Source organism: Leptospira sarikeiensis, assembly GCF_004769615.1.
Taxonomy (GTDB): Bacteria; Spirochaetota; Leptospiria; order Leptospirales; family Leptospiraceae; genus Leptospira_B; species Leptospira_B sarikeiensis.
On sequence record NZ_RQGF01000012.1, the window covers coordinates 1 to 57,671 of the forward strand.

The following is a 57,671-nucleotide window of genomic DNA, read 5'->3' on the forward strand; positions in this document are numbered from 1 at the left end:
GAACGGATAAGGAAGGGAATCTTTCCAAGGATGCTATACGGAAAAATTTTCCGAATTGAAACCTTGTAATTGAAGACAGATACAATTATCTGTCTTCTCTGACTTTCAGTTTCATCGTTCCTAGATCTAAACTTCTATCTTCTGTTTTTAGTTCGGCTTCAATTATATCTCCTATCTTGAGATACTTGGGACTCGCGAGTTGTTTTTTAACGAAAATTTCCATAAGCTTTTTTTCGGAAAAAAGGAAAGATGCGATCTTCTTCACAAATCCTCCAGGAGCATTCAATGCAACTCCGGAAGGAGTTCCTGTAAGAATAATATCTCCCGGAAAAAGATCCATAATGCCTGAAAGTTCAGTTAAAGTTTCTTCGGGTGGAAAGATCATCTTGTCCAAGCTGGAATTTTGTCTGGGTTCCCCGTTAACTTTTAAAGAAATTTTAAGTTTTGAAATTTTACTTACTTCTTCTTTTCCTACAAGTTCAACAAAAGGGCCGATTGGGCAGAATGTCCTATAACTTTTTCCCTTAAACCATTGCCCTTGAGGGATTTGTATGTCTCTGGCTGATACGTCATTTGCTAGAGTGATCGCCCCCACGTATTCATGAAGATTTTCTTTTGTGATAATTGTTTTTCTTAGAATTTCTTTTTTTAAGATTATAACCATTTCTGCTTCATAATCTAAAAGTTTAACGAAGGAAGGTTTAATGATCTCTCCGATAGCACTAGTCAAACTGGATGGAGCTTTGGTGAAAAAAAGATTATAATCCTTATCTTTCGGATCCATTCCGGTTTCTATAATATGTTGGGCGTAATTTTTTCCTTGGCAGATAATATTACGAGGATCGGTAATTGGAGAGAGGATCTCGACCTTTGAAATTTCGATTGGATTTCCCTGAATTTCCGGTTGTTTACCTTCTAAATTTAAGAAATCTATAATATGATTCCCTTGGATTGGGACTATACTATCTTCTTTAACAATTCCCCAAAGAATTTTATTTTCGGAACGAAATCTACAGATACGCATACTTACTCCACACAGTTAACCTGGCATTCGGCCCCTGCCTTTTTCAGTATTTTTACTATATTCGGATTTTCGTAACGATTTTTTTGTACGGCCCAGTCCATAGGAGTCCAACCGATATTATCCTTTTCGTTTACTTTTGCTCCCGCCTGGATCAATAACTTTAAGGATTCCGGATCCCCGCTTTCCGCGGCCTTATGCACTGGTGTCCATCCGTCATCATTTTTCAAATTTGTATCCGAGCCTCTTTGCAGAAGTAATTTGGTGATTTCTGGAAAAGGGACTGAAAGATGTAGTGGTGTCATCCCATCGTTTCTAGTTGCATTCGGATCTGCTCCCGATCGTAAGAACAAAGCACATAATTCATAAAAACCGTGAAGAACGGCTCGATGCAAAGGAGTTTCTCCTTCTCCATTTTTCGAATTTAATACTGCACCGATCTGAAGTAAAAACGAGGATACTTCATAATAGCCGAAGCCCGCGGATTTGTGCAAAGGAGTATTATCTAAATAATCCTTTGTATTCGGATCAGAACCTCTTAATACGAATCGATTGATCTCATCGATTTTTCTTTGTCGGATACTTTCAAAAAAATCGGAGTCCAAACTTGAATTTGTCTTAATGGAAGTCCTAAGCACTTTTAAAGAGTCCGGGCTGATCAGTATAGTATCGTTTTCGGCCAATCTTTCTGCAGCAGTTTTGTTCAAATCCGAGCGGATTGAATTCGGATTTGCTCCTAGTTTAATACTCGTATCTACTTGTGTCTTTGATCTTTTATCGATCCCTTCGTGAAGTAATAGATCTGCAGTGTCTTGATCGAAAAGATTTTTTCCGATCTTGGGCACTGCCTTGTTCCTAAAATGATTGAAATAACTGATCTGCTCTTCTGAAACGAATTCCGATCTTGCCAAAGTTTCGAGTATATGTTTAAATCCTTCTCCTATCTTTTCTATATGGATTTTCTTCCTTTCCGGATCGGATTCCAACGCTTCTGCAAGAAAAGATTTCTCTAAAATTTGATATAGTCCTGAAAGTTTACTTTGCAGATAAGATCTTCCGGTGGTCTCCGATGTCAGGATCTTTCTTTCTACTCTTGCTTTTAATGCAGAAGATTCAGAACTAGATCTCATTTTGATCAAATCGTTTCGGATCGATCTATAACTTAAGATTGCTCCGGTAAAATCGAAGTCTGAGTATTCTCTGTCCCCTTCTTTTTCTAAAAGATGGAAAACTACAAAATTCAGCTTTTCCACTCGTTCATCTAAAGCCTTTTCAAATTCTGATAGTCTATATGCGGAGGGAGTTTTGCTTACGTACTCTTTTTTTAGATTTTTGTATTCTTCGCTTAGATCCCTTAAAAAAGAAATCTCTCCTCCCTTTTGGGCGGAAGTATCCATTGCGGAAAATTTATCTTTGTATATTAGAAAATACGAATTAGCAATTTTACCTCTGATGTTTTTTAGGTATTCCGACATATCCTTTTTGGATTTATCAGAAAGCCTTTCTTCCAAAGCGGTAAGAGTTTCTAAATATTCCGGGATTGATCTTTCATAAAGTTTTTCTTTTACTAGATCGTCTGCTTTGGAAAGTTTGGGGCGAATTGTCTCTATAAAACCTTTTGCAGTTTGGTCTTCGATCTTAAAATTCAGTACATTAATTTCTCCTGTCTGATCGTTTTGGATCTTAAAACTAGGAAATTCTACTTTTTCTACCGCTCCGGGAAACGCGGCTGCAAAGTTGATCGCGTATCTAGGATCGATCAGTTTTCTTCCGGCTTCAGCCGAATAATAGTCGATCTGATACTCCGGAAATTCCAGATCGAAAGATGTTTTGATAGTATAAGTTAAAGCTACTGAATCCCTTTTCTGAGATCTGAGATTTATCTTATAACCCTTATTCGATGCGAATATTGTGCCCGAGATCAATTCGTCTGCATCTATCGCATCTGCGATCTGCTTCATACAAATTTCGTCGCTACAATTCAACTTTTGATTTAGTTCCACTTGTTTTAATAAAGCGGAAAGAGAATCATCGTCGGCTATATTAAATTTTCCTTCATAATTCCTTAATATTGAATTTATGATCCCGTTCCTAAATCTGCTTTCTAAATATTTCGGGACCCCATTTTCTAATTTTAGCTTATGAATATAGATCTTTTGAACCGAGTTTTCTTTAGAGAATAACTCCTGATCTATTCCGGAGAAAAGTAGAAGGAAAAGAATAAAAATAGATCCGAAGAATGTTGCATTTGTAGGAATTCCCACGACGAAATTGATTTTAGATTTTATAGATCCGTTTTCCAAGAAATTATCTCCTAGTTTCCAAAACGGAAATCAGTTTCGTCCAATTTTCGTTTGTGTATCCATATTCTTTAAATAGGATCTTTTTCTTTTGGACAACGATCGTAGTAGGAGTTCCTGGAAATCCCAAAATTCTCATACTCGTTTGTAAGCTATCAAAATATAAGGAAGCCTGTTTTTTGATCCCGAATTCTTCCGCGAGTTTGGAAACGGATGCAGGATCATCTCCTATAAATATGATCCAGAGATAGAGTTTTCTATTCGGATGAGATACATTCCATTTTTTAGAATATTCTAATAGATTTGGGACTTCCTCCTTACATGGAGGACAGTCAGAACTTGTAAAATTTAGGATTACCAGATCGTCTTCCGATAAACGATTCAATTCTTGGTATAATGTTTTTCTTTCCATTTCCATGGAATAGAGAGGTATATTTTGGATTTCCTTGAGTTCTCTTGGATCTGCAGATAAACCTTTTACAAACAGGATAGGAAGAAGGATCCAAAGTGTAATCTTCATACGGAAAAGCCCAAAAGGTTTACCCCTTTTGATTTTAAGACCCGTATATGATTCGATTTACTCCCTTAAGTTTTCCGTTTTAGAACGAAGTCCTAAGAATTCGGAATAAATTTAGGTCTTATTCTTCTTCTGCTGAGAAAGTGAAAACGAAACAGGAAAGTATGCTTAATACGGTTTGGTAGAATGCCCAGAGCCAGACGAGCTTTACTGGAAATGCTCCTGTAAATTGGGAGATTGCCAGTGCAGGAGCAGCGAATGCAGCAATAGAAAAGCAAATCCCAACGAGCAATCCACCTAAAAGTCCGTATGGAAGAGAAGGGCGAACCAAGGATACTAAGATCCCGATAAAGAAAACTTGTAGAAAGTCCGCTGCAATAGGGCCGAGCCAAAAGACTTGAGAAAACGGAATGAAGAAGTCTTTGAAGCTTGGGTCAAAATAAAAAACGGAGAATAGAAGAGTTCTGAGGGAAACTGCGGCAACTTCCCATAGACCAAGGGCTACAAAAAACCTAAGTAAGAATTGATTCCAATCTTTTGTCGTGCGTAAACCCATATAAACGAAAAGCCCGGGGATACCGGGCTTTTCCATTCTTTTTTTGTAGAAAGAATTTATTTTCCGACTACGAATACGTAATTGGTGGTTGCTGATCCTCCGATATTGAGCATCAGTCCGTTTTTAGCGCCTTCTACTTGGTAATCACCTGCAGTTCCGGTAACTTGTTTGTAGATGTCTAACATCATTCTCACACCGGAAGCTCCAACTGGATGTCCCGCTCCGATAAGTCCACCCGATGGGTTGATTGGTTTCTTACCGTTGAAGTCAATGATTCCATCTTCGATAGCTTCATGTTCTTTACCCGGTTGGCTGATCCCAAAAGCGGAAATTGCAGCATACTCGGAAGAAGTGAAACAGTCATGAGTTTCGAAAACGTCTATGTCCTTAACGTTTAAACCGGAACGATCATAAGCGTCTTTTACTGTTTGGCGAGTCCAAGGAAGAACCCATTTGTCCCCTTTAGATTCGGCAACTTTCGCTTCGAAAGTGATTGGAGCGACTCTGTGTCCCCATCCTTTGATCTTAGGATAAGCGGAAAGTTTAGTTCCTTTTTTCTTAGCGAATTCTTCCGCGTAATTCTTGTTAGCAAGAACCACTAACGCAGCGCCGTCAGTTACCTGAGAACAGTCGGTGATAGCAAGGCGTCCTCCTACTGCCATATTGAATTCTCCGCCTCTTGCGTTTGCGTGTTCATTATTCATGAACCAAGAACGGGTTTGAGCCTTAGGGTTACGTTTTGCGTTTGCGTAATTGATCCTGGAAATTTCAGCAAGCGCTCCCATATAACGTTTTTCATCCAACTTGTAACGCTCTAAAAGAACGTCCGCGAGTTTTCCGAAAAGTTTAGGGAAAGGAAATTGAACTCCTTTCGCTTCTTTTTCGTAGTAAGCTGCAGTTCCTAAGAAGTCTCCTCCAACAGAAGAAGAAACTGTCTTCATGATCTCCATACCTACAACGATCGCTACATCATAATCCTTGGAGCGAAGTTTGGTTTGAGCTGCATCAATTGCAACTGAACCGGAAGCGCAAGCTGCTTCGTAACGAGCGCCTGGAACTCCGTAGAAACAAGGATCTACTTCGGTTAAGAAAGCGCCCAAATGTCCTTGGACTGCGTATTGTTCACCGTCGAAATTTCCTACGAAAACTCCGATACGATTTTGTTTGTTTAACTTTTTGATTTCGTCGGGAGTAAGACCAACTTTTTCAAGTCCGTCTTGAACGGCTTCCCTGAACAAGGACATGAAGGTTTTACCTTCTTTAGTCCAGTTACGTTGAAAGTCTGTTTGTTCTCCACCGAGTACGTAAACTGCGTCTTTCATGAATCTTTCCTCCCTAATTATCCTTTAAAAAGAGAACGAGCGTCTAAAACATCTTTCAGTTGATAGAAAGGTTTTCCCGCTTTCGCTTTTGCCAATACTTCCGGAACAGGAAGTTTTGCTTTAGTGATTAGACTGATTGCTTCTTTAGGTCCGCCTAAGAAGTCTACGAATGCGGAAGCAGGAGCCCAGTTAAATCCGGTTCCCATCGCTAAGTCAGTCATCTCTTTGGTGTCCACAACTTCTCCTACGAGGGAGAGAGAGTAGCTTACATAACGAGCGATAAAGTAACGAGCAATGTCCGCTTCCAGACCTTTTGCTTCTTTCACGATGTTCATCGCACCGATATAGTCCGCTTCTCCAATTCTACGATTCGCGTCTTTAATGAACGGAATATCGAATTTAGGGACCGGAATATACAGATCACCTTTGACATCGTAATATAATTTTTCTTTCTTACCGTCAGGGGTTTTGGTCATCTTATAAAGACCTTGTCCTGATTTTCTTCCTAAGTCTCCGCGATCGATTAACTTCTGGAAATAACCTGGAAGTTTGAAAGTAGAATGAGCAGCATCCTTAGTCATCTCATAGAGGTTGTCTACGATCGCCTTATGAACATCCAAACCTACGAAGTCAGCAGTGTCCAAAGGAGCCATTGCTCTTCCGGTGTATCCGCTCATGATAGCATCGATAAGAGCGATACCACCTTTGTCTGAATATTCTTCCGCTTTGATCGCAGCTTCGTTGATTAATTGGAATCCGATCCTGTTCCCTGCGAATGCAGGAGTATCATTCGTATAAACAACCGCGCGTCCGAGAGTTTTATCTAAATACTCTCCGAGTTTTTTAGTAACTTTTTTATCGTTACCTGCGTGAGTTACTAATTCACAAAGGATCATTTTGTATGGAGGGTTGAAGAAGTGAGTTCCGTAATAATGTTTTTTACCGTCTTCGTCGAAAGCGTCAGCTAAACGAGCGATAGAAAGACCGGAAGAAACGGTAGAAACGATCGTGCCCGGTTTACGAGCCTTAGCGATCCTTTTGTTGATCGGTTCTTTTACTTCATAACTTTCAGCAACAAGCTCGAAAACCCAATCGGATTCGGAGACTGCTTTTTCCAGGTCTTGATCATAAGAACCAGGAATTAATCTAGGACGGATTGTGTCCGTCTTGATGGAAGAAATAGCTTTTTCGATCCCTTCTTTAGCTTTGTTAACGTCACGGGCCAACATATGGACTTTCGCCTTACCAAAGGCTGCCACGATAGCTGCGGATCCGGCGCCCATTGTCCCATTTGCGCCAAGAACGGTTACGGTTTTGATTTCCCTCATGGAATTATACCAACATCTCGGTTTTTGTAGAGTTAATCCTTGTTTAAAACAGGCTTTTTAGAGGGAAAGGCTTTTTTCTCCTTCGAAGCGCCTGCTTTAGCCGTTATCTATAAGACTTTGTAGAACGGTCGTTACGTTCGAAATAAACACTGTTCTTCAAAAAAATCGGATTTTCTCTTGAAACGGAGGCGGTTTTAGAACTTTGAAAAAGGACTTAGATACCTTTTGAAGTTAGAACCCACTCAAGTAAGGGGTGCTAGGTCGGGCAATTATCAGTCTTCTTTGTTGGATAATAATAAGGTTTCCCGCTTGCGTCTTGTTAGATTGAAATGAAAATCTTCCGATAATTTAAATTAATAAGCGAAACAATTCTACAGGAATCATTCGGGGGAACCTTTTCTATGAATCTAGAAAAGAGCTTACTAGATATACTTTGGGTTTTGGTTTGTTCCGGGCTCGTTCTGATCATGCAAGGTGGATTCCTTGTATTAGAATCCGGATTAACTAGAGCTAAAAACTCTATCAATGTCGCGATCAAAAACGTTGCGGACTTCGGAGTCGCCACTCTTCTTTTTTATACATTCGGGTTCGGACTTATGTTCGGAGTTACCTGGAATGGAATTATAGGAACTTCATTATTTGCTCCAGTATTTCCGGAAGGAAAGGCCTGGCCTCCGACTTTCTTTCTATTCCAGCTAGTATTCTGTGGAACTTCTGCTACCATCGTGTCCGGAGCAGTTGCAGAAAGATTAAAATTCCATTCTTATCTATTCGCTACCGCTCTGATCTCAGGAGTAATCTATCCGATCGCAGGCCATTGGTGTTGGGGAGGGAGTTTTACTAACGAGGAACATGGATGGTTGGCTGCTAGAGGTTTCCATGATTTCGCAGGATCCACTTTAGTACATAGTGTGGGTGGTTGGGTTTCTCTTGCACTTCTTCTTGTTGTAGGAGCAAGGATCGGAAGATTTCCAGAGAACGAAGCTCCTAAGACAGTAACCGGAAGTAATCTTCCGATGGCGATGCTAGGAGGAATTTTACTCTGGTTCGGTTGGATGGGATTTAATGGGGGAAGCACATTAGGTTTTAACGAAAAAGTTCCGGGAATTATACTAAACACAATCATATCTTCCGGATTCTCTTTGATGGTGGCCATGTTATCCGCTTGGCTGATTAAAGGATTTCCGGAAGCGACTGCCCCATTGAACGGATCTCTGGCTGGTCTTGTAGCGATCACTGCGGGTGCGGATTGTTTTACTCCGATCCAGTCTGCAATTATCGGAAGTATTGCAGGTTCCTTCGTTCTACCTGCGGAGAAACTGTTAGAAAAATTTAAGATAGACGATGCGGTCGGAGCGATCCCTGTCCATTTGATCGGAGGAATTTGGGGAACGATCGCCGTAGGAATATTCGGGGACTTGAATTTGATCGGATCGAACGTAAGTAGATCTTCCCTGATCTTAACCCAGTTTCTGGGGATCATCTCTGTGGGAATTTTTGCATTCGGACTTTCCCTTCTAATCTTCTATCTTTTGAATAAATTTTTCCCTCTCCGTGTAGATGGAGACGAAGAAAGGATGGGATTGAATATTTCGGAGCATAAGGCTACGACCGAACTGATCGATCTGTTTTTAGCGATGGATTATCAAAGAAAGACAGGAGATCTAGCCATCGATGTCCCTGTAGAACCCTTTACCGAAGTAGGTCAGATCGCAGAACGTTATAATTTGGTTCTTGGAAAGGTGAGAAGTACTCTTGCGGACAACGAAAAGGCCCGTGTCGAAATTGCTGACGCGTACGAAAAAGTTAGGATCGAGCAAGATAAGGCTGAAAAACTACTTCTGAATATTCTTCCGGATGCGATTGCTCAGGAATTGAAGTCAAATACTGGACTCATCGCAGACAGTTATCCGAATGTTTCCATTCTATTTGCGGATATAGTAGGGTTTACTAGGATTTCTGCAGCCATGAAACCTGAATCCGTGGTGAGAATATTGAACGAAGTATTCTCTCATTTCGATATTCTGGCAGAAAAGTACGGTCTAGAGAAGATTAAGACCATCGGAGATTCTTATATGGCCGTAGGAGGCCTCCCTTTGCCGAATGAAGCGCATCCATTGTTAGTTGCTCATATGGCTTGGGATATGAAAGAGCTTCTTTCCAAGTTTAAACTCAAAAGAATGGGTACAAAGTTGCGTATGCGGATTGGAATTAATACAGGTCCGGTTGTAGCAGGTGTCATCGGAACCAAAAAATTCATCTACGATATATGGGGTGATGCGGTAAATCTAGCAAGTCGTATGGAATCCCATGGTGTTCCGGGAGAAATTCAGGTTACAGAGTCTACTGCAGAGCTTATTCGATCCGATTTTGCGTTAACAGAAAGGGGAGAAATCAAAGTAAAAGGAAAAGGTTTAGTTAAAACCTTCTTAATCAGCCATCGACTACGTTCTCCTGAAGAAACTTTTGCTGATCTTGGATACTCATTCAGTGCAACTTAGAGATGAAAACGAAACATTATGATTCGTTTTAGTTTGCTTTAATGAAAGAAAATGAAAAAAGGTTTTACTCTTTTGGCTCTAAGTCTTACGAGTGGAAATTTACTCTAGGAATAACGGAAAGATTTCCCCCAGATACAAGGAGTATCTACCATGGTAGCTAAGAAGAAAGCAAAGAAAAAAGCCGCACCGAAGAAGAAAGCGGCAAAGAAGAAAGTAGCGAAAAAAAAGGTCGTTAAAGCCACTAAGAAAAAAGCAGTTAAGAAGAAGACTGCGCCCAAAAAGAAAGTAGTTAAGAAAAAAACTGCTCCAAAACCGGCGCCTCGTCCTGCTGCTCCAGTTGCGACCCCAGAGCCTACGCCTGCACCAAGCCTGTTCCCAACTGGCGGTTCCAGCGAAGGAGAGAGCAATATCTAATTGCTCTTTTTTCTAAAGAAACTGGTCCCGCTCCCTCTTGGGAGCGGGATATTACTCTGCTTCCTACTTTTTCTACTCTCCCAATCCGGGTACCCCCAAAACTCACCTCCTATCTACGCTAAGGTCCTATGTTTAAATTCAGTGGAAGGCTGCGAATGTAAACTTTCCGAAAAAGAACAAAACATACGGGTTTTTCATGGAGAAGCAGTGATTTTAGAAGAACCTCCATCTAAGTCAGAACTCTTAAAGATAAGAAGTTCTAATCGTTCCTGTATTTATCCTAGATCAGGTCTTAAACCTCTGGCTTATCAGCATGCATTTAGGCCGATGCAAACCAATTTAGATCATTCTCCTAAGCCTCTAGATAGATTTCTCTCTCAGGATGATCTAGATCGCTTGTCGGAGCTCCAACAATTGGATCTAGGAGCATATTATCCTACATTTTATCATTTAGCATTAGAGGATGCATTTCCAGGAACCGAGGTTGCAGCTTATTCCCCGTCCGGAAAAGAAATAGGTAGAGCATCCGCTACATTTTTGGAACAAGTTCGTTGGGAAGGAAGCGGAGTAGCAAAGGACGGAAAGAAGTATCATTTTGCCGGAGATGGAAAATACGAACTCTATGATCTAGAATGGGGTTGGGGGGCCGGATATAATTATCAGGTGTTTCCTTACAGGACTTTGGCGATTAGTTTCAAAGATCTTTGTGAGAAGCTAGGATCCAGAATATCTTCCTGCAATAAATCCAAAGTAATCGGAGCTCTCGCATTTATTCCTAAGATCAAAGAGAAAAAGATCAGAATGCAAAATGGAAAATACCATGATGGGTATTTTTGTCTGAACGATACCGGATCTCCACTTTATATCCGTGACGATCGTATGGATATTTTTGTTGGAGTACATGGAGGAGGAAGTCCATATCAGCCTCCGGAACTTTCCAGAAACGTATTTTTGGATGCCGGGATTAAACCCTTATATCCTTCCGATTGGAAATTGTATAGTTCCGAAAAAGAAAGGTATTGGTGTCCAAAGGAAAAACTCCCTCGAAATCCGTTCTCTCCCTCCGAATCAGAATGCAAATTGGATTATCATGCCCAGGCTCCCGAAAAAGGAATGGAGATGAAGATATTTTTTCGTAAGGACGGAAGTTTGGTCCGTTGTAGGACTTAGGTTATAATGGGTTTTATTGGATCACTAGAAATGTTAGGATCCATTTTTGGATTTATCTGTGTGGCACTTTATACGCGCAGAAACTTATTAAGCTGGCCCGCAGGCTTAATTCAGGTTTTGATCTTTGTTTATGTTTTTTACGAAGTAAAACTTTACTCAGATATGTTCCTTCATATTGTTTTTGTTTTTTTACAAATATATGGCTGGGTGAACTGGGCGAATGAAAAAGAAACCAAAGGTGACATTCAAATTAGGAGATTGAATTATAAGATTTTCTTTCTTACCGGAATAATAGGAATAGTTTGTACATATTTACTTGGAACAGGTATGCAAAATTGGACAGATGCATCTTTCCCTTATACTGATGCTGGATTGGCGGTGTTTAGCTTGATCGCACAATGGATGATCGCAAAAAAGATCTTAGAAAATTGGTTATACTGGATTATTATAGATATTTGTTCTATTGCCTTATATGCATTCAAAGAACTTTATTTTACATGTGGGCTTTATTTCTTATTCTTTATATTGAGTATCATAGGATACTATAGTTGGTCTCTTTCCATAAATAAAAAAGATCAATTCCTATCTTAAATACATATATGAAAAAAACGGGTTTAGTTTTAGGGAAATTCGCTCCTTTGCATAAAGGCCATATGTTCCTAATAGAAACTGCCTTGCACGAAACGGATGAGTTGATTGTACTAATCTATGACTCTCCAAATCATATCTCTATTCCTTTAGATATAAGAACCGGTTGGATACGAAGATTATTTCCGGCTGCATCTATTATAGAATCTTGGGATGGTCCAATGGAAGTTGGAAGCGGACCAGAAATTGAAAAACAACATGAAGATTATATCTTAAAACTATTGGGAGATAAGAAGATTACTCATTTTTTCTCTGGAGAATTTTACGGAGAACATATGAGCAAAGCTTTGGGAGCAATAGATCGAAGGATAGATCCTGATAGGCTACAGTTTCCCACTTCCGGAACAGAGATAAGAAACAATCTTTTTTTTAATAAACAGTATCTAGATCCAATCGTATATTCAGATTTTATAAGTAATATTGTTTTTTTAGGAGCCCCTTCTACGGGAAAAACTACTATTTGTAATGCTCTCGCTACGGAATACGATACTGTTTGGATGCCTGAATTCGGAAGAGAATATTGGGAAAAAAACCAAATAGAAAGAAGATTAACTTTTGAACAATTGACTGAGATAGCCTTAGGTCATATAGAAAGAGAAGATAAATTAATATTGAAGGCAAATAGATTTATTTTCACCGATACGAACGCATTGACCACGCGAATTTTTTCGCAGGACTATCATGGCAAGGTTTCTGAGGAACTTGAACTGCTAGCAGAATCTTGTGTAAAACGATATGATCTGGTCTTTCTATGTGAAGCAGACATTCCTTTTGAAGATACTTGGGATCGTTCTGGTCCAGTAAAACGAGAGATCTTTCAGAAGAGGATAGAATCGGATCTAAGATCTAAAAAAATCCCTTATATTCGTTTAACAGGAAATTTAGAAGAAAGGATCAAAAAAGCCAAAGCTATTTTGGATAAACAAATAAAATTTGGAAACTCATTTGATCTCTTTTCATAAAAAACGTTCCTTACTCCTTGAAATGATCTTAAATTGAAAACTAGGAAGGCATAATGGCTACAATCTTTTCTCATCCTGCAGTTCCAATTTCGCTCTTCTTTCTATTTGGGAAAAAGAAAATTCCTCTACTTCTTGCATCTTTCGGGATCTTATTCTCCATTCTGCCTGATTTCGACGTTGTCGCATTTAAATTCGGTATTCCATACGAAAGCGATTGGGGGCATAGAGGATTTACTCATTCAATCTTATTCGCTTTGGGAATGTCCTTCTTGGTTGCATTCTTCAGAACGAAACTGAAAACAAGTTGGGCAATTATCTTTCTTTTCCTTTTTATCTCTGCAATTTCTCACGGGATACTGGATGCGATGACAACCGGCGGCCTTGGCGTTGGATTTCTAATTCCATGGACTTCGGAGAGATACTTCTTTGAATACAGACCGATCCGGGTTTCTCCAATTAGTCCTAAGAACTTTTTTACGGAGAGAGGTTGGGTAGTGATCCAATCCGAACTTTTGTTTATCTGGCTTCCCGCGGTTTTGATCTCTACAATTGGGATACTAACAAGGAAATTTTTAGGAAGAAAGGAATAGAAAAGGATTTTTTGTCTTAAATCTTAGTGGATACGGATACGTTAATATAGATTAGCGGAATTTAAAATGACTAAGAGTGATTCGAAAGTTTTATTTTATGTATTATCAGAAATTTTGTTCATACCACTCTGTATGTTTTTCTTTTTTCCTCCAGAGAATATGCGGGAGGGTTTGTTTCGTGAGATCCTTTCCAGTTTATCCCCTCCGGTAGTTGTATTAATTACTATCGGATTATTAATGGATAAATTTTCTAGTTGGAAAGCGGATATAGGTATGATTCTGATTTCCGGTCCGGGACTCGCTCTTGCATCGATGAATTTAATACATTTATCAATTCAATCTAGTGATGAAGCTTTGCGCGAGAATGCTTTGAAGTTATCGCCAGTTCGCGGTACTTTAATTTGCGGATCTCTAGTTTTGTTTGGCGCGCTTTTGTATTATTGGGGAAATAGAAAATCTAAGAATGTAAATTTATCACAATGAAAAGCTTTACATTCTCTAAAATCTCATATGCACTGAGAGAAGAATGCAAATCAAAAGAACCGTTCCAATATTTCTTCTTCTGTTCTGCACGAGTCATTTGTTTGCAGAAACAAATACTGAATCCATCTTAAAGCTAATCCATATCGTTGAAAAAAAACCTGTAGATCAAAGTTCTCAAAGGGTTTACGATCAAATCATTCAATATGCGATTGAAAGTAAATCCGTTCAGATCGTAGTCTCTCCTAAATTACTCCCTTGGTTCACTCGAGATACAGATTATAAACTGATCTTATTCGGATCTTTTATAGCCGGTAATATAAAGCCTCAATTGATTTCCGGAATAAAGGGAGATGATTCTTATTCAGGGATCTTAAATCTGATAAAAACGTACGAAGAGATCCGAAAATTCAACGAATCATTCTATATGATAGAGATAGATAGATTGATCGAACTGGAAAAAGACGGAAGGTTAAGAGACTATACTAAAACTGCGACGCAGTGAACTCGATAAAAAAACCGACAAGTTATACCACTCGTCGGCTTTTTATAAATCTATAAAGATAGTTATTGGACTACTAAAAGGTCTATCTTTCCGTGTTTATTATATTTTACGAATGCTTTCCCCTTCTCATAATAATCATGGTAATCGCCTTGTTTTCTAAACTTGGAGCCAAGAAGTTTTTCGGCCGCAGGTTTGGAAGATCCTACTGTGATCCCTTGTCCTAAACCTGGGCTTGCATCACCTACAACGTTTACTTGAACTACAGTTCCCATATCTAGAATAAAAGCGGTTTCTTTAGAATCATATTCGAAATATTCCAATCCACTTTTCTTATCCGTTTTGATCCTGGTAGGTTTTCCCCAATTCTTGAGTAAGTCTTCTAACTTATCACCCGGTCCTACTCCTCCAACTTTAAAAGCATTTACTTCGTTCGCAGGAGTAGGGTTTGTAAGTTCGATCGAATGGATCTTTGCTAAAACTTTTGCCCAACCCGAAGTTGAATCATAATTACTAAGATAATAAGTCGCTAATCCTTTCGACTTTGCATCTACGGAAGAATAAGATTCTACCAATGCGATATTCAAGATTGGAGTGAAGTTTTCATAAATATAATCCGGATCCACTTGTTGTTTTTGCGCAGTGGATTGTCCGATCGTTCTTAAATACTGAGCGATCTGAGCATTATTCCCGCTTTGAGCGGCAAGAGTACGGATCTTCTGATCGATCGAAACTGAAAGTCGATTGAATAATTCTTTTGCTTCTTCTCTTTTATCTGTCCAGAAAAGAACAACCCCTAAGTTATTTGCTAAGGAAACAGTTCCTTCTGCTTGAAAGGCTTGGTTTGCGAGATTGACTGCGACATCCAGATCCTTTTCATCTGCAGAATAAGAAAGTAATACCGCATAATTGGATAAGAAATATGGATCATCCGTTTTCGTGATTACATCTCTGTACGTTTTAAGAGCTCGATTGTAAGCAGCTTCGTTTCCTGGAACGATCCTCATCACTGCACGTTTGCTTTTATCCGGAGGAAATACCATTGTGTCTCTGAAAGAAGGCATATCCAATACCGGTTTTAATTTTAATTCTTCATTAGAAGCTGTCGCCATCCAGATCTTATGCATACAAACCGCAAGAGCCTTACTTAAGTAAGTATTCTCCGGAAATTTTTTCAGTCCGTCTTCCAAATTGGATCTTGCATCTTCTAAATTTCTTCCTAGCTGGATATCATCGAAAGTTTTTTCCATCTTAGCTAAGAAGCTATACAGTTCTTGTTTATCCGTTTTCAATCTGGATAATCTTTCGTTCGGAGAAGGGTGACTAGAGAAATAATGAGAACCGATCAATTCGGGTCTTGTTTTATCCGCTTTAGAAGCCGCTAATGCTTCCTTATAAGATTGTTCCACTTCGTTCAAGGTTTGGAGAGTGACTAACATGAAATCCCCTCCGTAACCCGCTTTGTCTAAAAGAAATAATCCAGTTTGGTCTGCGTCTAACTCTTGGTCTTGAGAAAATTTGCTATTTTCTAAAAATGCTTTTCCTGCAGGCTCGTCCTTCAACGCGTAAAACTTCTTCACACTATTGAAAACATGTTTATTATAAAAATGTGCAAGTTCGTGGGACAAAACTCCAGCGATATATCTTTCTCTATGATAATCTAATTTTTGGGCAGCATCCGCTTCTTTCTGTTTAATGATATCATCCAAAGAATCTAAAGCTCCCGAATGGATACAGAATTGTCCTCCTGCCATCGCGAATGCGTTAAAGCTAGGCTCCTTTACGATTTTATAAACTAGTGGAAAAGGAGGATTGCCCGAATTTTTGGAAAGTTTTCCGAAAGCCTTATCTATCGGCTTCTTCCAACCCTTATGATCCGTTAATACAGTCTTGGATTTGATCAAATTCGCAAATTGAACATTACTTTGTCTCACTAACTGAGAGTATAATTCTGCGTCGAACTCTCCCGGTTTACTTTGTGCAAAAAATTCTGAACTGAAAAATAATACGCTTAATAATACGGACGATTTTAGGACATAACGTCTCAGAAAATTCGAAACATCGAGCATGGATAGCCTCCGAGGAGAGAAAACTATCCATTATTAAACGACTGTCAACTATGAAAGGTTGAAAACTTAAGGTGTAAGGTTCGAAGGGGAAATAGGCCCTTTTCGGTAAAGGAAATTTCTTACAGAAATAAATTATATCCGGTTCTAATTCCTGAAATTAAGCGGAAATGGAATGATCTATTAAGATCAAGATATTGATTAAAAACAAGTGCAGAATACTGAAGAAGAAAAATCCTCTCGCAAATTTCGGCTCTGGGTTTTGAAATAATTTTACGGAAAAATAAAGTATAGAGATACTTAGGAAAACGGAAGAGATCATATAAAGCCATCCCATAGAAGGTTCGGCCCAATAGAATGCGATCACGGATCCTACATACAAAACGGTATAGAAAAGAATGGATCGCCCGGTTTCTTTTACACCTTTAACAACAGGGAGCATCGGAAAATTTGCGTCTTTATAATCTTCTTTTAAAAAAATCGCGAGCGCCCAGAAATGAGCCGGGGTCCATAAGAAGATCATAAGAAATAGGATCCACGCAGGTAACGGCAAAGAATTACTAACAGCCGCATAACCGATCAAAGGTCCTACACAACCTGCAACACCACCGATCACAATATTTTGATGTGTTCTTGGTTTCAGAAGAAGTGTGTATAAGAAAACATATGCGAGAAGAGCTGCAAACGCACAGATCGCAGTTAGAAGATTCGCAAAATAATACAAGATCCCAAATGCAACGAAGGTCATTGCAAAGCCAACGATCCAGGCTTGGGTCATGCTGATCCTTCCTGCAGGGATCGGGCGATTTGCAGTCCTTTTCATCTTAGAATCTCTGTCTTTCTCTAAGATCTGATTAAAGATGAAGGATGCCGAAGACATCAAAAATGTTCCGAGCATAGTCATGAAGACCAGAAGAGTTCCCGGTGAGGAAGAAGAACCTAAATACAAACCTGGAATTGCAGTTGCGAGAACTAGGGAAGTAACCCTAGGCTTCATCATTTGATTCCAATCTGACCAAAAACTATTCATGCGGCCTTATTCTTGGAGAGCTCTGAAGCTCTTTGCACCCAGATAGAATACACTGATAAGAAAAGTAAAATAGCAACTCCAGTATGCGCTGCAGTGACCAATTTAGGAAGTTTCGCGTAAACGTTCACGACGCCGAGTCCGATTTGAATCAGTAGCAGGATGATAGCTATACGAACGAATTTTTTGGTTTCAAGTGAGAAGTCCTTGAATATTCCGTAGAGGTTTATTAGTAAAATATAAAATGCTACTAAATATGCTCCTAGTCTATGTTGCACTTGGATTTGGATCTTAGGTTCGGGAACGGAAGGGATCCATTCTCCATTGCAAGTTGGAAATTCCAAACAAGCTAATCCGGCATAGTTGGAGCTAACTCTTCCTCCAAGAATGATTTGGAAGAATACTAACAAGACGCCGATCAAAAGAGGAATTTGATCTTTTTGTAATAGCCTGTTTCTGGTTACGAACAGATTAGAGCCTGGAGATCTTTCTAAAACTTTTGCTTTGAATGCTGCCGTTCCGATGCAGAGTAAGAAAAGGATCGCATTCAATAAGTGAAGATTCACAGTTGCAGGATCCAAAGATAATAAGACCGTTAAGCCGCCCAAAGTCACCTGAGAAGCGATCAAAAGGATGCCTAAAATAAAATATCCTAAGAAAGATTTTCTTAATTCAGGGACTATCGCAGTCCAAATTGTTCCAGCAAGTAAAATGATCCCCAAGAGTCCGGAATAATATCTATGACCGACTTCCATAAAAATATTAAAGTCGAAGTCAGGAAAAACTTTACCGAAACAGAATGGCCAATCAGGACAAGCAAGTCCGGAGTCCGTAGCTCGAACAAGAGGTCCGTATAATAAGTTTAGAAAAATTAAAACCGAATACACGACCAGAAAGAGAGAATACTTTCTGAAATGAGAATAAGTGGATGCGATCATTCTGTTTTGTCGGAGGGACCGAGGTCTCCTTTACCATACTTGAGCGTGTATCTATTGGGGCAAGAGATTTGATGTTTGAAAATTGAAACTGTAATTTTTGATCTGAGACTAATTCTCATGCAGAAAACTTTTTTAAAAGTAAAGAACGAGTGTTCTGCTGTTACCGACCCTGGAATAGAAGCTTTTTATGTCGGTTCTGAAGTAGAGGAACCGTGAAAAGCAAAAACGCTTTCAAAAAAAAGATAGGTCTTTGAGACTGGTTGGTACTTTCGCTTTTGATCGAAGCGAATCGTTTTTTTCTGATATTTTAGGAGCCATTCCATGAGCCAAAACGGAGACCATTACAACAAGGCAGGTTTTTGGACATTCGTGGTCGTGTTGACCGCAAACATTCTTTATTTCGTTTATCTCTCCGCATTTCACAAAGGTGTTAAGGATTATAACGAAGTTGTTCCTACCAATACTTCGGCAGCGAAGTAAGGAAAGAATCCAGGATAGGACGTTGTTCTCCTCCAATTCTCCGCAGCGGTTTTTCAAGATAGCTGCGGTACTCGTTCTCTTTTTACCTCTTCTTTCTATCTTTTCGTACGATACGGAAAGAGAACTTCCTTCTCATGCAGTCCCTGCGGAATTAGAAGGTGTAGGTTTAGAAGAAAAATTAGGAAGTTATATCGATACTAACTTATCCTTTGTTGATGAACAGGGAAAACAAGTTCGTATCGGAGACTATTTGAAAGACGGAAAACCTCTTCTTCTTACATTAGTTTATTATAGATGCCCTACTCTTTGTAGTCTTTATCTGAATGAATTATCCACTGCATTAAAGGAATTGAATTGGGAAGTTGGCAAAGAGTTCAATTATGTAGCAGTAAGTTTTGATCCGAAAGAAAAACCGGATCTTGCAAAAGCGAAAAAAGAAGTATATGTGAAAGATTATGGAAGAGGAAACGGCTCTGGTTGGAGTTTTTTGACCGGAAACGATCCTGAAATAAAGGCTTTATCTTCCAGCCTTGGTTTCTCCTACAAATGGAATCCATATAATGATCAATGGGTACATGTTTCGGTAGCCTATGTGATCACCCCTGATGGGCAAATTTCCAGATATTTAAAAGGGATCCCATTGGAAGAAAGAACGTTGAGATTATCTCTCGTTGAGGCTGGAAGCGGTAAAATCGGCGATTTGACAGACCGTGTTGCCCTTTTTTGCTTCCAATTTGATCCATCCAAAAATAGGTATACATTATACGCATTCAATATCATGCGAATCGGCGGTTTTCTTACCGTCCTCGTTCTTGCAGCGTTCTTATTCCGCTTTTGGAAGAAACAAAACTCGTCTAGTACAGTATAAAAAAAAGAAGGAGTGATTTCGATCCGATGAACTGGTTCTCTTTTATTACGGCGACAAGCTTCATGCCGGTTCCAGCGACTAAAGAATCGGGAGATGTAGATAACCTCTATATCTTTCTTCTTGTTTCGGGCCTTATCTCTTTTATCATTCTCATCGGGGGAATGGTAATATTTATCTTCAAGTATAGAAGAAAGACTGAAGATCAAAAGAGTGCGTACATCACGCATAACACTCTTGCAGAGTTTCTTTGGTCCTTCATTCCGTTTGTGATCATGATGGTCATCTTCGCTTGGGGATGGGATGTATTCCATGATCTTCGCAGAGTCGGAGAGAAGGGAGATGTGGAAGTTCACGTTACTGCTCGTCAATGGGCTTGGACTTTCAAATACGCAAACGATATCGAGATCAATAGCCCTACCGACAAAAAGTTGTTGGACGATCCGGATTCTACACTTCTCAAACCTGAGATTGTTGTAGTTCCTTTAGGCAAAACAATTCGTTTCATCTTAACTTCCGATGACGTTCTTCATAGTTTCTATGTTCCTGCATTCAGAAATAAAATGGATGCGGTTCCAGGTAGAAGAACGACCTTCACTTTCACTCCTATCGAAAAAGGAGACTTTACAGTTTTCTGTACTGAGTATTGCGGAACAAAACACTCCAACATGATGGCTACCATTCGAGTCGTTGATGGAGAACAATTCGCTGCTTGGCAAGCTGAGAAGATCGCTGCAAATGCAGGAGCGAGCAATAAAGGTCCTGCAGAAAGAGGAGAAGCCTTGTATAGAGGAAGCCTCGGATGTAGCGGATGTCACTCGATCGACGGATCTAGGATCGTCGGGCCGAGCTTCAAAGGTCTTTATGGAAATAAGAGAGACTTCGCTGACGGTTCTTCCGTAGTTGCGGACGACGCTTATATCAAACAATCTATCCTTGTTCCTACTGCAAAAATCGTAGCAGGATTTCCTCCGGCAATGTCTTCCTTCCAGGGAAGAATTAAGGAAGAAGAGATCAAGGACATCATCGAATTCATTAAGACGCTTAAATAGGATTACGGACAATGGCCCACGAGCAACATAATTACCTGAATCACCAGAAGGGGATTTGGTCCTGGCTTACGACCTTAGATCATAAGCGTATCGGGATCATGTACTTTATCGCGATCATGAGCTTCTTCTTCTTAGGAGGAGTTTTCGCTCTATTAGTTCGCGCAGAATTATTCACACCTGGAAAAACTCTTTTTTCCGCAGACGTTTATAACAGAATGATGACCTATCATGGAGCCATTATGGTGTTCATGGTAATCGTTCCTGGTATCCCTGCAATTTTCGGAAACTTCGTTCTTCCGATCATGTTAGGAGCAAAAGACGTAGCTTTCCCAAGATTGAACTTAATGAGCTGGTACATGCTGATGATCGGAGCTGCGATCACCGGTTCCACTCTATTCTTGGAAAACGTAGATACAGGTTGGACCTTCTATACTCCATATTCTTCCATTAAAACCGGATTGGGAGTAATTCCGATGGTTCTGGGAGTATTCATCATCGGATTCTCCTCGATCTTGACAGGGTTAAACTTCATTGTGACTACCCATAAGTTGAGAGCACCTGGAATGACCATGAATAGAATTCCTCTCATGGTTTGGGCGCTTTATTCAACTGCGATCCTCCAAGTATTGGCAACTCCGGTTCTTGCGATCACTCTACTTCTTTTAATTGCTGAGAAAACTCTTGGAGTGGGAATTTTCGACCCTCAATTGGGCGGGGATCCGGTTCTGTTCCAGCACTTCTTCTGGTTCTATTCTCACCCTGCGGTGTATATCATGATCCTTCCTGCGATGGGTGTGGTCTCCGAATTAGTGGCTACTTTCTCTCGTAAAGTGATCTTCGGGTATACTGCAATTGCTTACTCTTCCTTAGCGATCGCTGGAGTTTCCTTCTTAGTTTGGGGACACCATATGTTCGTTTCTGGACAATCTGAGTTTGCAGGGGTTTTATTCTCCTTCATAACAATGCTTGTGGGAGTTCCTACAGCGATCAAATTGTTCAACTGGATCTCTACAATGTATAAGGGAAGTATCCGTTTGGATGCACCTATGTTGTATGCGATCGGGTTCATGTTCTTATTCACGATCGGTGGTCTGACTGGAGTGTATCTGGCTTCTACCGGTATGGACGTTCACTTTCACGACACTTACTTCGTAGTGGCTCACTTCCATTACGTAATGGTGGGAGGAACTTTGATGGCTCTTATGGGAGCATTGATCTACTGGTTCCCTAAAGTTACCGGAAAAATTTATAGCGACCTAGTCGGAAGAATTTCCTGGGTCTTTATCTTCTCCGGATTTAACGTTACCTTCTTCCCTCAATTCATCTTGGGAAATATGGGAATGCCTCGTAGATACTACGATTATCTTCCTACATTCACCGAGTTAAACCAAATGTCCACTTTCGGATCTTGGTTGATCGGAACAGGATTCTTGGTCGGACTTTTCGGAGTGATCCATGCACTTCTGAAAGGAAAAGAAGCAGGAAACAATCCTTTCGGAGGAAAAACTTTGGAATGGACCATTCCTTCTCCTCCTCCTCATGAAAACTTTGACAAGACCCCAGTAATTTCCGGAGGGCCATATGAGTACCGCTAATCACACAGGTGGTGGCTTTCATCACGCGCACCATTTCGACAGCGCAGAGCATCAATATGAATCTTCTAAACAAGGGATCTGGTTATTCCTCGTAACGGAAATTCTAATGTTCGGTGGATTATTCGTAGGATATTCCATTTACCATTCACTATATCCGCAGGTTTTCCATGCAGGAAGTAAGCAACTTTCAGTTGTGATGGGTGCAGCGAACACAGTAGTTCTTCTTTTCAGTTCTTTTACAATGGCACTTGGGATCAACTATGTGCAAAGAGGTCTGAAGAATAAGGCGATCATCGCTCTTGCGGTAACGATCGCTTGTGCTGCGATCTTCATGGTTGTAAAATACTTTGAATATACCCACAAGTTCCATGTAGGAACTGTTCCGGGTAAATATGCTTACACTGAAGACTTAGGTCCTAACGGTGAGAAAGTAACTAAGGTGGGAGCTCTTCTTGCAGAAGCGAACAAACTTAGTGTAACTGAAAGAGAGCATAAATTGCATCTGGACGAAACCGAATACGAACACCTGACCCTTTTGGAAAAAACCAAAAACTGGCCTTTGTTCTTCGGATTCTATTTTGTAATGTCCGGGATCCACGGTTTACACGTTCTTGCTGGAGCGTTCTTGATCTTCTGGGTACTTCTGAAAGTGCTTAAAAATCAAGTCGGCCCTGAATACTACACTCCTGTAGAAGGAGTCGGATTATTCTGGCACGTGGTAGACTTAATTTGGATCTATCTCTTCCCGCTTCTCTACTTAGTAGGATAAGATCGAAATACTCGATCGAATGCGAAAAAGCCGAAACGAAAGTTTCGGCTTTTTTATTTTAGGCCCTGAAATCGAACGGGATCTAAAAAAACTGCGAATAAACGCCGATTTCTGCCGATATTTGGAAAGAGAGTAATATCCTCCGGACATCGGTATCCAATGCAAAATATAGATTATTCCAGAAGACTGAGACAATCCGGAACCAGAGGTCCGGTACCTAGAGGAGAATCAGCTCCTACAGTCCAAACTATTCAACATGTTCGAGGTGCTACTTCTCCAATCCGTTCTTTTCCGAGCTCCAGATCCATTTTTCTAGTATTGATTGGGGCAATTTCTCTTTTTACCGGAGGAGTAGTTGTCGGTTTAAGATTGGATCAAAAAGAACAGGCTTTTGCTCAAAACGAAACTCAATCTTTTTATAATGCAGGAAGAAATGTAAGAACGGAACAATCCGTTGAAGAAAGAGAAAATTCTTCCGCCGAATCCACAAACTCTAGCAATTCATCCACACAAGCTCAGACGGAAACTTCTTCTGCACCTTCCAATCAATCCGGAGGGCTAAAATTTCCTGCAAGATCCGATAAGGAAAATTATTTCTTATCCATTCCAACCGAAGATTCGGTGGAAGCGATGGAAATTGGAAAAAAATTGCTTAGAGCAAGACCTGAGTTCCAGGGAAGATTTTTTCGCTCCAAACAAGGCGAATTATTCGTAGGATATTTTTACGGAAAAGAAGAAGCGATGAAAGCTTTAGAATCCATTCGTCCTTTGAACGATCCTATTTTTCATAAAACTGCAGTTCACAAACTTCAATTCTGATCTGAAATTTCGGACTTCGCACTGTTCCGAGCTTAAACTCATTTTTTCCTTGACTTTGCCTTAAAATCTGCTATATTTTTGGGCAGAGTTTTAACGGAAGTCTTAATACTAATTGGCTGGCAAAAAGAAACAATCTGGCTACGATCATGGCGTAGGCGACTACGTCGTATATCCAATCCACGGGGTAGGTGAGATCACCGAAATCGCTAAAAAGGTTATCCTGGGAAAGAAAAAAGAGTGCTACGTAATGGAAATCCAGGGTAGCAAGATGAAGGTGATGATCCCCGTCGATAAGGCAAAGCAGGTCGGAATTCGACCGATTATCGACAAGAAGGATATTAAAAAAGTCATCAATCTGCTCAAGAAGGACGAGGTCGATACTGAAGAGGACTGGAAAATCAGGTACCAAAATAACCTGAACAAAATTAAGTCCGGGTCGATCTTTGAAGTGGCGGATGTATGCAGGAATTTATTCCGCAGGGCAAACGGCAAAGAGCTGTCTATCATGGAACGTAAATTGTACGAGAGTGCGTACAATCTTGTGAAGATGGAAGTTGCCCTGAGTAAAGGTGTTTCGCAGGAAGAAGCGGGAAACCTTGTATCAGATGTTTTAGCTAGTACATTTGCTCCGGGAGAAAGAGTTCCCGTGGCTGCAGTCGACATAGACGAAGAATAGTTCCGATTAAAACTCGAATCTTATTTAAAAGGATTTGAGTTATGGCGTATTTTTATAAAGGTCTAACGGCCGTCCTACTCTCCTTAGTGTCGTTCTTTGTAACGCAAAAACAAACTCAAGAGTTTGTATTCTCAGGCTCCAGTGCAGGGCTTGTACTCGTAATTTCTCTCGTACTTTTGTTCGGTGAAACTAAACTATTTCCAAAACTTCGCGGTGACGTAATTTTTTGTGTAGGTGTGGGTGCGTTATTAGGATTCGCCCTAGCATGGTTTATCGGTACTATCATTCGTTTCGAGGAATTGAATTTAGCATTGTACCTTATCTTAGGTCTATTCGGTGCTAGAGCTGGAAAATCTTTCGCAAAAGAACCGGGCCTTTCCGTATTCGGAGGCGGCGGTGGAGGATCTACTTCTCTAGTGGATCCATTCGGAGTTGCCTCTATCGGAAAAGAAGAAGTCAGGGACAAGATCCTAGACACTTCAGTTGTTATCGACGGAAGAATATTAGATATTGCTGATACACATTTTATCGATGGTCCTCTGATTCTCCCGAACTTCGTGTTGAGAGAGATCCAGTTGATCAGCGATTCTTCCGATCCGATCAAAAGAGCAAGAGGACGTCGCGGTCTGGAGATGTTGAATAAACTCCAGAGAAAAGGTTCCATCGAAGTTAAGATCACTTATAAGGATTATTCCGACACTCGTGAAGTGGATGCTAAGTTGATCAAACTCGCTCGTGATACCGGTGGAAAGATCGTGACTAACGACTTCAACTTGAACAAGGTTGCAGAACTCCAAGGTGTAAAAGTCCTGAACTTAAACACATTAGCGAACGCACTTAAACCAGTTGTTCTTCCTGGCGAAGAACTTGCGATCCAAGTCATCAAAGAAGGCAAAGACGAGAACCAAGGTATCGGTTATTTAGAAGACGGAACCATGGTTGTGATCGAGAACGGAGGCCATCTAGTTGGAAAAGAAGTGAAGGTTACCGTAACTTCTATCATCCAAACTGCAGCCGGAAAAATGATCTTCACCAAAGCTAACGGCAACGGTGGAGGCGGAAGTTTTGATAAGGGCGATAGAGCCCCAGAAAAAGAGAATCGCGGAAAAGGCGATCGCGGTGGAGAAGATCGTGGAAACAGATACGATCGTCAGGACCGAGGCGGCGAGGAAAGAGGAAATCGTAAAGATTACCAAAACAAAAATCAAAATCGCGGAAACTATCAAGATAGAGGCGATAAAAACGAGAATAGAGGGGATGATTTTGGAAACCGTAAGGACTTCCAAGATCAGCAGCAACAGCAGCAATAACCTGGTTCTTAAGAGACAGAATCCGGGTCTGGATTTAAGATTTGCATCTATATTCGACCCGGTTCCGAATTGACGGTATCCGGAACCAAAAAAAAATTGAAATACGATCTCAATAAGGAGAGCCAAATGCAGGCCCAAGCGCAAGTGAAGGGACTGAAGGAGCTCGGTATAGAGCCCTCCGAAGTCTTCCATAACCTTTCATACGACGAAATTTTCGAACACGAAAAGAATAACGGGGAAACCGTTCTTTCCTCTAACGGAACCATGATGGTGGATACCGGTATTTTCACCGGACGTTCTCCGAAGGATAAATACTTCGTAGACGAACCTTCTTCCAACAAGAACATCTGGTGGTCTCATATCAACTTTAAAGCTTCCGAAGCGGTATTCGAAGAGCTTTATCAAAAATGTGTAAATTACTTGAGCGGAAAAAAACTCTACGTATTCGACGGATACGCAGGAGCAAACCCTGAGACCAGAATTGGCCTTCGTGTAGTTTCCGAAAAAGCATGGCAGCACCATTTCTGTACCAACATGTTCCTTCGCCCTAGCAAGGAAGAGTTGGCAAATCTTCTTCCTGAATTCACTATCATCAACGCTTGTGGAGTGAAGAACGAGAAATACAAAGAGCATGGCCTGAACTCGGAAGTATTCGTGATCTTCAACCTTGCAAAAAAACTCTGCATCATCGGCGGGACCGAATACGGCGGAGAGATGAAGAAGGGAATTTTCTCAGTAATGAACTACAAGTTGCCATTACAGGGAATCGTTTCTATGCATTGTTCCGCAAATATCGGAAACAAAGACGGAGACACTGCTCTTTTCTTCGGACTTTCAGGAACCGGTAAAACGACTCTTTCTACCGACCCGAACAGAAAACTGATCGGAGACGATGAGCACGGTTGGGACGATAACGGAATTTTCAATATCGAAGGCGGTTGTTACGCGAAAGTAATCAACTTAGATCCTAAGACAGAGCCTGAAATTTTCGAAGCGATCAAAAGAGATGCTCTTTTAGAGAACGTAGTTTACGACGAAAAAACGAAAGTTGTAGATTATACTTCCGCTGCTAAAACCGAAAACACAAGAGTTTCCTACCCGATCTATCATATCAAAAACATCCAAGTTCCTTCCAAAGGTGGCCACCCTAAAGTGATCATCTTCTTGACTTACGATGCATTCGGAGTTCTTCCTCCAGTTTCTCGTCTGTCAATCGAACAAGCGATGTATCACTTCCTTTCCGGTTACACTGCGAAAGTTGCAGGAACTGAAAGAGGTGTTAAAGAACCTACCGCTACTTTCTCCGCTTGTTTCGGAGCTGCATTCATGACTCTTCACCCAACTGTTTATGCACAGTTATTAGGTGAAAAGATGCGTAAACATAATGTTCGCGCATATATGATGAATACAGGACTTGTTGGTGGAGCTTACGGAACAGGTAAGAGGATGAATCTTCCTGCGACTCGTAAGATTATCGACGAGATCATGAACGGAAACATCGATAAGGCTGAATTCGTGAAGCACCCGATTTTCCAAGTGGAATACCCTAAAACTGTAGAAGGTGTGGATAGCTCCATTCTGGATCCTCGCGAAGCTTGGACTGATAAGGCTGCTTACGATGAGTCCTCTAAAAAACTTGCAGGCATGTTTATTGAGAACTTCAAAAAATATGTCGAAGGTTCCAAAGATTTCGACTTCACTGCTTTCGGACCTCAAATCGGTTAATTAAGCGAATCAGTCGAATTTCTCTCAAAAGGAGTAAGTGGGATTTCCCCTTACTCCTTTTTTATGCCTTCACAAGGGGGAAGTTCTTGACAAATCTTTGTGCGCCGCATAATCATCATACTATAAATAGGGATCGAGAAGCATGGAAAAGGAAATCAAAGAAGCGCTGAATTTTGCGATCGGAGCTGCAAAAACTTTAAGAGAGCAAGCGGACAGTATTCTTCTAAAAGTGGAAAAAGAATTTAAGGAACTTTCTGCAAAGGGTTCCCAGGACCAAAGCGAAGTCGCTAATAACCTCAGAAAGTATATCGAAGACGCGTTACGCTCTGTTGAAGGACTTGCCGGTCAGGTGAATAATAAAGTGGAAGAAGCTAAAAAAGAATTCGGTAAAAAAAATTCTAACGGCGCCGGCTGAGAATCTTCCTTCGTTTATTCCTTCCTAAAACTATCTTAGTAAATTTTAAAACTTCAAAGCCTGGGATCATACGATTCCAGGCCCAACCATTTCGCTAATCTTTCTTTATAAGAGATCGGCGGAGGGCTTTCCATATCCAATTCGAAGGAAGTATTCCAAAGAGAAATTCCCTGATCGAATTTGATCTTTAGGAATTTCAGAATTGTTTCTTTTTCCTTTCCGAACCAGTCCGAACTCGGGATCCCTTTTTCCGTAAGATACCCTTCTAATAGATCGATGGTCCTATAATCTGAAGCGAGTGAAGAATAGGAAAAAGAGTCATCCGCAAATTCAGAGAAAACATTCTCCCATTCTTCCGCAAAATTCCTTTCTTTGTTCCTACAATCATATGCCTGACAGATAGAAGCACCGTAAAAGGAATAATTTTGACTACGAGAATCTCCCGAATACACCGGATGGATCATACATCCGATCCTACTTCTAACTTTGATCTCGGAAGAAGGCTCTTTTACTTCTTCCGTAAGCATTCCTAAAAACGGGCAATTGTATGTAAGTGGATCTTTTTTAATGAAGTTTTTTTCCGCGTCTTCTCTGACCTTTCTGAATTCGGCCATTGTATAAGGTTTTGCAAAGTCGACGGACTCTTGGAAAGTTTCGGTTCTTTCTTTCAGTAGAGCTCTGAACTGTTCCGGTTTTAATTCTAAATTGAATAATCCACAACAGGCTCCGCAGGAAAACGGAACATCTGCGGAAGGTTGGCAAAGACCCACTACAGACCGACTTGAGGTAGATTTCCAGGTTTAGAAGGAAGGAATCCTAAAAACGCGAGTTCTAATTCTTTCGTTTCCGGATTCTCTACAATATTGCAGTTTAAAGGGAAGATCTGCAATCTGTCTTCGTGGAAGACAATTACCTTGCCTCTATACTTTTCGATTTGCTCTCCGATAAAATCTTGTTTGATCATCGGAGCCGCAACAAGAGAAGATTCCGGTTTTAATCCACGGAAGAATAGATGATTATTAGAATTTGTAGAAACTAAGAATATACTGATCCTTTCCAATTCTTCTAATTCCGTTAGAAGGTTTTCAAAATAATATTGGAAGGTGATCAGATAACCGTCTGCGGATTCAGGTTGGATATGGCCTTTTGAATACAGATCTATCCAATTGATCATTTTAGATATCGTATCCTTGTTCGCAAATAAGATCTCAGGCAATTCAGTAATCACGGGGGTGATCTCTAATTTCCGGAAATCATGAAGGCATTGGAAGATCAACTCCCACCATCTCTCCGTATTATAAGCATCGTCCGGATTATTCGGGATATATTTTCCCAAAGAATGATTCTGATGGTCGCTGAATAAGATCCCACCGATCACTTTAGAAAATTCCTCGAAAGCAAAGATCAGACATTCCATCAATTGATAGGAATTGAGAGATTCTTCTTTTTGTCTTTCAGTGAATCTATAATAAGACGCGGCGATCGGATTCGGATAAAATTTAAAAATAAGAGAAGGATTAACGATCTTATGTACCGGTTTTCCTTTTGTAGGATCCGATACGACTCGGATCACCGGTTGGCCATGAAGGCTATAATTAGTCCAAGTAAGATCGCTCGGATCGTAATTTCTTCTAGCATGTTCTTTTGCAAGATAGAGTGATTCACCGATACTTCTGTCTGCAAATAAGTTCGTATAGAATTGGATCGTGAAATCGATCGTATTCTGGTTATCCGCGATCTCCCAATTTGTTCCGATAAAACTTTTGATCCCGGACATCAAAAAGGATCCTGCGAAATTATTCATCAGATCCGAATTCAGATTTCTAGTAGTGCTCTTGTTGGATTGGCAGGAGTTGGAAAACACCATGTCGGTGTTGAAGCCTGAGTTCTTGATCTCTCTGGCTTTTAGGATCTTTCCTTCCGAGATCAACCATCCGTTTTCTAACGGATCATCGGAGAAGTAGAGATGTCCCGAATAATGGATGATGTTCTTTCCTTTGATCAAAGAAAGAAGTTTTAATTTAGTAACTTGGCGTCCGCCTATGAATTCGATCTCTAATCTAGAACTTGGGACCTTCTCACTTAAAACTCTAAAGAGCTGCTCTCCCTCTTTTTGGGCCCATTCCAGATCTTCTGTTGGGTCAGCGATGATAAGCATTCTAAGTTTTTCTTTTTCTTTGAATGCACTGCTGTTCGCTTCTCCCCTTACTGTTTTTCCTATATAAAATTTATCCGAAAGAAAACAAGTGCCGTCGTGTAGGAGTTCCCACGGGATAACTCCTAGTTTCGGGTCTATATTAAAATGAAGAAATTTCTCGGTAGTAAGCCTGAGTTTTTCCTGGATGGCTGAGGGGAAGAATTGATCGTAGAATGTTTCGCCCAGGATCTTAAGATCATGAAGGATATCTGTTTCGAGAGTTGGCTTTTGTACGGATTTCTGGTGAATCGCTACGGAAACCCGTACTAAGTTTTCGATTTCTTTAATATACTCTAGGATCAGATCCTCGTCCATTGTGGACTGAAGATGTGATTCGGACCCGCTACCCGAGCTATCTAGAATATTAAAAACGTTAACAGCACCGACTCTGTCTATGATTAGGTTCAGCATTGGATCTAAAAACTGCGCCTAAAACGATTCCCTCGAGCCGAGACATAAATATCCGGGGAGGGAATTGTAGAAGCGCTCTTAATCCAAAAGGATAAAGAGATCTATTGATTTAGACAAGTCTTTTCCCTGAAACTCTACTGTGTACTTTCCTTCTCTCAGTCCGGAGAAATTTGTGATCCCTTCGGAATTGAATTGGTTGGAAAGAATGAATCTTCCGTCCTTAGAAAGATTTACCCTTTGGAAATCTTCCGGTCTTGGACATTCGATTTTGACACTTAAGTAAGCAGTTTCTTCGGTTTCTTGAACAACTTGGTAAGTGAACTTGCAGTCCTTATCCATTTTTTCTTCAAAAACGATAAACTCGGAAGCAGAAGGCGATTTTGCTACTGCGGAACGCATAGCAGGTGCGTAATCTACTCGAGTATTGATTTGAAGCGTTTCGATCAGGCTTCCGAAGAGTTGTGCTCCGGATTTTCCTAATTTAACGACGATGGATTCTTTTCCTTGTGCCTTACGGGCTAATTCCATCTCCACATATCTTTTCAGATATTCAGGGAATGGTTTTGCCTGCCAGCCTTCGTTTAGTTCGGCCTTATTCAGATCCAGATCCTCTTGAAAGGATTGGAAAGAATGTGAACGTGCTGCGGAATCGAAGTAGGACTCGCCGGCAGTTTTTAGGCTAGCCTGGAGTGCTTCTTCCATTCTGATGAGTTCGTTTTGTAGTTCGGCGTCTTTTTCCAGTTTTGATAATACGTCCGGTTTTCCTTCGAAAAGGGACTGGATGATTTCTGGCACCGAGTTTTCACGGTTGGATTCCATTTGAGTGCGACTCTCCAATAGGTTTTATGACGATTCTTTCTACTCGGACAATTCGGAAAATTTGAGTTTTTTTTGTATTTTTTCGATCAGTCGTAGTAATGTTACGCTCACATTCCCCTCTGTGATCCCTAAAAGGTCGGCTACCTCTCTATAGGGTGTTCTTGCCAGGAAATGGCCTTTTTTACGCTTTTCTAAAAGTTTTTTCCGCTGCTCGTATTTCTTCTTTAACGCTTGGGAAGTTTTATCTATCTCTTGAGGGAGTAATGGTGCCTTCTTTACTGTGGCCGTTTGTTTTTCTTTCAGCTCTAGTATGTTCAGATATAGAGACGTAATTTTGTCTTCCATTCTGATATTTTCTTCTTCTCTTTTGGAAAGTTCGGAACGAAGCCCTAGAATTTTCTTTTTGATCTCTTCCACACCCAGATTCGTTTTTTCAATCAGGAATTGGATCTCTTCTTCATCCAGGTTTAAGTAGTATATATAAGAAAGTTTGAAAATGACCCGTTTTTCTACCCCAATCTCTCCCAGAACTTGGTGGAAATGTTTGGTCAACTCTTGCGCTTCTTCTACCAGATCCGGACGAAGATCGGGCTCGTCTTCGATCGTAGCGTATTCTTTTCCTTCTTTGTTGATCTTTCCAAGATTTGTCATCTTAAGCTCTCGTTTGGTCCTTTGCCAATCGATGAGCATATTACGTAGAACGGAATAGAACCATGTTCTAAAACTTGATTTACCTTTGAAGCTGGAGAATCGTGCTCCGGTTTTCAATCTTTCGAAGGCGTATAAAAAGAAATCCCCTGCGTCGTCCTCGCTTAGGTGGAAAATCTTCATTGGAAAATTGTAAATATCTTCGGAATAAGACTCGAAGAATAACTTGAGGGCAGCCTCGTCTCCTTCCCCACATCGGGTAACTAGGTCGAGGGTTTTATCCTTTGACAAATTCATTCTTTATGTAACCTTGCACCTGAGAGCCAACGATATGAGACGTAGTATATCCCTCGGAATTATCTTGGCCGCGTTCCATCTAAGCACCTTTGCACAAAACGATAAAGTAATAAATTTTCTTTTCCCGGTGAAAACGGACGGAATCGAGAATAAAGTCACCTCCGTATTCGGGGAATCCCGGGGGGACCATTTTCATAACGGAATGGACATAGCGTCTACCGGAGAACCTGTTTTGGCAATGGCAGAAGGTAAAATCCTTTATTCACGGTTTGGTGAGGACGACCCATTTGGAGAAGAATTCGGGACAGGAAATTCCGTTTGGTTGGACCACGGAAATGGGACGTATTCTTCCTACTACCATTTAAAAGACGGTCGTCTGCCTGGTTTACTCGACGAACGCCTAATAGGCGCAGGTGAAAAAATTGCCTACACAGGAAATACGGGTCACTCAAGCGGAGCTCACCTACATTTCGTTTTACTAAAGGACTTTGGAAAAACGATCCAGGATCCTATGAGAGTTCTTCCTGAAGTAGAAGACGAAACTCCACCTGTGATCGGAAATCTTCTCATCCATCAAGACGAATATAAATACAGCCAAGTCAATGACGGGGACAATATTAATATTTCTAGATCTTTCCCAGTTACCGTAGGGATTCAGGACGCAGGAAAAAAATCCGGACAAAGAAGAGGAGTTTCTCAGATCCAAGTCTCTTTGAACGGCCAATTATTAAAGAAGGCAAGCTTCTCCAATTTACATTACGAAAAGGGTGAATGGAAAAACCAGGAAGGTTTTCCTTTTACGGATCTATACTATAAAGATCAATACCTTGTAGGTAATTTGGATTTTAGGAATGGTGAGAATACGATCAAAGTTCTTGCCTGGGATTTTCGACAAAATCTTACCGAAAAAACTTTTACTTTCTACGTAAATCGTATCCGTTAATTTCTTTCCAGCCTATTGTCCGGAATTCAATTTCCCCTCCTATTCTTAAGGAAAGGTGAAATTAGTATTGTGGAAACGGTCCAATCGTTCTCTAATAGATTCCCTTTCTAAAAATCCATATATCGATTTTAAAATCAAAAGGAGAGTCCTATGAGCGAACTTAGTATTCCGAAACTTTCGGAATTCAATTTGAAAAAGATAGTTATATATGCAGTTGTGATCGTATTTCTTTTAGTAGCTAATCCTTTGAAATGTATTAGCTCCGGTCATCGAGGAGTTGTAACCACATTCGGAGCGGTATCCGATCGAGTTTTAGGAGAAGGTTTGAATGTGATCATTCCTTTTACTCAATCTGTCCATTCTATCGATGTTAGATTACAAAAGACAGATGTGAATTCAAGTGCGCCTTCTAAAGATCTACAAGAGATCCATACAAAGATCACTTTGACCTATCACTTGATCCCTCAGAGTGTGAATAAGTTATACCAAGAGATCGGATTGTCTTACGAAGATACTATAGTTGCACCGGCAGTCTTGGAAACTATGAAACATGTTACTGCCCAGTTCACTGCATCCGAACTTGTAACTAAAAGGGATGAGGTTGCCACTCAGATCCAAGATTCCTTAAGAGCAAAACTCACCAAATTCTATATTCAGATAGACGAAGTGTCTATGAAGGATTTCGAATTTTCCAAAACATTCTCCGATTCCATCGAATTGAAACAGAAGGCGGAACAAGACGCATTACGTGCAAAAAATGAATTGGAAAGGGTGAAGGTAGAGGCGGAGCAAAGAGTAGCGGAAGCAAGAGCAGAAGCCGAGGCCCTACGTTTAAAAAGTCAACAGTTGACCCCATTGATGGTAGAAATGGAAAGGATCAAAAAATGGGACGGTAAGTATCCGGATACCTATATGGGTTCGGGAGCAAATACTTTATTCCAAATTAAATAGATTTTATATTAGAGCCGATGGAATTGTCGGCTCTGTTCTTTTCTTAAAACGTTAGTTTTCTTTAATTTTCTCTCAAAATTAGAATATTCAATTTTTCAAAAATTCATATGAGCATGATTCGTTTGTTGCGAATTGGACAAGCCAACCGTCTTATAGTTTATTCAGACTTAGTTTGGTCTGAGATAGGGTACCTCTTATGTTTGAGATCATAGATATTCCTGGATTACATAGAAAAAATTATCTATTGGGGATCACAATCGTAGTAGGTTGTATGTCTTTCGGGATTTTAGGTTTCGAATTTCTAATGGGAAACCATACGTTTCGACCTGGTTATACAGTTGCCGGGATCGCTTCTATTCTATGTGCTTTTTTATTGTATAAGTCTAGATATAAGGAAGCAGTCTATACTTCTTCTCTTCTGTTTTTTCTCGCATTGGGCCTTGGGATAGTTTATGGCCCCGGTGTTAAGAATGCGGCAGTGTGGTTTCCTGTTTTGGTCTTTTTTCAATTGTATTTCTTCAATCGTAAGATGGCGGTTCTTGCGATGTTGTATTGTCTCGGATTATTATTTTGGAAAACGAATGCATTAGTCGGAACTGTCGGAACAGAAGTTTATACTGATTCGATCGCTTCTCTTTGTGTGCTCACTTTGTTCGCGATCCTGATTGGTGCGAATATGGATAAATTGATCTTAGATAAAGACGTTCTGCTCAAAGAACTAAGTCATAGGGTCAAAAATAATATGCAAGTGATCCTAGATATGGTCTCTTTTTTGAAAGACTCGGAACATTCATTTGAAACAAGGAATGTGTTACAGATCTTAGAAAGAAGGATCGTTGCTCTTGCTTCTGTCCATACAGTCTCTCAGAATGCGGAAAATGTACAAAGTGTTTCTATTGGAGAAGTGATGGAAAGTTATCTAAACCGGATCGTTTCCAAATACAAAGCGTTGCCGAATTTGGATCCGGTTGCAAAACATTATCAGCTAGATGTAAAGGAAGCGAATCTTCTTCTTTTGGTTTTAGGAGAGATCGTGTCTGCGGCATCCGAATCTGTTACAAATCATGTAGAAGATCTTCGTATTAGTTTTAGAAATACAGGCCTAAAAACTTTGGAACTACAAGTAGAAGGAGCTAGCTTGGCCGAAGGGGATTGGAGCCGTTTTTCAAGAGGTTTACTCAATCAGTCAGGCGGGGAATTAAAAGTAGATACTAGCGGGAACGGAAAAATTTCTGCAAGTTTCGAAGCTATTCCTAGATAACAGTTCTGCTCTCAAATTGAGATTCTATATAACACATGAGTTCGCAGAGAAGATCCTAATTTTACTCTAGGATGTTCGAATTCGCCCGAGTATTTTAATCCGACACTTTCCATTACTCCTCTGGAAGCATGGTTGATCCTGGATGTGAATGAAACGATTTCTCTCAGATGTAAAGTTTCAAAGCCGAATTTTAAACTCACACTAGCCGCTTCTTTTGCGAATCCCTTTCCCCAGAATGTATGATCCAATCTCCAGCCGATCTCAACAGCCGGAGTAAAGAACGAATTGAAGTTAGTATACATCAACCCGGTAAATCCAATAAAATTTCCCGAAAACTTTTCTTCTAAGGCGAATAGGCCAAATCCATATTTTTCCCAATGATCTTGCATCTTAGAAATCAAGTTTCCGGTTTCTGACTGATTTAAAAGTTTAGGGAAAAACCGCATGACTTGTGGGTTTGAATTCATTTTTGAAAACGGTTCCAAGTCTTCCTGTTTCCATTTTCTTAATAGTAGGCGGGATGTTTCTAACATCTATTTAGGTGTGAAAGTAACTAAAAACTTAGATCTTAACTGCTTGTTTTGATCCGTTTGTTCCGTACAGACGAAGATTATCCCCGAAACTCTCGTATACTGTTCCGTCCCCTAGTAAACTCACTAATCGGTTCATCAACTCAGGATTTGGTTGTACAGAATAATGATTATGAGCACGGATCACTTTTTTCTCTTCGTCTCCGGAGATTAAGTGGAAATAAACTTGAGAATTGCCCTGATAAGCTGCTAGCAATGTATGAAGCTGACCGATGATATCTGGCATTTTTTTATGACGATCTTCTAATCGAATATGAAGGGCCTTCTCCATTTTGTCTTCGATCGTTGCTTCGTTTAGGATCTCGAAATTGTTTACTTTGATCTGTCCTCTAAGCTCGGATTCTCCTGCTTCGATCCGATCTAGATCGCCTTTTAAGAATACAGCTTGGTCTTCTTTGATCAGCTCTTTGAACTTTTGATATGTTTTAGGGAAGGCGACACATTCTATCTCACCGGTCCGATCTTCTAATTTAAAGTTCACAAATTCTTCTTTTTTCTTAGTGAACTTGATCTTTAAGGAAGTGAGAATTCCGGCGACTTCTACTTTTGTTCCGGCCTTGATATTGTCCAAGGTTTCGATTGGAACTGAATTTAGGCTTTTTAAATGTCCTTTGTATTTATCTAGAGGGTGACCCGAAAGGAATATGCCTGTGACAGCTTTTTCTCGTTTGAGCCTGTCTTCCATTTCCCATTCGTCTGCGTCTTTAGGAAGCTTTAATTCGTATGTAAGACCACTGTCGCCGAATAGAGAGAATTGGCCTTCCTTGGATCTTTCTTGTTCCTTTTGCGCAAAGGAAACCAAACTATCCATGGATTCGAATAAACATTTTCTAGTGTATCCGAAAGAATCTAACGCTCCACCTTGTACTAAAGCTTCTAAGATCTTCTTGTTCAATACTCTTGTGTCGATATTGATCATGAACTCCGTGATCTCTTTGAAACCGCCCAAATTTTTTCGAGCTTGGATAATATTTTCTGCAGCGCCTTCTCCCACTCCTTTCATTGCGGAAATCCCGAACCGGATCGTTTGATCGTCGATTACGGAGAAGGAAACGTCGGATTCATTCACATCCGGCGTGAGCACGTTGATTCCCATTTCGCGTGCGTTATTGATATATTTTACGATGTCAGTCGTTTTGGAATGATCGCCTGCAAGTAATGCGGCCATATATTCCGTTTGATAATTCGCCTTCATGTAGGCTGTTTGGTAGGTAACTAACGCGTAGGCGACTGAGTGGGATTTATTAAATCCGTAACCACCGAATTTTTCCAACTGATCAAAAAGTTCTTCTGCGAATTTTTTCGCGTGGCCTTGCTTTTGGGCACCTTCGATAAATTTAACACGAAGAGGGTCCATCAGTTCTTTTTTCTTTTTGGCCATGGCCTTACGGAGCATATCCGATTCGCCCATGGTGTATCCACCAACAACGCGAGAGATACTCATTACCTGTTCCTGGTAAACTGTAAGTCCGAATGTTTCTTTTAAGATAACTTCAGTAGAAGCGTGAGGATACGTGACAGGCTTTTTGCCGCTCTTACGTTCCAAATATTCTTCTAACATCCCTGATTCCATCGGACCCGGGCGATACAATGCGATCAAGGCTACGATCTCGTCGAAATTGGAGACCTGACTTCTCGCGACAAGATCTGTGATCCCGGTGGATTCTAACTGGAAGATCCCGAGTGTGTTCGCTTTTCTAAGTAATGCGTAAGTGTTTGCATCATCTAGAGGAATTTTATCTAAATCTAATTCGATCCCTCTTCTCTGTTTTACAAGTTTGATTGCATAGTTTAAGGTCGTTAAGTTTTTCAGACCCAAGATATCCATCTTGATCAAGCCGACGGATTCTAAATTATTTTTTTCGTATTGAGTAACGATGGAGCGGGATCCAGGTCTTTCCTTTTCCGCAACTGTGGAAAGAGGGACAACTTCTTCCAAAGGAAATGGGGAGATGACTACACCGGCAGCATGTCTTCCAGGTTGTCTATGGTTTCCTTCTAAACGTTTAGCAATTGCGAAGATCTTTTTATTGAGATCATCTTTTTCACTGGCTTGTTTTAAGTCGCCGGACATTGCTAACGCTTCGTCGATTGTTATACCAGGTTTACTAGGACAATAGCTTGTGAGTTTATTAGATTCTTCGTAAGGAAGATTCATAACTCGAGCGACGTCTTTTAAGGCAGCTTTAGCTCCAAGAGATCCGAACGTGATGATCTGTCCGACCCTATCTTCTCCATACTTATGGCGAATATAGTTGATCACTTCTTCTCGACGTTCCACGCAGAAGTCTGTATCAATATCCGGCATATCCTTTCTGTCCGGATTTAAAAATCTTTCGAAGAGTAAGTTGAATTGTAACGGCTCTACGTTTGTGATCCCGAGTGCATAGGCTACGATGGAACCTGCAGCAGATCCTCGGCCTGGACCTACCGGAATCCCGGTTTTTTTAGCGTAGTTGATATAATCTTGAACGATTAAGAAGTAACCTGCGAAGTGCATGCTCTTGATCGTATTTAATTCGAACTCTACTCTTTCTTTGATCTCGGAAGTTACTTGTGAATAACGCTGTTTAATCCCTTCCCAAACCAATTTTTCCATAAATCCATATTCATCGAAACCGTCCGGAACGACAAATTCCGGTAAAAGATAATTTCCGAATTTAAGTTTTAGATCTATTTTATCTCTGATTTCTAGGGTGGAATAATATGCTTGAGGAAGTTCAGGGAATAGAGCCTTCATCTCTGCAGGACTTTTCACATAAAAATGTTGGTTGAATCCGAACTCCATTTCGTCTTCGATCGTTTTTCTCATTCCGATCCGAAGTAGAATGTCCTGAGCTTCCTTATCGTCTTTTTTTAGGAAGTGAGAATCGTTTGTAACTACAAGTTTGATCCCTGTCTTTTGCGCGAGATCATAAACACCTTTTGCAACTATATCCTGTTCCGGGATCCCATGGTTTTGGATCTCAAGATAGAAATCTTCCTTGTTGAATATCTCGTTTAGTTTTCCTGCGAGTTGGAAAGATTCGGGAGCTTTTCCTTCTAAAATTTTACGATTCACTTCTCCAGCAAGACAAGCTGTAAGACAAACTAGTCCTTCGCTATTTCTGGCCAGAAGATCGTAATCAATTCTCGCTTTTTTATAAAAACCTTCGGTATAAGATTTACTTGCGAGCTTTATTAGATTTTTATAACCTACTTCGTTTTTAGCGAGAAGGATAAGATGATATGCGTTACCGTCTGCGATCTTAAATTCTTCCGTCTCCGCTTTTCTGTTTGGAGAAACATAGAACTCGCAACCTATGATCGGTTTTACTCCCGCCTTGGTCGCTTCGTTATAGAATTCGATCGCGCCGAACATGTTCCCGTGATCGGTCATAGCAACTGAACTCATGCCGAGTTCCTTTACGTGTTGCATTAACTCTTTGATACGGATCGCCCCGTCGAGCATAGAGTAGGTTGTGTGGAGATGAAGGTGGGCGAAGTCTTCCATACCAAGGGACATAATAGAAAGCGGGACCTAAGTCCGTCAAGTCAGTGATTCGGAAATCTCAAAATCCGGTCCAAGAATTCCGCTTCTAAATGCCAGGATTTTCGGAAGCCTTTCTTTGAGAAATCGGAATGGGAAAAATCTAAAAAAATCAACGGCCTTATCGCTTTAGGTCAATTAAGGGAAGAAGGTCGTACAGCGGATCTCTTTGTAGTAGTTCCTACTACTTTAGAAATACAAATCATTTCAAAAATAAACGAAAGATGAAGAAAGTATAAGAAAGAAAATCGAAACTACGATAATTTAGAAAATCTAAATAGACTAAAAAATGAGAAAATGATCTCTGTTCCATTCTAAACGAATGACACAAAAAGAAAATTTAATTACTCTAAGAGTCGCAAGTCGCTCTGACCTAGAAGAGCTTGCAGAATTATTCGACCTTTATAGAAAATTTTACGGTCTTCCTTCTGATCTAGCAGGGGCTAAAAAATTTTTAGAAGATCGACTTTTGCATAAGGACTCCATTTTGATCGTTGCCGAAGGCAATACAGGTCTACTCGGCTTTGCACAATTATACCCAATATTCTCCTCTCTTTCTCTAAAGAGAGATTATATCTTAAATGATCTTTATATTAGAGAATCCGAACGAAGAAAAGGTTTTGCAAAAAAGATCTTAGAAGAAGCCGCGAAAAATGTGATAGAACATGGCGGCAAGGGGATGGGCTTAGAGACTCATCCGGACAATCGGCATGCGAGACATTTATATGAAAGATTTGGCTTTAGGCTAAGCGAGGACTTTTTACATTATTATTGGGCGGCACCCAAGGAGAAGTAATCCAGCGAGGCGTGCAAAACGGAATATAGATTCACTATACATATTTTTAGTATTTTTTCCTTGCTTTTTTATAGATTCTTCCGAAAATAGTAGTACGGTAATGAATAAAAGGTAAAATGAACATACCGGTATAATATATGACTGTACTTGCATATTCTTATGAAAGGTTAGTGAATGCGATCGCTTATTTTGCGAATCAGCATGAAAAGGTTGCTAAAGGGCCTCTATACAAAACAACTCTTCTGAAGTATATCGCATTATTCTATTATAAAGTTCTTTTAGAGTCTGGAGAACCTCCTTTAGAATTAAATTTTCTTGCAATGGAAAATGGCCCTGTTGCTGAAGAGATCTATGTAGGTTTGAACGAGAAAGCGTTGCATGCTGAAGAGTTTGAGATTTATAATAGCTCGGATGGACAAGGGGATAAGATATTAGTAAAGGCAAATAAATACGATATGGATTTCTTCTCCGAGTTTGAGATAGAGATCATGGATTCATTAATCCAAGAATTTGCAACAAACTATAAGAATAATAAAAAGATAATAGATGCCACTCACGAACTTCCTCCTTGGAAAAATGCATGGGCAAGCCGAGGAAAAGCCGGAATGAGAAAAATGATGGATGAAGATATCTTTATAAATAAGGAAAAGTCTTTAGCGGAAGAACATTTTGCTATTTATAAAGGCATTAAGGGAATCTCTAATGCCCCTTACCATAGGTGATGTTTTTGTTTGGGAAAATTTTGATAACCATAATGACGGTTCCATCAAGAATGCATGGTTTGTTTATATCGGAAAAACTGGACTATTTTCAGAAGTTTCATTATTTTATATCTTAAGAACAACTACACAGCTTCATCATTATGAAAATACTGGAAGTCGTCATAAACATATAACTCATATTTTTGATCCTTCCAATAATCCTGCTCATACTTGTTTTGATTCAAAATGTCTGCTTGATTTAACCGAAAAACCGTTTGAGATTACTCGCGATTTAAATGAATTAGAAAGACTAGGCAAGTTAAATCGAAAAGGTTCTCTTCCTCTTCCTGAACTTGCAGAAGTTTTTAAAAAATTATGTAATAGTAAGCTTATCCCTAAGATTACAAAAAGGAATATACGGGATTCTTTACGTGCAGCTGGAGTGAAAGGTTTGCCGGATCAAGTTTGATGGATCCGGCTCTCGATTTAATCAACCCTTAGGAGGCAAAGGTCCTAGTTTATCCAGTAACATTTGATTTACCAGATTCGGATCCGCTTTTCCTTTAGAGACCTTCATTACGTAACCAACAATTGCTCCCAAAGCCCTGTCCTTACCGGATTTGTATTTTTGAACAGCGTCTTCGTTTGCGGCAATTGCCTCGTCTACAATCCTTTCGATCTCTTTATCGTCTCGAACTACGATCAGATTTTTTTCGGTTACGATCGTTTCCGGATCTTTGTCCGTGCTGAGCATTTCTTCAAAGACTGTTTTTCCGATCTTACCAGAAATTTTTCCGTCGGCGATCAGTTTCACAAGGCCACCGATCCTTTCTGGAGTTACTTTAAATTCGGAGATAGTAATACTTTCTTTATTAACAATTCCTAATACTTCGTCTTTGACCCAGTTGGAGGTTTTTTTCGCGTCTCCTGAAACTTTAAGAGCGCTTTCATAATAATCCGCGATCTCTCTTTCTGCAGTGAGAACTTCCGCGTCGTATTTTGGAAGTCCTAACTTTTCTACGAATCTATCCCTTCTCGCGTCCGGAAGTTCCGGAAGTGTCTTGCGAATCGATTCCACAGTTTCTTTAGTAAGAATTACTGGAGGAAGATCCGGATCCGGGAAGTATCTATAATCATGGCTCATCTCTTTGGTTCTCATTGTTTGAGTCACATTGGATGCGGAGTCCCAAAGTTTAGTCTGTTGAGGAAAAGTTTTTCCTTGGGTATACATATCCTTCTGCCATTCGACTTCGTAATCGATGGCTGCTTTTACAGCTTTAAAGGAGTTTAGGTTTTTGATCTCCACTCTTGTTCCGAATTTGTCTGAACCTACAGGACGGATGGAAACGTTCGCATCACAACGAAGAGAACCTTCTTCCATATTACAATCGGAAACTCTAATATATCTTAATACAGATTTGAGAGCTAAAAGATAATAATACGCTTCGTCGGAAGATCTCATGTCCGGTTCGGATACGATCTCGATCAGAGGAGTTCCTGCACGATTTAAATCTACATAAGACTGAGGGATTTTCGGGTCCGCAGAGTGTATTAGTTTTCCTGCATCTTCTTCTATATGGATACGAGTAAGATTTACAAATCTAGGCTTATCTTCTCCCTTAACTGTGAAAGAGATCTTACCGCCTGCACAGATCGGTCTGTCGAACTGGGAAATTTGGTATCCTTTTGGAAGATCCGGATAAAAATAATTTTTACGATCGAATTTAGTATGAAGGGTGATATCCGATCCGAAAGCAAGACCTGCCATGATCGCCTTAGTCAATGCGTCTTCGTTTAAAACGGGCAAGGACCCAGGGAGTCCGAGGCATACAGAGGAAACCTGAGAATTGGGAGCTGCTCCGAATTTGGAAGGACTATCGGAGAAAACTTTGGAATCAGTGTTTAACTGTGCGTGCACTTCCAAACCGATGATGACTTCGTATTGCATTTTTGCTTCCTTGACCTGATCCAAAGATCCGGATTTTTTTCCTTCTCCTTGAAATTTTAGAGGCCTATGGAGTTATTCTTCCAAGAGGACCAGTACCGGCAACGGATTTTTGAATGAAACAAACTCTTTGTATAGCGAATCAAAAAGGTGGAGTGGGTAAAACCACCACTTCCGTCCATCTCGCCTCCGGTCTGGCTCGAAAAGGGGAAAGAGTTCTTCTGATTGATTTGGATGCCCAGAACAATGCGAGCTCCGTTTTTCCGGAAACTTTTGTAGTAGAAGGTAAGGATTCCTTTTTACTCTTTAGTGAGAAGGTCCCTATCTCGGATCTAAAGGTTCCTACTCGGATCGAGGGTCTTAGTCTTTTGCCCGGTTCTTCCAAATTATCCCAGGTGGATGTTTTATTGTCCGGAAAGATAGACGGTTTTTTTATTTTGAAAGAAGCCTTGGAAGTTTGTAGTTCCGAATTCGATTGGGTCGTGATCGATTGCCCACCTAGTCTATCCTTAATAACAATGAATGCATTTGTAGCGTCTTCAGGTTTGATCGTTCCTTTGCAGGTTTCTAAATTTTCTTTGGATGGGATCGAAGCGATCCTAGAAGCAAAAAATCATACAGTAAAAAGATTCAATCCTGACTTAAAAATTTTAGGGGCATTATTGACCTTGTTCCAACAAAGGACCACCATGTCTCAAACTGTAGTCCCGATGATCGAGGAACATCTTCGTCTATTCGATTCCAAGATCCCTCCTTCCGTAGCGGTCGAAGAAGCTCATTTGCTGAACCAAACATTATACGAATACCAACCGAAGAACAAAACGACCAAATCATACCAACAATTTACGGAAGAGGTTTACTCTCTTGGCGGATAAAAAAGATCTTCTGAAAAAAGCTGCAGGCGCTGCTGTAAAAAAAACTTTAGGGGGAGAGTCAGCTCCTAAGGTCGAAAGGCCAAAAGTAGAAGTTTCAGAAAATTCTCCCAAGCGGGAGATTTCCGAAAAGGATGGAATCGATCCAGGATCGGAAGGTTTACCAAAAACCGGGGAAAAACAATTGCCCAAAAAAGAGCCCATTTTCAAGGTAAACAACGGTATGAGGATAGAAGAATACACACAGACGGGACTCCGCGATTCGAACGGAAATAAAAAATGGATCCGCATTCTCGGTGTCTTCTTGGTATTGATCTTTGTTTGGTGGATTTGGCCTTCTAAACATGAGATCTATATGGACGTGGATAAAATGACCCCGGACAAAGTTTCCGGAATGTCTTCCGAAAAGGAATATCACTTCACTCATGGACAGGATTTTTTCATTTATTATAAACGAGGCGGTTGGTTCTCTCCTGATAAGATCAAGTTGACGATCTACAAAGTCGACGAGGCAAAAGAAGAGATCAGCGTGCAAGAGAAAGAATTCAAACGCAGGTTCGATAAATTCCAGACCTATTATGACGATTCTTTCTTCGATGAAGAAGGTGCTTACGAGGCTGAAATTAAGGACGAGAACGGAGAGGTTCTCGTTTTCAAAAAGTTCACCATCGACTAGATGAAATTTTTCAGACTATTCATTCTACTTCCTTTTTTCTTATTTTATTGCGAACCTGCAGAAAGACCTAGCGGTTTACCTTCCGGCGCCAAACTCGATAAGAATATGAACGCATATATTTTGAATGAGCCAGGGCTTGCCAGAATATATTACGATAACGGAAAGTTATATTTCGAATGTCCGTTGGACGAAGCTAAACTTTATCATGGACAATGTAAGTCCTACCTTAGGTCCGAAGAAGGGATATCTTCTCAAGGCAATTACGAGCACGGTTCTAAGATAGGAGATTGGGTTTGGTATTTCGCTAATGGAAAACCTTATATCAAGCAAAGATTCGGAAGCCAGACCAAAGATGAGTTCGCTCAGATCAACGGTGATGAGGGGAATGAAGAAGGTCCTTACGAAAGATATTATCCGGAAGGAAACCTAGAAATTAAGGGAAATTATAAGAACGGACAAAAATCCGATTTCTGGCAGAAGTTTTTTAAAGACGGTGAATTGGAATACTCCGGCTATTATTCTAAGGGAAGAAAGATCCGAACTTGGTTTTATTATTTCCCAAATCGCCAAACTGAATCCGTAGAAGTTTTCGACGAGAACGGTAAATTCCTTTCCAGGACGATCTATTCTCCAACGGGAAAAGTATTATGCGAGGTTCGGGAAAAAGAATCTCATTGCGGATAGGTTTTTTCCGTGAACCTGAAAGACTTAAGGGCAGACAAGTTTGTCGCCTGGGGCTTTTTTCTAATTACAATTTACTTAAGTTTCTTCCTAACGCTTACCCATTACGCAGGTGAAGGATTTCTTCTATCATTGTTAGTAGTCCACTTGGGTATATTTTTAGCGTTTAGGAGAGTGCTCGATAAGCTGAACTATTCTATATTAGCCTTTTCTCATGTAACAATCTGCTATTGGATCGGAAAAAACGCTTTAGAGATTTTGTCTACTATCGATGGATGGAAACAAGGATTCTAAAATTCCGAAGTTGATCGTCAGTAAATTGAATAGAAAAAGTATAAATACCACTACCAAAATTAGGACTAAAACGATCAGAAGCGAGATCCGAATGAATCGAACTTGCAAGTAACTGATCCCCAAAGTTAAGTTTTGATAGGTTCCCAATTCCGAACTTCTTCCGAATTTGAGATAATTTCGGATATAAAATCCTGAAATAACGATGACCGCTCCGACAAGTAAGATCCCGAAAGGTTCCGGATAATTTTTTTGCAAAACGAATAACGGAATATAGATCAGATTTCCGATGATCGTTCCTAATCCAACGATCCCGAAAAAATGTAAGATCGCAGTCCCAAAAGAGCCACGATTATTATTTTCAGCACGGAATTCGGCGTCATCCTCTCTCAAATTTTTGAGAGTATAGAAACGATCCGCTTCATCTTTAGTGAAAAGGTTTCCGATCGTAAATAATAGATAGACCATCATCGCTATCCATCCGAAAGCAAATAGAAGAGAAGGAAGAAGCCAAAAAAGATCTTCCGTTCTACCTGAGCTAGCTCCAGCTAATACAATATTCGGAATACTGGAAAGCCCTTGCATTAGTCCGAAAAAATATAAGATCCGATTCAGGAACGGGTAAAAAAATGCTCTTAGATATATAGATAAGAATGAAGTGAGAGAAAGAACTGCTAAAAATATATAAAAGAAAATTTGTAATCTCTGGCCAAGCAACACTCTTCCAAGTCGATTTTTAACATCTTCGGGTTGAGAATCACTCGGTAAACTTGGGTCTTCGATCTCTTTCAGGATATTTTCCGTAAGGATCATTTGAGAGATGGCGCCGCCTTGAAAATAAAATCCTGAGATCGGTTCTCTTGCGGTTCCGTCCAATAACGCTTCCATTGTAGAAGTGTCATTTGTGTTTAAGAATGTAGGTTGTAAAAAAAGCTGAAACCCGCTGATTAATAAGAGTACAAAAGGGATTATATAAGTGAGTATCAGTTTAAAGCGAGATTTCATACCTTAAGGTCCGCCGATACGGCTATGATTTTCGAAAGCTGGATTCTCTTCATCCAAAAAGTTTTGTACGATCTACCCGTCGTATCCTAAAATAAGAATACGAAGATCGCAATCATTCCGATCCCGACGACTCCTAATGCAATCAGGACCGTCAAGAGTAGACTCGATTCTCCAGCTTCTAAAGAGCTAGAGGAAGAAGCGGCGCTTACGCTGGATTTAGCGACCGGTTTCTCTCCAGTATACAATCGAACTTTGATTGAATTTTCTTCTTCGTATATTTTTCCGAATACGTCATTGCCGATCTTGACTACAGTTTCGTTTTCCACACCCTTATTTTCCGTAGCTACAACGGTTGCAGGGATAGGTTTGATCGTTCCGTCTTCGGTCTTTAATTTCATCGAGTCAATGATCCCCATTGTTGTAGGATCATTTCCTGTTAATTGAACCACGATCTGATCTCCCGGTTTGAGTTGATTGACCGGAATTCCAGAGACTGGAGAAAGAATAAATTTGAATTGTACCCTAGAAGCTGTCGCTGGGATGGATGCATCTATTCCGGTAGGAGTTCCGATCGGAATAATTGGAGCTTCATCCGGAACTGATTCATGTTGCTCTTCTTCCTGATCTAGAGTTTCGAAAGAGGATTTACCGGATCCGACTTCGTCTATTTTGTCTCGACCGATCAATGAATACCAAAGGCTGATATCAGGTTTGGAATTTCCCATTGCCTGATTTCCGATCTGGTTGATCAGATACTTGATCTTATCATCTTCACGTTTATTGATATAATGGATCAGCTGTTCCATAAAATCATCGGAACGTCCGCTGTTCTGGAATAATTCCTGAAGTTTATTGGTGAGGTTTTTGAGTTGTTTACCTTCGTATTTGATCTTCTGGCAAACGTTCGTGATGTCTTTAAAAGTTGTTCCGGATAACGGAACATTGATCAATTCACTATTTCCGACTGCAACTACCTCGAATCGATCGATACGACTGGAGACTGGATCTACAATCCCTCCAAATAGGATGTAAAGAGAGGAGGTGCTGTCCCTAGACTGGAATAATAAGGAATATACTTGTTCGGATGGCATAAAATTTCGAATGAAAAACCGATACTACAACGAGGCCAAATCAGTATCGACTTTTTTTTGACATCCTGCATCGGAATCTTATAATTGTCAAACTAAGGAAATTTGCGGATTTGTTTAATTTCAACCGCCGAACTAATGAATTTCTTCTTTCATAGATCCCCCCTAATCCTACTTCTCACTTCCCGTTATATCCGAGGGTCCAGAGTGACCGGATTACTTTCTCTTAAGTCTCGGATTTCGTTCATCGTTATGGCAGTCGGAGTGGCCCTGCTCATCGTAGTTCTTTCTATCTTTAACGGATTCCAAAGACAACTTAAGGAATCCTTATGGCAGGGAGGAGAACATATTACGATTGAAAGCAGTTCTAATGGCGGGGAAATTCGAGATTATCAAAAGATCATCAAATATATAAAAAATGATCCGGAGCTTAAAGATCGGATTATCTCTGTGGAGGCCGGGATCCAAAGTCATGGGCTCATTCAGAGATATAACGTTTTTTATCCTGTTCTGATCAAAGCGGTTTCAATTCCGAGCGTGGATGACCTAATCCAACAGAAACTTCATAATTTTCCTAGAGTGATCCACTATGATCGAGAAGAATTAGGGAACATGAATCGGGAGAGTTACATCATCCTTGGAAAGGAGATGGAAGACCTTTATAATTTCAGCTTGGGCAAACAACTTACTCTCGCAGTTCCTGGAGGAAGATTTTCCTTAGGAAAGGGAGTAGAGGTTAGTGTACAAAACTTCCGTGTTTCCGGATTTTTTAAAACAGGGAATTATAAGTTCGATTCTAGTTTCGTTTATATGTCCTTGCCTGTTGCCCAAAAATTTTTCAAAATGAAGGATTCAGTCAATCAGATCACGATCAAGGCAAGATCTTTGGATGATTTGGGCATAAGTAAAAGGAAATTATATAAACTTTTCAATAGTTTGGAATTCGAGCAGGAGATAGAATCCGCGTCTTCTCTTTCCGTAAGAACGATCGCAGAAGAGCAGGAAAATCTTCTGGCAGCATTACAATTGGAAAAGACGATCATCTCTATCATCGTTTTCTTATTTATTATTCTTGCTGCGCTCGGGATGGTAGCTTCCGTTTATTCTTTGGTACGGGCTAAACGTAAATCTATTGGTGTCCTTAAGGCGCTGGGTTTGCCGGCTTCCGATATTCTTCTGATCTTTACATTGAATGCGATGCTTGTCGGTATCTTAGCTTCTCTAACCGGTGGAGTTACTGGGATCTTTTTGGCAAACTCATTGGATAGTATCGTAGGTTATATAGAAGAGATCATAAATATGTTTGGACCTGCTTTTACCGGATCTGATTGGACTCCTGTAGAATTAGTGCCTAAAAGAATTTATTATTTCGATAAACTGCCCGTGGATATTAACATACCTTTCATTTTTATGGTTACTACTGCGGCAACGATCCTTTCGGGGATTGCAGGTTATTTCCCTGCCAGATGGGCCGCGAGCCTAAATCCAGTGGATACGATAAGGAACGACTAACGTGAGTATTATTAAGATCCGAAATTTGGTCAAAAAATATCATATCCTAGAAAAGGAATTTTCCGTTTTGGACGAACTGGATATGGACGTAGGGGAAGGAGAGATCTTTTCTATCGAGGGAAAATCCGGGATCGGTAAATCCACACTTCTAAATATTTTAGGAGCGATGGACGGGTTTGATTCGGGAGAAGTGCAAGTATGCGGCATAGATATAGGTTATCTTGACGAAAAGGGTAAAGAAAGTTTCCGTGCGGAGAAGATCGCGTTCATCTTCCAGCATCATCTTCTTCTCCCTGATTTTTCAGCATTGGAAAACGTATCCATACCTTTGCTCATCAGAGGTTATTCTCAGAATAAGGCGGAGAAAGAAGCGATCTCCATGTTGGAAAAAGTAGGATTGAAGGATCGTATCCATAGTCATCCTTCTCAATTATCCGGAGGAGAAAGTGCTAGGGTCGGAGTTGCGAGAGCCTTGGTCGCAGGAAAAAAATTGATCCTTGCAGATGAACCGACCGGGAATCTAGATAGAGAAAATTCCCGAAACCTGATGAGCTTGATCCAAGAATTACAGAAGGATCTTAAATTCAGTCTTATCCTAGTCACACACGATATGGAACTTGCTGCCCTCGCTCATAAAAGAAACCAGATCTTTCAGGGAAAACTAAAACCTGCCGTAATCCCACAAACGGTCTAAACTTTGATGGATGGCTGTATTTATTGCGGCTTGTCCCTTTTAGATTGGAAAGACCGTGGAAAGATCGGATGCGCTCATTGCATCGGATTCTTAAAGGAAGAATATACTAAATTTATTCCTTTCCAAGCTTCCGCAGATTGGGAACCGCCTTCTCATTTTCCATCTTATTCCGCATGGAAAAATCTCCAAAGTATGGGAGAAGATGTCTTGGACCGTATCGATTCCTGGGCTTTACCTTTTTCTTACAGATTCAGGGTCGCAAGAAATCCGAAACATTCCATCTATCCGAAACAAAATCGAACAAATGAAAGTTACTTGGGTTGGTTTCTGGACGATTCCGGTTTCCAGGGCAGTAATTCGGGAAAAAAACTTTCTGATCCTGAATTTAAAGAAAGAATTCCTTGGAATTCGGGGACATTAGTTGCGGGAGACGAGGATCATATCCGATGGGAATATGTGACCGATTCACTTTCCGAGTTAAACTCGATTCTAAAATCCGATTTTTTAAGTAAATTCGAGGCAGAAGATAAGTTTGATTTTCAAAATGGGATCGGATTCATCAATTCCTGTCCGACAAATTCCGGTTTTGGGGACAAACTTTCTGTTTCTATTCCGGCGAGACTAGCGGACTCCGGTGAGCTAAGGGATTTCCGATTACCAACGGATTGGGGCTTCTATCGGGAAGAATTGAAGGATAGATTGGTCTTTTTCCGAAAAAATTTCGGTCCAGGAAGAAAAAATTCCTTTTTCAATTTGGTTTCATATTTAGCTTTACTGGTAATAAGTGAAAAAGACGGTTCAAAAGCCTCCTTTGAACCGTAATCCTTTTTGGTTAACTAGTCCGATATATTCTTTAAGGGAGAATCCGGCTCCCAGTTGGAAATTGGAAGCGAATACAGTCTAACCTATAGAACCCATCGGGAAGGGCGTTGCACATGTTGGAATTTACTAAAAGAGCAAAAAGAGTAATCAACGAGATCGCTCAAGACGAAGCAAAACGTCTTGGGAGCGAATTTATTGGCCCTGAACATATCTTATTAGGTTTGTTGAAGGAAGAAGATTCGGTTGCGATAAAAATTTTAAACAACCTGAATATCAACCTCAACGAACTTCGTAAAGAAGTAGAGCGCAGGACCAGAGAGAATTCTGGAACATTATTGATGGATATGGCCCAAGGACAAGATCGATATCAAAAGATCATCGAGCTTTCCAAGGAAGAAGCCAAACGCCTCAAACATAATTATGTAGGAACGGAACATATCCTTCTAGCATTATTAAGAGATAATAATAATATCGCAGGCGGAGCATTGTACTCCTTCAGCGTGAATTATAACGTAATCAAAGGGGAGATCCTTCGTTTATTAGGAGCTCCTCCAACAAGCACAGTAGGAGTCTCCAGCCAACCAACCGCACAACCTGGAACTCCACGCGCGGAAAAAACTAAAACTCCGATCTTGGACGAGTTCGCTCGAGATCTAACTCAACTTGCCAGAGATAAAAAATTGGATCCAGTTGTAGGAAGATCTAACGAGATCCAAAGGGTGATCCAAATCCTTTCTCGTAAAACCAAGAACAATCCTGTTTTAGTAGGAGAATCCGGAGTCGGTAAAACTGCGATCGTAGAGGGATTAGCTCTCGCGATCGTAGAAAAGAACGTTCCGGATCTTCTATTCGATAAACGTGTATTGTCTTTGGATCTTGCAAGTTTGATCGCAGGAACCAAGTATCGCGGAGAATTCGAAGAAAGATTGAAGAAGATCATGAAAGAGATTTCTTCTTCTAATAATATCATCATCTTTATCGACGAGTTACATACTCTGATCGGAGCAGGTGCTGCAGAAGGTGCCGTGGACGCAGCAAACATTCTGAAACCTGCACTCGCAAGAGGTGAATTGCAATGTATCGGTGCGACCACAAGCACTGAGTATCGCAAATACATCGAGAGAGACTCTGCATTAGAGAGAAGATTCCAAGTCGTAAAAGTTGCAGAACCTTCTGTAGACGATGCGATCTTGATCTTAACAGGACTCAAAAAAGCATACGAAGCTCACCACAAGGTGCGTTATTCCGATCGTGCTTTGGAACAATCCGTAAAACTATCTCATCGTTATATCAACGACAGATATCTTCCTGACAAGGCGATCGATATCATCGACGAAGCGGGAGCAAAGGCAAGACTTGCAAATTGTGCTCGCCCTCAAGCAGTGAAAGACTTGGAAGAAGAGATCAAATCACTTTCTCAAAAGAAAGAGGATTTGGTTCGTTCTCAAGAGTATGAAAAAGCTGCAGGGGTTCGCGACGAAGTAAATCGTAAGAAACAGGTTCTGGAAGAAAAGATCAGATCTTGGCAAGAGAAACTGGATGATTTCGCAGTTTCCATCGACGAAGACGATATTCTTTCCGTAGTATCCCAGTGGACCGGAATTCCATTACAAAGAATGGAAGAGAACGAGTCCTCTAGACTTCTTCGTTTGGAAGAAGAGCTCAAACTCAGAGTTGTGGGACAAGACGAGGCGATCGAAAAAATTGCGAAGTCCGTTCGTAGAGCTCGCACTGGATTTAAAGCGGAGCGTAGACCTACAGGATCTTTCATCTTCCTTGGACCAACAGGTGTGGGTAAGACAGAGCTCGCGAAAGCTTTAGCAGAGTTCTTATTCGGAGACCAGGACGCAATGTTGCGTGTGGATATGTCCGAATATATGGAACCTCATGCTGTAAGTAGATTGATCGGGGCTCCTCCTGGCTACGTAGGTTACGATGACGGCGGACAATTGACCGAGTTCGTACGTAAAAAACCGTATTCTATCATTCTATTGGATGAGATCGAAAAAGCTCACCATGATATTTTCAACGTTCTTCTCCAAGTAATGGAAGAAGGGAATCTCACCGACACGAAAGGTCGTAAGGTTAACTTTAGGGACGCGATCATCATCATGACTTCAAACATCGGTGCTAAGGAAATTTCCAGCACTGTAAGATTGGGCTTCGAAGATCGTTCCGGCGAAACTGATAAATATAAATCAGACCAAGCTCGTGAGCAGTTGAAAAAACATTTCAACCCTGAGTTCTTGAACCGTGTGGATGAAGTTGTTTACTTCAAACCGCTCAGAAAAGAAGAGCTTATGGCGATTATGGATATCATGATCCGCGATACCAATAAGAGATTATTGGATAAGAAGATCAAGATCGACCTTACTCAAGAAGCGAAGGATCACTTCATGGATATCGGCTACGACGAAAAATTCGGAGCGCGTCCATTACGAAGAGTGTTCCAACGTGAGTTAGAAGATTATATGGCTGTTCAAACTTTGAAAGGCGCTTATAAAGAGCCTACCAAGATCACAGTTGCTTTCAAAGAAGGTAAACTGGATTTCTTGGAAGAAGCTTGGACCGATTATAAACCTGCAGATCAGGGTTCGGACGGAGGAAGTTCTCCGAACAATCCTGAGCGTTCTGAAGAACCTGCGCTTGTTTAAAATTTTTACCCCCTGGACGGTTTCGGAAAGGGGGTTTTTGATCTAAATAGGAGACCTTCATAGGAGATGGAGTATGCCGTATCTAATTCCCGTCATATTCGTTCTCCTTTACCTTTTAGTCCGTAAGGTATGGTTTCATCTACGTAAGATCAGAACAGTTGCAGGGATCGAAAAAATCTCTCTCTGCGTTTTCCAGCCTGATTTATTTCTTCCCGAGGTACGCGTCCTCTACAAATACTACTTCCAAGGCGGGGTCTACTACGGATCCGGTTATATGCTGTTAACGGATTTCCTCGATCAAGAGGAATACGAGATTTACAGAAACTTGGACGGTTTACCTGTATTGGAAACCGGGGACTTTCAGATCGTATCCGAGGAAAGAATAGAACATTTCCTTTCGATCCGATATCCAAGTATAATCGTTTTCATCGACCCGGTGGAGCCATTTCATTCCTTAATTGATTGTTTAAACACAAAGTCAATGGGGGTTCCCACCTAAAAAAAATCTTCCCTGCCGTAAAAGTGACTAAAGATGCACAAAGGAAAAATTCTCCTACTTACCCTGATACTTTTCGTTTTTTCCACGGGGACGACTTTAGCGCAAAGCGAACCGGACTACCAAACCGCACTTGCCGAATTCCAAAAAGGAAATCCAGATAAAGCTCTCGAAATTATCCGAGTGCTTCATGAACAAGGAAAACGTTCTTACGAAACGCATTATCTTGCTGCATTCTGCCATTATAATGCGGGAAGAAATAAATCCGCTGCGACTCATTGGTCAGAAGCCTTAAAACTAAAACCGGGAGATCCTGCAGTCAGTGTGGACTTCGCTAGATATCTGATTCAAGCAGGTAGGAATTCCGACGCATTAGAGATCATTTATAACTCTTATCAAACAAATCCTAAGAACCGCGAAGTAAGATTATTATACGCGACCGCTTTATTATATAATAATAAAGCGAGAGAAGCATTATATATTATAGAAAAACTAAAAGCAGAAGACGGAAACGATTATCGTCCTTTGGTTTTGGAAGCTCAGGTGTACTTCTATTTGGGAAGTGCTGAGAAAGCAGAAGTTAGTTTGAAATGGGCCCAGTCCTTAGTTCCGAATAATCCTAATGTCCTGAATAACTTGGGATTAGTTTATGAAAAGGCCGGAAACCAAGAAGCAAAACGAGGCAATGTAAAAAAGGCGATCGAGCAGCTTAAAAATGCCAAAGAACAATTGGAATCGGCTCTCAAACTAAAACCCGACGACGAAAAGATCAAAGGGAATATCAGAAGAGTCGAGGCAAGGATCAATGCCCTTAGCGCCGGGTGAAAAAAAAGTCTTATTTCATACCTTAGGTTGTAGGCTCAATTTTTTCGAGTCGGACGGGCTATTCTCGTCCTTAAGCAAACATGGTTATTCTGTTGCGGGAGCACAAGATATTCCGGACGTAGTAGTCGTAAATACTTGTACCGTAACCAATAAGGCAGATTCAAGAAATCGTAATATTATTCGAAATGCGATCAAACGATATCCTGGAGCCCAGGTTTGGGTGACTGGATGTTACGCGCAAACAGACAAAGAATCCATCGAATCTATCCCGGGGATTGCAGGAGTGATCGGGAACGAAAACAAATCCGATCTTCCTAGATTGATCTTAGAAAAAGAAGGATCGGATCCTTCTCATATTCCGATCGTATCGGATCGTTTCGCATATTCGGATGTTTTGCCGAATGGGCATACTCGCGCCTATCTAAAGATCCAAGACGGTTGTGATAGACAATGTTCTTATTGTAAGATCCCACAAGCTAGAGGGAAGGGAGTTTCCAGAAATTGGAATGATGTCTTGGATCAGGTCTCCTTTCTACAAGATAATGGGGTAGGCGAGATTATACTTACCGGAGTAAATCTTGGCTGGTATCGAGATGCGGAAGGCAAAAAAGCTTTCCCGAAAATGTTGGAGGCGATTTTAAACAAGCTGGAATATTCTAGACTTAGACTTTCTTCCATCGAACCTCCTGATGTTGGAACGGAGCTTGCCGAACTTCTAACTCATCCTAGATTTACTCCTTTCTTGCATGTGCCGTTACAAAGCGGTAGCAAAGAGATCCTAAAAAAAATGAAGCGTAGTTATACTCCTGAAACTTTCCGTAAAAGGATAGAGCTCGCAAAGTCAAAAGTTCCAGATCTGTTTTTAGGAACTGATGTGATCGTGGGGTTTCCGGGAGAGACGGAAGCTGATTTTGGAGATTCTGTTTCTATTTTAGAAGAATTAGGTTTTTCTAAAATTCATGCATTTCCATTTTCCATTCGAAAAAATACTTCTGCGGAGCAATTTCCGGAAACGGTTTCCAAAGAAGAAAAGAAAGAAAGAGTCCATACCTTAATGGAACTTTCCCAAAGATTACACCGAAATTATGCCGAAAGCCAATTCTCCAGAAAAAGGGAAGCCGTATTGGAAAACGGTGGGATTGCAGTAACGGACAATTACTTAAAGGTAGTCATCGCTGACTCTGATCTTAGAAGTTTAAGCCCAGGGCAGTTTTTGACCGTAGAGATCGGCGAATATTTGCCAGATCCTGGAAAAGAAGGTAAGGTTTCCGGAAGAATACTGGCTGCAATCGGCTAAGTACAGATAGAATTCATATGATCCGAATTCTTATTCTGGGATTTTTTCTTCAAGGTTGTATTAGCTTTTCCAACTATAAATTCGAACCTAAATCTAGGTCCTTAGATCAGGGATTTGTTCCTACCAAAAGTTTAATCGTAGATTCATTGAAAAAGAACGAAAGATTCAATATGAATCACTACAGTTCTTTTCTGAGTGAACAAGACAGGATCGAATACGAAAGTATTTTCAAAAAAGCAGGATATACAATATCTACAGAATCCGTTCTTTGGGATTCGGATTTAAGAGTGGAGATAGAGGAAAACTCTGATAATAAATTTAGCCAAGGGCTTATGTTTGTATCTGCGTTTTCTTTTGCTTTAATCCCGTTCATGATATCCAGTGATGTTGAAGTTTCTTTTACATTCACGGATCGTAATAAAGAATTTGTCGGGAAATATACTCGTCATTATTCCGAAACGACTTGGATCCAAACGTTATTAGGGTTTGCATTTTTTCTTCCGAACCGAAGCGAAACTCGATATGAAGCTCGTCGAGAGATTGTAAATTCAATATTAGAAGAATTGTATTTGGTCGGAGTACTATCTGAGGAACGAGCCGAATCTCTTAAGTCCGAAGAATATTAATTTCTCCACATGCCTCGGGAAAGAATTGAATCGTATACCCCTTTTGGTATAAAAAATTTCTGATCACATGATTGAGGGGCTAGACAATATTCTGACTTTATAAAGTTAGAATATCTAAATATACGAAATTTATAACTTATTTCGGTTTTTTATTGATTCAAGATTTTCAAAATTTAGTATAGGCTCACCTTTCGACTTTGGTCGGTTTAAAAGGAAGGATTTTTTGGATTTCGCTTAATGAAATTAAAATTGCTAGTATTCTCTCTTCTTTTCATTTTCTCTTCGTGTATTACAATTCCTGTCGGTGTTTCTTTAAACGACCCCCTTTCTCAAAAACGACCTCTTCCTTTAACTGCATTTATAGATAGAGTGACTTTGCCTGCTAATATCGATTCTGTAAAAAGCAAAGAGGATAAGCTGACACTTGCAATTGTAGAATATTCTAAAAAGGCAAATTATTTTCAAAAGACGGCGTATATAGGTTACAAAGAACCTTCGGATACTAAGTATAAAATTCTTACATTTATATGCTCTAGTTTTGAGGAAACAAGGAAGCCACATCCTGCTTACTTTCCTTTGGCAATTTTGACTTTAACAATTTATATCTGGGCAGGCGGTCCTATTGCATCTGATCATTCTCAATATGAATGTAATCTTACGGTCAAGAACCCAAATGGTAATGTTCTGTTTAAGAACACTAAGAGGATATTTAATGTTCGTGATGTGAACTTATACAGTAAGTATTACACTTTTCCAAGCGGTATAGAGGATCGGACTGAGACATTATCCTCTCTTATCAATTCGTATTATAATACAATAAAGGAGACAAACTAAATGAAAAAAATTGGGTTAATTATAGTTGCATGTTCAGCGATCGGGTTGTTCAACTGCGCTACTTTTACCAGTTACCCGGATGGATTCAAGGATCCAACTTATGCAAAACCTGAAAAAGCGTCTAACAAGACTATTTCTGTGACTTATACTCAGAAATCTTTT

55 protein-coding genes (1 of these 55 running past the window's edge) are annotated in these 57,671 nt (G+C 40.4%); 37 read left to right on the forward strand and 18 right to left on the reverse strand.

The annotated features are described in order from the left end of the window. Positions 1-85 precede the first annotated feature (85 nt). From EHQ64_RS04355 to EHQ64_RS04380, 6 genes are all read right to left on the reverse strand, one after another. Positions 86-1,024, reverse strand: a complete 939-nt coding sequence (locus tag EHQ64_RS04355) for a fumarylacetoacetate hydrolase family protein (protein ID WP_135648292.1) — start codon at positions 1,022-1,024, stop codon at positions 86-88. A 2-nt stretch (positions 1,025-1,026) separates the two neighbouring features. Further along, a complete protein-coding gene (locus tag EHQ64_RS04360; RefSeq protein WP_135648293.1) occupies positions 1,027-3,324 on the reverse strand; it encodes an ankyrin repeat domain-containing protein in 2,298 nt (765 codons plus the stop codon). 4 nt (positions 3,325-3,328) lie between these two features. After that, positions 3,329-3,841 (reverse strand): TlpA family protein disulfide reductase, encoded by a 513-nt coding sequence (locus EHQ64_RS04365; protein WP_135648294.1) that lies wholly within the window; start codon positions 3,839-3,841, stop codon positions 3,329-3,331. A 118-nt stretch (positions 3,842-3,959) separates the two neighbouring features. Next, the gene (locus EHQ64_RS04370) at positions 3,960-4,394 is read right to left on the reverse strand and encodes a hypothetical protein (protein WP_210410818.1); all 435 of its coding nucleotides are present in this window, start codon (positions 4,392-4,394) and stop codon (positions 3,960-3,962) included. A gap of 56 nt (positions 4,395-4,450) precedes the next feature. Then, positions 4,451-5,716 carry an acetyl-CoA acetyltransferase gene (locus EHQ64_RS04375; RefSeq protein ID WP_135648296.1) on the reverse strand — a complete coding sequence of 422 codons (1,266 nt, stop codon included), beginning with the start codon at positions 5,714-5,716 and terminating at the stop codon, positions 4,451-4,453. A gap of 17 nt (positions 5,717-5,733) precedes the next feature. Beyond that, a complete protein-coding gene (locus tag EHQ64_RS04380) occupies positions 5,734-7,044 on the reverse strand; it encodes a 3-hydroxyacyl-CoA dehydrogenase family protein (RefSeq protein ID WP_135648297.1) in 1,311 nt (436 codons plus the stop codon). A gap of 401 nt (positions 7,045-7,445) precedes the next feature. On the opposite strand from EHQ64_RS04380, the gene amt reads away from it, so the two are divergent. From amt to EHQ64_RS04420, 8 genes are all read left to right on the forward strand, one after another. Then, positions 7,446-9,545 (forward strand): ammonium transporter, encoded by a 2,100-nt coding sequence (gene amt / locus EHQ64_RS04385; RefSeq protein WP_135648298.1) that lies wholly within the window; start codon positions 7,446-7,448, stop codon positions 9,543-9,545. A gap of 150 nt (positions 9,546-9,695) precedes the next feature. Then, positions 9,696-9,959: a hypothetical protein gene (locus EHQ64_RS20300; protein ID WP_210410812.1), complete on the forward strand. Its 264-nt coding sequence runs from the start codon at positions 9,696-9,698 to the stop codon at positions 9,957-9,959. Continuing rightward, complete coding sequence (locus tag EHQ64_RS04395) at positions 9,960-11,129, forward strand: RlpA-like double-psi beta-barrel domain-containing protein (protein WP_135648299.1); 1,170 nt, start codon at positions 9,960-9,962, stop codon at positions 11,127-11,129. It abuts the gene before it with no gap. A 30-nt stretch (positions 11,130-11,159) separates the two neighbouring features. After that, a complete protein-coding gene (gene pnuC, locus EHQ64_RS04400; RefSeq protein WP_167882351.1) occupies positions 11,160-11,720 on the forward strand; it encodes a nicotinamide riboside transporter PnuC in 561 nt (186 codons plus the stop codon). A gap of 8 nt (positions 11,721-11,728) precedes the next feature. Next, positions 11,729-12,739 carry an AAA family ATPase gene (locus EHQ64_RS04405; protein ID WP_135648301.1) on the forward strand — a complete coding sequence of 337 codons (1,011 nt, stop codon included), beginning with the start codon at positions 11,729-11,731 and terminating at the stop codon, positions 12,737-12,739. 53 nt (positions 12,740-12,792) lie between these two features. Further along, on the forward strand, positions 12,793-13,329 hold the full coding sequence (locus EHQ64_RS04410) for a metal-dependent hydrolase (RefSeq protein WP_135648302.1): 537 nt from the start codon (positions 12,793-12,795) through the stop codon (positions 13,327-13,329). Between the two features lie 66 nt (positions 13,330-13,395). Next, on the forward strand, positions 13,396-13,812 hold the full coding sequence (locus tag EHQ64_RS04415) for a hypothetical protein (RefSeq protein ID WP_135648303.1): 417 nt from the start codon (positions 13,396-13,398) through the stop codon (positions 13,810-13,812). Between the two features lie 43 nt (positions 13,813-13,855). Next, the gene (locus EHQ64_RS04420) at positions 13,856-14,314 is read left to right on the forward strand and encodes a hypothetical protein (RefSeq protein ID WP_135648304.1); all 459 of its coding nucleotides are present in this window, start codon (positions 13,856-13,858) and stop codon (positions 14,312-14,314) included. 62 nt (positions 14,315-14,376) lie between these two features. Here EHQ64_RS04420 and EHQ64_RS04425 read toward each other — a convergent pair whose 3' ends face one another. The 3 genes from EHQ64_RS04425 to EHQ64_RS04435 all read right to left on the reverse strand — a co-directional run bounded on the left by EHQ64_RS04425 (position 14,377) and on the right by EHQ64_RS04435 (position 18,342). Further along, positions 14,377-16,380 carry a M48 family metallopeptidase gene (locus tag EHQ64_RS04425; protein WP_135648305.1) on the reverse strand — a complete coding sequence of 668 codons (2,004 nt, stop codon included), beginning with the start codon at positions 16,378-16,380 and terminating at the stop codon, positions 14,377-14,379. A 157-nt stretch (positions 16,381-16,537) separates the two neighbouring features. Continuing rightward, a complete protein-coding gene (gene cyoE, locus EHQ64_RS04430; protein WP_135648306.1) occupies positions 16,538-17,407 on the reverse strand; it encodes a heme o synthase in 870 nt (289 codons plus the stop codon). After that, the gene (locus EHQ64_RS04435) at positions 17,404-18,342 is read right to left on the reverse strand and encodes a COX15/CtaA family protein (RefSeq protein ID WP_135648307.1); all 939 of its coding nucleotides are present in this window, start codon (positions 18,340-18,342) and stop codon (positions 17,404-17,406) included. Before EHQ64_RS04435 ends, cyoE begins: the two co-directional genes overlap by 4 nt. Before the next feature lie 321 nt (positions 18,343-18,663). On the opposite strand from EHQ64_RS04435, the gene EHQ64_RS20155 reads away from it, so the two are divergent. From EHQ64_RS20155 to EHQ64_RS04480, 10 genes are all read left to right on the forward strand, one after another. Beyond that, a complete protein-coding gene (locus tag EHQ64_RS20155) occupies positions 18,664-18,822 on the forward strand; it encodes a hypothetical protein (protein WP_167882352.1) in 159 nt (52 codons plus the stop codon). Between the two features lie 58 nt (positions 18,823-18,880). Next, positions 18,881-19,690 carry an SCO family protein gene (locus EHQ64_RS04440; protein WP_425460398.1) on the forward strand — a complete coding sequence of 270 codons (810 nt, stop codon included), beginning with the start codon at positions 18,881-18,883 and terminating at the stop codon, positions 19,688-19,690. A gap of 26 nt (positions 19,691-19,716) precedes the next feature. After that, entirely contained in the window at positions 19,717-20,739 is a 1,023-nt protein-coding gene (gene coxB, locus EHQ64_RS04445; protein WP_210410813.1) for a cytochrome c oxidase subunit II, read from the forward strand. An 11-nt stretch (positions 20,740-20,750) separates the two neighbouring features. After that, the gene (ctaD, locus tag EHQ64_RS04450) at positions 20,751-22,334 is read left to right on the forward strand and encodes a cytochrome c oxidase subunit I (RefSeq protein ID WP_135648309.1); all 1,584 of its coding nucleotides are present in this window, start codon (positions 20,751-20,753) and stop codon (positions 22,332-22,334) included. Beyond that, positions 22,321-23,103 (forward strand): cytochrome c oxidase subunit 3 family protein, encoded by a 783-nt coding sequence (locus EHQ64_RS04455; protein WP_135648310.1) that lies wholly within the window; start codon positions 22,321-22,323, stop codon positions 23,101-23,103. The genes ctaD and EHQ64_RS04455 overlap by 14 nt, the downstream gene beginning before the upstream one ends. Positions 23,104-23,262: 159 nt before the next feature. Continuing rightward, entirely contained in the window at positions 23,263-23,922 is a 660-nt protein-coding gene (locus EHQ64_RS04460) for a hypothetical protein (RefSeq protein ID WP_135648311.1), read from the forward strand. Positions 23,923-24,034: 112 nt separating this feature from the next. Further along, positions 24,035-24,598: a CarD family transcriptional regulator gene (locus tag EHQ64_RS04465; protein ID WP_008593510.1), complete on the forward strand. Its 564-nt coding sequence runs from the start codon at positions 24,035-24,037 to the stop codon at positions 24,596-24,598. A 41-nt stretch (positions 24,599-24,639) separates the two neighbouring features. Then, positions 24,640-25,908, forward strand: coding sequence for a PIN/TRAM domain-containing protein (locus EHQ64_RS04470; RefSeq protein ID WP_135648312.1), 1,269 nt, complete (start codon positions 24,640-24,642; stop codon positions 25,906-25,908). A gap of 126 nt (positions 25,909-26,034) precedes the next feature. Continuing rightward, positions 26,035-27,633, forward strand: coding sequence for a phosphoenolpyruvate carboxykinase (ATP) (gene pckA, locus EHQ64_RS04475; RefSeq protein ID WP_135648313.1), 1,599 nt, complete (start codon positions 26,035-26,037; stop codon positions 27,631-27,633). Positions 27,634-27,775: 142 nt separating this feature from the next. Beyond that, complete coding sequence (locus tag EHQ64_RS04480) at positions 27,776-28,048, forward strand: phasin-related domain-containing protein (protein WP_135648314.1); 273 nt, start codon at positions 27,776-27,778, stop codon at positions 28,046-28,048. 53 nt (positions 28,049-28,101) lie between these two features. Here EHQ64_RS04480 and EHQ64_RS04485 read toward each other — a convergent pair whose 3' ends face one another. The 4 genes from EHQ64_RS04485 to EHQ64_RS04500 form a co-directional block, all read right to left on the reverse strand. Then, positions 28,102-28,818: a hypothetical protein gene (locus EHQ64_RS04485; protein ID WP_135648315.1), complete on the reverse strand. Its 717-nt coding sequence runs from the start codon at positions 28,816-28,818 to the stop codon at positions 28,102-28,104. Continuing rightward, the gene (locus EHQ64_RS04490) at positions 28,818-30,656 is read right to left on the reverse strand and encodes a CHAT domain-containing protein (RefSeq protein WP_135648316.1); all 1,839 of its coding nucleotides are present in this window, start codon (positions 30,654-30,656) and stop codon (positions 28,818-28,820) included. Before EHQ64_RS04490 ends, EHQ64_RS04485 begins: the two co-directional genes overlap by 1 nt. Before the next feature lie 78 nt (positions 30,657-30,734). Further along, positions 30,735-31,475 (reverse strand): hypothetical protein, encoded by a 741-nt coding sequence (locus EHQ64_RS04495; protein ID WP_135648317.1) that lies wholly within the window; start codon positions 31,473-31,475, stop codon positions 30,735-30,737. A gap of 39 nt (positions 31,476-31,514) precedes the next feature. Then, complete coding sequence (locus EHQ64_RS04500; protein ID WP_135648318.1) at positions 31,515-32,420, reverse strand: sigma-70 family RNA polymerase sigma factor; 906 nt, start codon at positions 32,418-32,420, stop codon at positions 31,515-31,517. A gap of 34 nt (positions 32,421-32,454) precedes the next feature. Between EHQ64_RS04500 and EHQ64_RS04505 the strand changes: the two genes are divergently transcribed. From EHQ64_RS04505 to EHQ64_RS04515, 3 genes are all read left to right on the forward strand, one after another. Beyond that, positions 32,455-33,363, forward strand: coding sequence for a M23 family metallopeptidase (locus EHQ64_RS04505; RefSeq protein WP_167882353.1), 909 nt, complete (start codon positions 32,455-32,457; stop codon positions 33,361-33,363). A gap of 150 nt (positions 33,364-33,513) precedes the next feature. Then, positions 33,514-34,314, forward strand: coding sequence for a prohibitin family protein (locus EHQ64_RS04510; RefSeq protein WP_135648320.1), 801 nt, complete (start codon positions 33,514-33,516; stop codon positions 34,312-34,314). A gap of 196 nt (positions 34,315-34,510) precedes the next feature. Beyond that, entirely contained in the window at positions 34,511-35,575 is a 1,065-nt protein-coding gene (locus EHQ64_RS04515; RefSeq protein WP_135648321.1) for a histidine kinase dimerization/phosphoacceptor domain -containing protein, read from the forward strand. Between the two features lie 11 nt (positions 35,576-35,586). Here the strand turns inward: EHQ64_RS04515 and EHQ64_RS04520 are convergent, their stop codons facing one another. Then, positions 35,587-36,108, reverse strand: coding sequence for a GNAT family N-acetyltransferase (locus EHQ64_RS04520; protein WP_135648322.1), 522 nt, complete (start codon positions 36,106-36,108; stop codon positions 35,587-35,589). A 28-nt stretch (positions 36,109-36,136) separates the two neighbouring features. Then, positions 36,137-39,658, reverse strand: a complete 3,522-nt coding sequence (dnaE, locus tag EHQ64_RS04525) for a DNA polymerase III subunit alpha (RefSeq protein ID WP_210410819.1) — start codon at positions 39,656-39,658, stop codon at positions 36,137-36,139. A 358-nt stretch (positions 39,659-40,016) separates the two neighbouring features. On the opposite strand from dnaE, the gene EHQ64_RS04530 reads away from it, so the two are divergent. The 3 genes from EHQ64_RS04530 (at position 40,017) to EHQ64_RS04540 (ending at position 41,660) form a co-directional block, all read left to right on the forward strand. Beyond that, positions 40,017-40,490 carry a GNAT family N-acetyltransferase gene (locus tag EHQ64_RS04530; protein WP_135648324.1) on the forward strand — a complete coding sequence of 158 codons (474 nt, stop codon included), beginning with the start codon at positions 40,017-40,019 and terminating at the stop codon, positions 40,488-40,490. A 137-nt stretch (positions 40,491-40,627) separates the two neighbouring features. Beyond that, positions 40,628-41,212 carry a type II toxin-antitoxin system antitoxin SocA domain-containing protein gene (locus tag EHQ64_RS04535; protein ID WP_135648325.1) on the forward strand — a complete coding sequence of 195 codons (585 nt, stop codon included), beginning with the start codon at positions 40,628-40,630 and terminating at the stop codon, positions 41,210-41,212. Continuing rightward, positions 41,193-41,660: a hypothetical protein gene (locus tag EHQ64_RS04540; RefSeq protein ID WP_135648326.1), complete on the forward strand. Its 468-nt coding sequence runs from the start codon at positions 41,193-41,195 to the stop codon at positions 41,658-41,660. Before EHQ64_RS04535 ends, EHQ64_RS04540 begins: the two co-directional genes overlap by 20 nt. Before the next feature lie 21 nt (positions 41,661-41,681). Here the strand turns inward: EHQ64_RS04540 and gatB are convergent, their stop codons facing one another. Continuing rightward, entirely contained in the window at positions 41,682-43,139 is a 1,458-nt protein-coding gene (gene gatB, locus EHQ64_RS04545; RefSeq protein WP_135648327.1) for an Asp-tRNA(Asn)/Glu-tRNA(Gln) amidotransferase subunit GatB, read from the reverse strand. A gap of 113 nt (positions 43,140-43,252) precedes the next feature. On the opposite strand from gatB, the gene EHQ64_RS04550 reads away from it, so the two are divergent. From EHQ64_RS04550 to EHQ64_RS04560, 3 genes are read left to right on the forward strand one after another with little or no spacing between them, the layout of a single operon-like run. Further along, positions 43,253-44,011 carry a ParA family protein gene (locus tag EHQ64_RS04550; RefSeq protein ID WP_135648328.1) on the forward strand — a complete coding sequence of 253 codons (759 nt, stop codon included), beginning with the start codon at positions 43,253-43,255 and terminating at the stop codon, positions 44,009-44,011. Then, on the forward strand, positions 44,001-44,684 hold the full coding sequence (locus EHQ64_RS04555; RefSeq protein ID WP_135648329.1) for a hypothetical protein: 684 nt from the start codon (positions 44,001-44,003) through the stop codon (positions 44,682-44,684). Before EHQ64_RS04550 ends, EHQ64_RS04555 begins: the two co-directional genes overlap by 11 nt. Next, on the forward strand, positions 44,685-45,368 hold the full coding sequence (locus EHQ64_RS04560; protein ID WP_135648330.1) for a toxin-antitoxin system YwqK family antitoxin: 684 nt from the start codon (positions 44,685-44,687) through the stop codon (positions 45,366-45,368). Positions 45,369-45,614: 246 nt separating this feature from the next. Here EHQ64_RS04560 and EHQ64_RS04570 read toward each other — a convergent pair whose 3' ends face one another. Both EHQ64_RS04570 and EHQ64_RS04575 read right to left on the reverse strand, forming a co-directional pair. Next, positions 45,615-46,661 (reverse strand): LIC_10230 family protein, encoded by a 1,047-nt coding sequence (locus EHQ64_RS04570; RefSeq protein ID WP_135648332.1) that lies wholly within the window; start codon positions 46,659-46,661, stop codon positions 45,615-45,617. An 86-nt stretch (positions 46,662-46,747) separates the two neighbouring features. Next, positions 46,748-47,752 carry a hypothetical protein gene (locus EHQ64_RS04575; RefSeq protein WP_135648333.1) on the reverse strand — a complete coding sequence of 335 codons (1,005 nt, stop codon included), beginning with the start codon at positions 47,750-47,752 and terminating at the stop codon, positions 46,748-46,750. Between the two features lie 135 nt (positions 47,753-47,887). On the opposite strand from EHQ64_RS04575, the gene EHQ64_RS04580 reads away from it, so the two are divergent. The 10 genes from EHQ64_RS04580 to EHQ64_RS04625 form a co-directional block, all read left to right on the forward strand. Continuing rightward, positions 47,888-49,261 carry an ABC transporter permease gene (locus EHQ64_RS04580; protein ID WP_135648334.1) on the forward strand — a complete coding sequence of 458 codons (1,374 nt, stop codon included), beginning with the start codon at positions 47,888-47,890 and terminating at the stop codon, positions 49,259-49,261. Position 49,262: 1 nt separating this feature from the next. Beyond that, positions 49,263-49,955: an ABC transporter ATP-binding protein gene (locus tag EHQ64_RS04585; protein ID WP_135648335.1), complete on the forward strand. Its 693-nt coding sequence runs from the start codon at positions 49,263-49,265 to the stop codon at positions 49,953-49,955. 6 nt (positions 49,956-49,961) lie between these two features. Continuing rightward, entirely contained in the window at positions 49,962-50,777 is an 816-nt protein-coding gene (locus EHQ64_RS04590) for an ATP--guanido phosphotransferase (protein ID WP_135648336.1), read from the forward strand. A gap of 113 nt (positions 50,778-50,890) precedes the next feature. Continuing rightward, positions 50,891-53,431: an ATP-dependent Clp protease ATP-binding subunit gene (locus EHQ64_RS04595; RefSeq protein ID WP_135648337.1), complete on the forward strand. Its 2,541-nt coding sequence runs from the start codon at positions 50,891-50,893 to the stop codon at positions 53,429-53,431. 73 nt (positions 53,432-53,504) lie between these two features. Next, positions 53,505-53,930: a hypothetical protein gene (locus EHQ64_RS04600; RefSeq protein ID WP_135648338.1), complete on the forward strand. Its 426-nt coding sequence runs from the start codon at positions 53,505-53,507 to the stop codon at positions 53,928-53,930. A gap of 33 nt (positions 53,931-53,963) precedes the next feature. Further along, positions 53,964-54,752 (forward strand): tetratricopeptide repeat protein, encoded by a 789-nt coding sequence (locus EHQ64_RS04605; protein WP_135648339.1) that lies wholly within the window; start codon positions 53,964-53,966, stop codon positions 54,750-54,752. Next, the gene (mtaB, locus tag EHQ64_RS04610) at positions 54,733-56,049 is read left to right on the forward strand and encodes a tRNA (N(6)-L-threonylcarbamoyladenosine(37)-C(2))-methylthiotransferase MtaB (protein ID WP_135648340.1); all 1,317 of its coding nucleotides are present in this window, start codon (positions 54,733-54,735) and stop codon (positions 56,047-56,049) included. The genes EHQ64_RS04605 and mtaB overlap by 20 nt, the downstream gene beginning before the upstream one ends. A 17-nt stretch (positions 56,050-56,066) precedes the next feature. After that, positions 56,067-56,675 (forward strand): hypothetical protein, encoded by a 609-nt coding sequence (locus tag EHQ64_RS04615; protein ID WP_135648341.1) that lies wholly within the window; start codon positions 56,067-56,069, stop codon positions 56,673-56,675. A 237-nt stretch (positions 56,676-56,912) separates the two neighbouring features. Continuing rightward, positions 56,913-57,509, forward strand: a complete 597-nt coding sequence (locus EHQ64_RS04620; protein ID WP_135648342.1) for a hypothetical protein — start codon at positions 56,913-56,915, stop codon at positions 57,507-57,509. Next, positions 57,510-57,671, forward strand: the beginning of a protein-coding gene (locus tag EHQ64_RS04625; protein ID WP_135648343.1) for a hypothetical protein. 444 nt of this gene lie beyond the right edge of the window; the window shows 162 of its 606 coding nt (coding positions 1-162); it begins with the start codon at positions 57,510-57,512; the stop codon falls past the right edge of the window.

Bases quoted from the DNA above. Each gene is read 5' to 3' on its own strand.
- EHQ64_RS04405 (WP_135648301.1), top strand. From the start codon at position 11,729: ATGAAAAAAACGGGTTTAGTTTTAGGGAAATTCGCTCCTTTGCATAAA.
- EHQ64_RS04500 (WP_135648318.1), bottom strand. From the start codon at position 32,420: ATGAATTTGTCAAAGGATAAAACCCTCGACCTAGTTACCCGATGTGGG.
- EHQ64_RS04505 (WP_167882353.1), top strand. From the start codon at position 32,455: ATGAGACGTAGTATATCCCTCGGAATTATCTTGGCCGCGTTCCATCTA.
- EHQ64_RS04425 (WP_135648305.1), bottom strand. From the start codon at position 16,380: ATGCTCGATGTTTCGAATTTTCTGAGACGTTATGTCCTAAAATCGTCC.
- EHQ64_RS04455 (WP_135648310.1), top strand. From the start codon at position 22,321: ATGAGTACCGCTAATCACACAGGTGGTGGCTTTCATCACGCGCACCAT.
- EHQ64_RS04495 (WP_135648317.1), bottom strand. From the start codon at position 31,475: ATGGAATCCAACCGTGAAAACTCGGTGCCAGAAATCATCCAGTCCCTT.
- EHQ64_RS20300 (WP_210410812.1), top strand. From the start codon at position 9,696: ATGGTAGCTAAGAAGAAAGCAAAGAAAAAAGCCGCACCGAAGAAGAAA.
- EHQ64_RS04580 (WP_135648334.1), top strand. From the start codon at position 47,888: ATGAATTTCTTCTTTCATAGATCCCCCCTAATCCTACTTCTCACTTCC.
- EHQ64_RS04520 (WP_135648322.1), bottom strand. From the start codon at position 36,108: ATGTTAGAAACATCCCGCCTACTATTAAGAAAATGGAAACAGGAAGAC.
- EHQ64_RS04535 (WP_135648325.1), top strand. From the start codon at position 40,628: ATGACTGTACTTGCATATTCTTATGAAAGGTTAGTGAATGCGATCGCT.
- dnaE (WP_210410819.1), bottom strand. From the start codon at position 39,658: ATGGAAGACTTCGCCCACCTTCATCTCCACACAACCTACTCTATGCTC.
- EHQ64_RS04540 (WP_135648326.1), top strand. From the start codon at position 41,193: ATGCCCCTTACCATAGGTGATGTTTTTGTTTGGGAAAATTTTGATAAC.
- EHQ64_RS04470 (WP_135648312.1), top strand. From the start codon at position 24,640: ATGGCGTATTTTTATAAAGGTCTAACGGCCGTCCTACTCTCCTTAGTG.
- EHQ64_RS04415 (WP_135648303.1), top strand. From the start codon at position 13,396: ATGACTAAGAGTGATTCGAAAGTTTTATTTTATGTATTATCAGAAATT.
- EHQ64_RS04515 (WP_135648321.1), top strand. From the start codon at position 34,511: ATGTTTGAGATCATAGATATTCCTGGATTACATAGAAAAAATTATCTA.
- EHQ64_RS04375 (WP_135648296.1), bottom strand. From the start codon at position 5,716: ATGAAAGACGCAGTTTACGTACTCGGTGGAGAACAAACAGACTTTCAA.
- cyoE (WP_135648306.1), bottom strand. From the start codon at position 17,407: ATGAATAGTTTTTGGTCAGATTGGAATCAAATGATGAAGCCTAGGGTT.
- EHQ64_RS04600 (WP_135648338.1), top strand. From the start codon at position 53,505: ATGCCGTATCTAATTCCCGTCATATTCGTTCTCCTTTACCTTTTAGTC.
- EHQ64_RS04595 (WP_135648337.1), top strand. From the start codon at position 50,891: ATGTTGGAATTTACTAAAAGAGCAAAAAGAGTAATCAACGAGATCGCT.
- EHQ64_RS04420 (WP_135648304.1), top strand. From the start codon at position 13,856: ATGCAAATCAAAAGAACCGTTCCAATATTTCTTCTTCTGTTCTGCACG.
- pckA (WP_135648313.1), top strand. From the start codon at position 26,035: ATGCAGGCCCAAGCGCAAGTGAAGGGACTGAAGGAGCTCGGTATAGAG.
- EHQ64_RS04460 (WP_135648311.1), top strand. From the start codon at position 23,263: ATGCAAAATATAGATTATTCCAGAAGACTGAGACAATCCGGAACCAGA.
- pnuC (WP_167882351.1), top strand. From the start codon at position 11,160: ATGTTAGGATCCATTTTTGGATTTATCTGTGTGGCACTTTATACGCGC.
- EHQ64_RS04365 (WP_135648294.1), bottom strand. From the start codon at position 3,841: ATGAAGATTACACTTTGGATCCTTCTTCCTATCCTGTTTGTAAAAGGT.
- EHQ64_RS04560 (WP_135648330.1), top strand. From the start codon at position 44,685: ATGAAATTTTTCAGACTATTCATTCTACTTCCTTTTTTCTTATTTTAT.
- EHQ64_RS04590 (WP_135648336.1), top strand. From the start codon at position 49,962: ATGGATGGCTGTATTTATTGCGGCTTGTCCCTTTTAGATTGGAAAGAC.
- EHQ64_RS04575 (WP_135648333.1), bottom strand. From the start codon at position 47,752: ATGCCATCCGAACAAGTATATTCCTTATTATTCCAGTCTAGGGACAGC.
- gatB (WP_135648327.1), bottom strand. From the start codon at position 43,139: ATGCAATACGAAGTCATCATCGGTTTGGAAGTGCACGCACAGTTAAAC.
- EHQ64_RS04570 (WP_135648332.1), bottom strand. From the start codon at position 46,661: ATGAAATCTCGCTTTAAACTGATACTCACTTATATAATCCCTTTTGTA.
- EHQ64_RS04435 (WP_135648307.1), bottom strand. From the start codon at position 18,342: ATGATCGCATCCACTTATTCTCATTTCAGAAAGTATTCTCTCTTTCTG.
- EHQ64_RS04380 (WP_135648297.1), bottom strand. From the start codon at position 7,044: ATGAGGGAAATCAAAACCGTAACCGTTCTTGGCGCAAATGGGACAATG.
- amt (WP_135648298.1), top strand. From the start codon at position 7,446: ATGAATCTAGAAAAGAGCTTACTAGATATACTTTGGGTTTTGGTTTGT.
- coxB (WP_210410813.1), top strand. From the start codon at position 19,717: ATGAACTGGTTCTCTTTTATTACGGCGACAAGCTTCATGCCGGTTCCA.
- mtaB (WP_135648340.1), top strand. From the start codon at position 54,733: ATGCCCTTAGCGCCGGGTGAAAAAAAAGTCTTATTTCATACCTTAGGT.
- EHQ64_RS04605 (WP_135648339.1), top strand. From the start codon at position 53,964: ATGCACAAAGGAAAAATTCTCCTACTTACCCTGATACTTTTCGTTTTT.
- EHQ64_RS04510 (WP_135648320.1), top strand. From the start codon at position 33,514: ATGAGCGAACTTAGTATTCCGAAACTTTCGGAATTCAATTTGAAAAAG.
- EHQ64_RS04550 (WP_135648328.1), top strand. From the start codon at position 43,253: ATGAAACAAACTCTTTGTATAGCGAATCAAAAAGGTGGAGTGGGTAAA.
- EHQ64_RS04355 (WP_135648292.1), bottom strand. From the start codon at position 1,024: ATGCGTATCTGTAGATTTCGTTCCGAAAATAAAATTCTTTGGGGAATT.
- EHQ64_RS04615 (WP_135648341.1), top strand. From the start codon at position 56,067: ATGATCCGAATTCTTATTCTGGGATTTTTTCTTCAAGGTTGTATTAGC.
- EHQ64_RS04370 (WP_210410818.1), bottom strand. From the start codon at position 4,394: ATGGGTTTACGCACGACAAAAGATTGGAATCAATTCTTACTTAGGTTT.
- EHQ64_RS04530 (WP_135648324.1), top strand. From the start codon at position 40,017: ATGACACAAAAAGAAAATTTAATTACTCTAAGAGTCGCAAGTCGCTCT.
- EHQ64_RS04410 (WP_135648302.1), top strand. From the start codon at position 12,793: ATGGCTACAATCTTTTCTCATCCTGCAGTTCCAATTTCGCTCTTCTTT.
- EHQ64_RS20155 (WP_167882352.1), top strand. From the start codon at position 18,664: ATGAGCCAAAACGGAGACCATTACAACAAGGCAGGTTTTTGGACATTC.
- EHQ64_RS04620 (WP_135648342.1), top strand. From the start codon at position 56,913: ATGAAATTAAAATTGCTAGTATTCTCTCTTCTTTTCATTTTCTCTTCG.
- EHQ64_RS04480 (WP_135648314.1), top strand. From the start codon at position 27,776: ATGGAAAAGGAAATCAAAGAAGCGCTGAATTTTGCGATCGGAGCTGCA.
- ctaD (WP_135648309.1), top strand. From the start codon at position 20,751: ATGGCCCACGAGCAACATAATTACCTGAATCACCAGAAGGGGATTTGG.
- EHQ64_RS04490 (WP_135648316.1), bottom strand. From the start codon at position 30,656: ATGCTGAACCTAATCATAGACAGAGTCGGTGCTGTTAACGTTTTTAAT.